Below are 44,976 nucleotides of genomic sequence, written 5' to 3' on the forward strand. Positions count from 1 at the left end.
CATCTTTCAATCTATCTTTCAATAAACGATTAAGAATTTGATGATTAATAAATTCTTGAGGTGATAACGGCATTTTCAAATCAAAAAGATAACGATTATCATTCGTTTGTTTAACATATGAACATACAAGTCCTACAGCTTCTAACTTATCAAAAGATTCCTGTAAAGAATTTAATGAAAATCCTGATAATTTACATAATCTAGAAATCAAAGAAGGACTTTTTGTAAGTGTCATTTGATCCAATTCACTATTGAGTGTTAGATAAAGAGCAGTAGCTTCCATCCCAATCAATGGTTGATAAAGTTGTAAAACTGTTTTATAACCTGTTAAATCAAGCATATAACTACTTCTTACTTGATAAACATCACTCGTTAATAATTTCTTCATGACTGATCCTTTCTATAAATTCATCAATTTGTTTATATAACTCTTCTATCCCTTGATTGTTATCAAAAACAATATCAGCCATTTCTCTTTTCTTTAAAGAAGAAATTTGGTTATTGATAATTGTATAAGCATAACTTTCATCAATATGATCTCTTGCCATCAATCTTTGAACTTGTCTTTGTTCATCTAAATAAACAACAATAATTTCATCACACAAATATTCTAAATGAGACTCATATAATAAAGGAATATCTAAAAAGATACAATCTCTCTCTTTATTTTTTTCAATTTCTTCCTTCATTTTTAAAATCACATAAGGATGTATAATAGCCTCTAACTGTTTTTTAGCATTTTTATCATGAAAAACAATTCTTCCTAATGCCTTTCGATCAACAATTCCATCTTTAACACATCCAAATAACTCTTGAACCTTCAAAATACATTCTTGATCAATTGTTAGAGCATTTCTTGAAATCAAATCCGCATCAACAACAAGATAACCTCTTTCTATTAAATAATGTGTGACTGTCGATTTCCCACATGCAATACTTCCTGTTATTCCGTATACTTTCATCGTTTTGCCTTTTGACATATTGGACAATAATATGTTCCTCTTTCATTAATCATTACTTTTTTTATCTCATGTCCTAATGGACAATGCTTTTGCATATGCACTTTTAATTGCACTTGAAACAAACCATCAATTCCATTAGCACTAAAAGAATGAATTGTCGTTCCACCTTGTAAAATAGCCTTATTTAAAATCTCACAAGCAACATCCACTAATTCTTTAACTCTCTTTTTACTTAAAACATTGGCTTTAGTATAAGGATTTAAATGCATTTGATAACAAATTTCATTTGCATAAATATTTCCTATCCCTGTCATAATACTTTGATCTAGAAGAACTGTTTTAATCGCTTTATTTTTCTTTTTAAGTTTTTGATAAAGCTCTAAGTAATCTATTTCAAAAGGTTCAGGGCCTAATTTACTTAAAGGCAGTTGATTTTTATAATCATCATGATCCACCAACTTCATTCTTCCAAACTTTCTAACATCATTATATCTTAACTCCATGCCCTCATCTAATACAAAGATAACATGGTCATGTTTAGAAAGTATATCCCCTTTTTTACATATTTGATACTTTCCTTCCATTCTAAGATGAGAAATAAAGGCAACATCCTCCAATTTAAAAATCAAATATTTCCCTACACGATCAATCTCTTTAAAAGTCTTATTTTTTAAAGTTTGCACAAACTCTTCTTGATCATCATCAATGATTTTAGGATATAAAATTTTTATATCTTCAATTTTTTTATTTAAAATAAAATTTTCTAATGTTCGTCGAACCGTTTCAACTTCTGGTAATTCTGGCATTTTTTCACCTACTTTAACTCATACCAATTTTTAGCGTATGTTCCTTCCGCTTTTAATTCCACTTTCATTTGATAGGCACTTTCCATTCCTTCTTTTACAAGTTTCATCATTTTATCCAATTCATCTTGATAAACATCAAAAATCAACTCATCGTGTACTTGTAAAATCATTTTTGATTTCATATGATTTTCTTTTAATAATTGATCCACTTTGATCATTGCAAGCTTGATAATATCAGCGGCTGATCCTTGAATTGGAGAATTCATCGCTAATCTTTTTCCAAATTCTTGTCTCATATAATTCTTTTCATTGATTTCTGGAATATATCTTTTTCTATTTAAGACAGTTGAAACATAACCATTTTCTTTTCCAAAAGCAATGCTTTTATTCATATAGTCTTTAATCTCAGCATATTTTTCAAAATATTTTTCAATAAATGATTTAGCTTCTTTAACAGTGACACCTAATTGTTCAGCCAAGCCATAATCAGACATTCCATAAATAATTCCAAAGTTAACAGCTTTTGCATTTCGTCTCATTGTTGATGTAACCTCTTCTTCACTTACACCAAAAACAACACTTGCGGTATGACGATGAATATCTTTATCATGATTAAAGGCATCTATTAAACTTGCGACATTGGCTAGATGAGCAAGTACACGTAATTCAATTTGCGAATAATCAAAAGATATTAAATAATCATATTCAGGAACAAACGCTTTTCTAATAAGTTTTCCTGCTTCTGTTTTGACTGGTATATTTTGTAAGTTAGGATCTGTTGATGATAAACGTCCTGTTTGAGTTAAAGCTTGATTATAAATAGTATGTGTCTTTCCATCAATAAAGATTTGTTCTTGTAACCCAATAATATAAGTTGAATAAAGTTTACTTAATGTACGATAATTTAGAACTTTATCAATAATTGGATGAACATTTTTTAATTTATTTAAAACATCTACTGACGTGGAATAACCTGTTTTTGTTTTCTTACCATTAGGTAATCCTAAATCCTCAAAAAGAACTTCTCCTAATTGTTTAGGAGATGAAATATTAAATTCTTTATGTGCCAATAAATAAATTTCTTTTTCTAATTGATCAATTTGTCCTTTAAAAGTATCTCCTAATTGTTTTAAAACATCTTTATCCATTTTAGCTCCTTGAAATTCCATATCCGCTAAAATATACGCTACAGGCATTTCAACATTTTTGTATAAATCAAATTGTTGATCTTTTTTCAATCTTTGTTCTGCTTCATTTTTTAATTCATAAATTGCTTTAGCTTGTAAAACATAATGTTTCGATAAGACATCTTCTTCAGGAACATGTTTTTTAGCACCTTTTCCAAAAACTTCCTCATCAAATTGTAAATCAAAATATTGATAATAATCACAAACGATTTTAATTTCATCTTTTAAAGAAGGATTTAAAATATAAGAAGCAAGCTGTAAATCAAAAGTATACCCTTTAACTTCTAATCCATGCCAACGACAAGCATTGATACATTTTTTTATATCATAACCATATTTTTCAATCTTTTCATCTTTTAAGAAAGACTTAAAGTTTTCATCATGCATAGCATTTTCTAAAGAAATATAATAGGCTTCATCTTTATTATAAAGACCAAATCCCAAAATAGCCGATTTATGATAATTCGTATCATAGACTCCTACAATTAAAGCTGTATTCTTTTTAATATTTGGCAAAGTTTCAACAATTTTATATTCTAAAGGTTTACTTTGTTTTGTTTCTGTAGAAAGAGACATTCTTTTAAGTAAAGAATTCATATCATAACGTCTGTAAAACTCTGCAAGATCATCATTATATTCTTGTCCTTCATATTTCCAAGCATCTAAATCTAATTCAACAGGTGCATCTGTTATAATTGTGGCAATCTTTTTAGATAAAAGGCCCAATTCAATATTCGTTCTAACTTTCTCACCCATTTTACCTTTTAATTCATCCATATGTTCCTTTAGATTTTCTATTGTCCCATATTGATTTAATAACTTCAAAGCCGTTTTTTCACCAATTCCTGGAATTCCTGGAATATTATCAGCACTGTCTCCCATAAGACCTAAAAGATCTCTCATTTGATCAGGTTCTAAATTAAATTTTTCTTTAAAACTTTCAACTGTAATAACTTCATAATCATTGGTCTTTTGAGGCTTTTTGTATTGTTTAACATTTGAATCGATCAATTGCATCATATCTTTATCATTTGTATAAACAGCTACTTCCATGCCTTGACTTGACGCTTTTTTAGAAATCGTTCCAATAATATCATCACCTTCATATCCCTCTTTTTCAATATAAGGAATATGATGAGCTTCTAAATATTCTCTAATCATTGAAAACTGACAAACAAGTTCATCCGGTGTTGGCTTTCTTGTCCCTTTATATTCTTCCAATAGCTCACTTCTAAAAGTCTTCCCTTTTGCATCAAAAGCAACCACAATATACTCAGGATTTTGTTTCAATAAACTTTCTAATCTATTAGCAAAACCATAAACTGCATTGGTTGGTACACCATCTTTATTGACCATTAAATTCCCCATAGCAGCTGTTGCATAATAACAACTAAATAACCAAAAATTCCCATCTATTACAACTAATTTTTCCATTTTATACCTCATTTACTTCTTTAACATTTTGTACCACTAAAGAAAGCTTATCTCGATAATTCATCTTTCCTTCAATACATACAATCTTATTTTTTTCTAATAATGTCTTATATCTTTGATACGTTGAAGAAAAAACGACTCCCTCAACATTTCCTGTTTCATCAAATCCTTCAATAAAACACATTTCATTTCCTTTTTTATCAACGATCACTTTGACCCTTAATAAAGATAATAATACTCTCACATTTTTTGAGACATACTCATTTAAATTTGCGACTGCAAGAATTGGTTGATTGATTTTTTGTTTCATATAAGCTAAAGGATGTTGTGTTAAATACACACCTATCGCTTTCTTTTCTAATTCTAAACGCACCATTTTATTTTCTTTAATAATTTCTAAAATAGGTGGTTCATCAATACCAATCATATTTTTTAAATGTGCATACTCTGTAATCTTTTCTAAATTAGCTTTTAAAGTCGCACGATTAAGTCCAAATTCATCAAAAGCACCCGCATCAATTAAACTTTCTAACATTAAACTCGTGATTTTCTTTCCTTCCATTCGCGAAACAAAATCAAAAATATCTTTAAACAAGCCATTCTTTTGTCTTTCTTCAACAATTGCTAGATAACCTGCCTGTCCTACATTTTTAATAGCTAATAAAGAAAAACGTAAATCACCTTCTACTTGTTTAAAATAATGTTCAGAATAATTAATGGATGGCGGTAAAATTCTAATTTGATATTTTTTAGCTTCTGCAATATATTCCATTTTATGAACATCACTATTTTGTTCATTAGAAAGAATTGCTCCATAAAAAGATAAGGGATAATTAGCTTTTAAATACGCAAGTTGATAACCAATTAAACCATAGGCAATTGCATGAGCTTTATTAAAGCCATAATCCGCAAACTTTTCAATTAATCCAAAGATATATTCCGCCTGATTTTTTTCATAACCATTTTTTAAAGCACCACTTATAAATTCCTCTTTCATTGATTCCATTAACCCAAGTGTCTTTTTAGAAGTTGCTTGTCTTAATATATCTGCTTTAGCAAGTGAAAAACCAGCAATTTTTTGTGCTACTTGCATTAATTGTTCTTGATAAATAATAATACCATACGTTGATTTTAAAATATCTTTTAAATCATCATGTGGGTATTCCACTTTTTCTTGATGAAATTTTCGAGCAATATAATGAGGAATTTGTGACATAGGTCCTGGTCTATATAAAGCATTGGCAGCTCCAATATCTTCAATACTGCTTGGCTTTAATTTTCTAAATAAATTCTTCATCCCTGGTGATTCTAATTGAAAAACACCTAACGTATCTCCATTTGATAACATCTTAAATGTTTTTTCATCATTTAAAGGAATCGTATTTAAATTTAAATGAACACCTTCATACTTTTCAATATTTTTTAAAATATCAGAAATTACAGTTAAATTCTTCAATCCTAAAAAATCCATTTTTAATAAACCAACACTTTCAATATAATTTTTAGAATACTGTGTCAATACATTTTGATTAGGACCTTTTGTTAGAGGAACCACTTCATTTAAACAATCTCCTGATAAAACGACCCCTGCAGCATGCATTGAAATATTACGTGGTAAATGTTCTACAAGATAGATTGCCGGTAAAATCTTTCGTAACATTTCTTCTTGATTGACCATACTTGCAAAAGCATAGGAAGATTCATAAACTTCTTTTACTGTTTTTCGATTTTTTCCTTGTGTTGGAATATACTTTGACATCATTTCTAATTTAGGTAAAGGAACTGAAACGACTTTTCCTAAATCTCTTAAAGCAACCTTAGGCCCATAGGTAGCAAAAGTAACAATTTGTCCAACATGTTCTTGTCCATACTTTTCTGTAACATATTTAACAACTTCATCTCTTTTATCATCTTGAAAATCAATATCAATATCAGGCATTGAAACACGCTCTTCATTTAAAAAACGTTCAAATAATAAATCATATTTTAAAGGATCAATATTCGTGATTCCTAAAACATAACTCACTAAACTTCCAGCAGCACTTCCTCTTCCTGGACCGACTTGAATATCATGTGTTTTCGCAAATCTTACATAATCAAAAACAATCAAAAAATAATCATTGAACCCCATTTTAGCAATGACTTTTAATTCTTTTTTTAAACGTTCTATATAAGTTCTAGGAACTTCTTTTCCTTTAAATCTTTTCTTTAAACCAACAATACAAAGTTGCTGTAAATAATTTTGGCTCGTCACATTTTCAGGTAAAGGATAGTGTGGTAAATGCATTTGGTTGGTTTCAATAGTGACATTGCATCTTCTTAACAAATCATTTGTATTTTCTATAATTTCGCGATCAAACAATAAAGACATCTCATAAGCATCTTTTAAATACATCTGATTTGTTTGTACTTTATAATTTCGATCAATTTTTTCGCCATGGATACTTGCTTGCATTAAATCAACCGCTATAGCATCTTGTGGATATAAATAACGTACTTCATTCGAAGCACAAACTTTCACTTCTTGTAAAGTGGCAAGTGCTTTTAAACGTTCATTTAAAAATGATTGCATTTTTAAATGATGATCTTGAATACAAATATAATAATTATCTTTAAACATCTTTTTAAACAACGCAATATATTTTAAAGCCTCAGATTCTAACTCTTTTAAAACAAGCCTTTCAACAATTCCTTCTTTACATCCAGAAAGAATAAAAAGATGTTCACGATATAAAGATAATCTTTCTAATTCAATCGCTTTACGTTCACTTAAATTAATATCACTACATATTTTCATTAAATCATGATAACCAATTTGATCTTTTGCATAGAATAAAAAAGGATAAACTTCTTGATCAATAAGTACATCCCCTTGCATTCCAAAAATAGGTTTGATGTCATAATGATGACAAGCATTAGAAAATTCAATCGCACCATACATATTATTGATATCTGTTAAAGCCAATGCTTCCATATGCAATTCTTTCGCTCTTTTACATAAATCTTGAATCAAAATCGTACTATTTTGAAAACTATAACAACTATAGATATTCAATTCACCAATCATGTTGCCACCACCTTTTTCCATATTATACGCTAAATCATCCTTGATTAAAAGAATTACAAAAATGTTTTCAAAGATAATAAAATTAAAATCAAACCAACATATAAAGTTAAAAATAAATACAACATTTCAAAAAAAGAATACGTTAAAACAAGCATAACAAACAACCTATAGATATATAAAATAACTGCATAGTAATGATAACGAATCTGTAAAACACAAAATCTTCTTTGCCAAATGATAATGACAATAGATAAAAACATCGCTATAAAATGAAAAGGTAAAAATAACGAAGACAAAATAATTTGCAAAATCAAACAAATCCCTACTAGAAACTGCATTTTTTTGATTCTAATTAACATAACACCACCATTTTATTTTATGAAAGAAACAAAAAAAGAGCACTTATTTAGCATGCTCTTGTAAACTTTTTGCAAGCTGTGCTGGACAACTTGTTGGTTTTGCTCCACATTTGATGTCTTTTAAACGTTCAATAACTTCATCAACTTTCATACCCTTTGCTAGTGCAGCAACTCCTTGAGTATTTCCTGAACATCCACCTGTAAAGATAACATTTTTAACAATCCCATCTTCAACTTCTACATGGATATTTCTTGAACAGACACCTCTTGGTGTATAATCGTATTCCATTTTTATTCCTTCTTCCTATTTTCTTGTAAGTTTAGCAATTGATGTCACATATGATTGATACATATGACTATCTACTGCTTTGATCTCTTCTACTTTATAATATTTTGATAATTCTTGCAAATCTTTTGCAAGCATAGATGTTGAAGAATTCATATAAATGACTGTTTGTACTTTTCCAAGTCTTAAAGTATCCTTTAATTCATTAGAAATTCCATTGACTCCTTGAATAATCACTGTATCATACACTTTCTTTTTTGCAAAAGTAACCATTTTCTTAATTGGTTGACCATAAACAAATTTAATATTTTCTTTTCCTAATAATTTAGCATTATAAGTAGCACTTTCAATATTATCTTTCTTTTCATCAATAGCAACAACTTCTTGATCTAAATTCATTTCTAAAATACCATTTTCACAATTAATAGAAATAATCTTTTTACTTCCTTTAACCATTGTTTTAACAATCTTATTTCTAATTTCAAAAGATTCTAAATGATCTGGTAAAGTTGTTTTAACAGACATAATATATTTTTTACCATCACAAATAAATTCTTCTTTCGTATTTCCAAAAATCTTCTTATAACCTTGACTTTCAAAATCTTGATATTTAGAAGTATTAATTGACATAAATAAACCATTGACTTGTTTTAGTTTTTTAATATCACTTACCACTTCATCTTTTAAACCGTCTTTCCCTGTAATAATGATGACTTGTACTTTATCTTGGAAAACACGTAATTTAATAAATCTTAAACCTGTTCTAAATTTATCATTATATGTTTTACATTGATGATTATTAAAAACTTCTTCCAATTGTAATAATGTTTGATTAATTAATGGATGTTGTTTCATACACCCTGTCATCACTGTTAAATATTTTGTTTCTCTTTGATAAATTCCAAAAGTAACTTTTCCTTTAAAATCTACAATAGGTAAATTGGCTTGTGTAAGGAAACCATTTTTTTGATTCATCCCAATAATTTGATCAATCTTAATTTGTGAACGATCTAATTCTGTATACTTCTTTAAAGATTCTTTAATTAAATCTTTTTTATGTTTTAATTGTGCTGGGTAAGCATAATGTAATAAATTACATCCCATACATTCTTTATTCGCACGACATGGATTTTTAACACGCATTGGTGAAGGTTTAATGACTCTAATTAAATCACCAAAATAATAATTTTTATTATTGTATTGTTTGGCATCAATTTCTACTTCTTCATTTAATAATGCCCCTTTAATAAAGACAATTTTACGATTAATGTAACCAATACCTTCTCCATTGATTCCCATTTTTTTAATTTCAACTGTTGTTTTCATATAGCCTCCTTAAAAAAGGAAAAGCATCTTATTGATGTTTTTCCTCTCCTTCTTCCTCTTCTTTCATTTCATGTATTATTAATCTAAGAAGTTCAATTCGATTCTTATGCATCTTTTCGATAATAATTGTAACTCCTGGAAATTCAATTTTATCTTTTATTTTAGGAACACCACTAAACTCTCCTAAAACAAGACCACCGATTGATTCAAAATCTTCCGATTCAAAATGAGTATCAATTTCATCATTGACCTCATTTAAATTTAAACTACCATCTACTAAATACTCATGATCATTGATTTTAACAATATCATCACTTGCATCATCATATTCATCATCAATTTCACCAACGATTTCTTCAACAATATCCTCAAAAGTAACAATTCCACTCATAACACCATATTCATCTAATACAATAGCAAGTGTTGCATGTTCCTTTCTCATTGAAGCAAAAACATCATTGACTTGATTAAATTCATAGACCACAAAAGTCTCTCTCATATACTTTTTAACATCAAAATGTTCTTTATCAATATCGATAAACAACAAATCTTTCATATTTAAAACACCAATAATTTCATCAAAAGACTCATCATGAATAGGATATCTAGAATACTGTGCATCATGATAAACATTCATTAATTCATCATATGTACAATCATCCGGTAAACTTTCAACATGAATACGTGGTGTCATAATCTCTTTGATTTCAGTTTCACCAAATTCAAAAACATTATGTATCATTTCTTTTTCTTCTTTTTCTAGAACACCTTCTTCATGGCCAACTGTTACAATTGTTTTCAATTCTTCTTCAGTTAAACTAGGGCCATGTTCTTGATTACCACCTAAAAGTTTAATAATAAATCCTGTAATAATATTCAACACAAAAACAACTGGTTTAGTAATTACACAAACAAAACGAATAAATGGTGCTAAAGCAAAAACTAATTTATCAGCGTTTTGAGTAGCAAGAGATTTAGGCGTGATTTCACCAAAAATCAAAATACACAATGTTACAACACCTGTTGCGATTGCAACTGTTTGTGCACCATCTCCAAAAATAGCCATAATCGTTGCTGTTGTAAGTGACGAAGCACCGATATTTACTAGGTTGTTTCCTACTAAAATAGCACTTAATAAACGATCTTGATCATCTAATAAAGACTCTACTAATTTTGCTTTTTTATTTCCTTCTTCAGCAAGTGTACGTATTTTAATTTTACTTACCGATAAAAAAGCTGTTTCACTACAAGAAAACAACGATGATAAAATTAATAAAATGATTAATGATATGATATTCATTATCTGGGCAGAATCCACTTTTACATTTCTCCTTTGATTCTATTATTGAAAATTATAATAGTATAATTACAAAAATTTGTCAATATTCCATTATTTTTGTATAAAGTTTATGTAATGATGATAAAAATCATCAATATCTTCATCATATACAATTAACACTTTTTTACCTTTGATTCCTAATTGATAATGACCAATTTCAACAACTTGATCAAAATACATTGATTTTCTTTTTTTAAATTTCTTTAAAACATTTTGATACGTATTATACCCAATTTCATCGCTACGCCATGAACCTTTTTCTTCAACGATTTGGTCAATCTCTTTATCACTTGGCATTCTTGTTTGTCTTTCACGTTCAAGAACCAATTCTTTAAAAATATTTTTTGAAACAAAAGTATTTAAACATTGATAATAACCTTCAAAAGAATAAATTGCTTCTCCATCATCTTTATCTTTACCGATTTTTTGAATAAAAGTTGTCGTATCAACAAGTAAATTTGAATTATTTTCATCTATCCTTTTATTTTTTGGCAAAGTGAACGTCATTTCTTGTTTATCTAATTTCGAAAAATCAATTTCATTATACAAAAAGTTGACTCCTACAAAAACAGCAACAGAAACAATCACTGCTATTTTCTTTTTGATTGGATTTTTAATTAAAGGAATTTTTGTATTAATAATTGTCGCAAATAATGTAATTAATATAAAATAACCCGAAAAGCTTAAAAGTGAACTTAAGTTATTCATTTTCAAGACAAATAACATTCCAATCATCAAAATAGCTAAAATATCTATAATAATACGAACAAACCCATCTAAATATTTAAACTTTTGATAAGAATATGTTCTTTTCTTTAAAGCACGTCTCTTTAAATAAATAAACAATGCTGCAAATAGCCATAAAAAACAGCCTATATAAATAAGAAACAAACTAAAACAAACATTTAAATTTAAAAATATCGAACCCCAAGAAAAACGGTACAACCAAGAAAAGAAACTTGTAAAACCATAAAAGATCATAGCCGCAAGAATGCACATAGCAATTGCCCATGGTTTAAACATTTTTAATTTTGCCTCACATAAAACATCTTCATCACTTGATAAATCTTCCGCATCTAAATTAACATTTCGATAAATATGCATATCTTGCATACAACAAACATGTTCATATCCTAAATGGTCTAAAGTTTCTAAATAGTCATCCGTTAATGGATTATAGTCAACTTGATATTTATAAACTTGTGAGGATTTTTCAAACTTAAAAAATGAATTAACTGATACAAGATTCCATCCTTTTTTAGACATTTTATCTAGATAAGGAATTAATATTTCATCATAAAACAATCTATTTTTTAAAAATGTATACTTATATTTCATCTTCATAATCCTTTTTCATAAACAAAATAATTTGTTTTTGCATCTTTTCCTTTTCTAATTCAAGTCTTTCTTTTCCTTTTTGAGTAATTATGTATATTTTTCTTTTATTTTCTTCTTTTAATAATTGAATATATCCTATATTTTCAAAACGTGGCAACAATGCATAAAGTGTTCCAGCACCAACGCTAACATCACCTTCCGTCATTTCATTTACTTTTTCCATAATTTCTAAACCACATAAGGGCTCATATAATGAAAGTAAAATATAAAACATTTGTGGAGTTAATGTTTCAAATTCTTTTCTCGCCATTTTCTCACCTCTTTTATCGAATATCGATAAATATTTCAACCTCATTATATCGATATTCGATAATAAAAGCAATATAAAAGCGGACTTTTGCCCGCTTAATTTCTAACATATGCTTTAATAACTTTTATTGTTTCATCATTTAAAGGTCTAATTGTATATTCTTTAACATTTGCAGGAACAATAAATGTTTCTGCATAATGTACTGTATAAGGTTCAAATTCATTTTTAGGACTTTCAATAAGTGCCAACTAAATTTAACATATTAAATCCATGGTCTGTTTGATGATAAGTGATTTGATTACTTGTAAAACGATGTGTTTCTATAAATTCTAATTCATGTAAGCCTGTTCTTTCTTCAAGATAATCATCTCCATCATGAATCACTTCAACATGATTTACTAAATTATCTTTAACCCAAGATGTTGTTCTATTCCATTGAATATTTTTTTCACCATCTTCAATATGAATCGGTCTAGGTAAACCATCTAACACTAGACGATCCCAATCCCATAATTTAAAAGTAAAAATATAAGGTGTAACACTAATTTCTAAAACCATACAATTCTTAGAAGAACAATGAATTGTTCCTGCAGGTATTAAGAAATGATCATGTTTTTTAGCATGAAACTTATTGACATACTTTTCAGCATTAAATGAAATATGACTTCTTGAGCACATTTTAAATCTGTTAACATTTGATTTTTATCAATACCTTCTTTTAAACCTAAATAGACACCACCATCATCTTTCAATCTAATAATAATAATTTTCATCTTGAGTATAAGTCATTCCAAAATGAGGTTTAATATATTCAGTTAAAGGCTGCACTTGTAAACTTAAATTTTCTCCATCAATTGTATCTAGAAAATCAAAACGAATAGGAAATTCAGCACCAAAGCGACAATAATTTTTCATTCCTAACAACTCTACTGGTTGATACAAAACCTAATCCATCGCTGGAATTTCTATACGTGTATCTCCAAATCTAAAATAAAGACTATTTTCTTCTGGAACACCATCAAAACTCCAAGCATAGTTATTTTGTTTTTCATCAAGGTCACAATTCTTTTTCATCCATTGTCCACCCCAAACTCCTGGATCAAAGTAAGGAACAAGTCTAAATGGTCGTTGAGTTGTCTTTTTTAATGCACTTCTTAAGGCATTTCCAGTAACAATTTTAGGGTTTCCTTCTTGATTACTATCAAGAAAATAATCAATATTTTCAAAAATATCCATTTTATGCTTATCAGCAATTCTCCATTCAATAAAGAAATTTCTCTTTATCTTCTTTAAAACATCTTCATCATCATTATCTTGTTTAAAATTAGGCATACCTTTTCGATATCTCAATTGAATTTTCCAACGAGCAAGATCACAATAAATCAAAGTATCACCTTTATGAATGTAACTCGCTCCAACACCATAAACCAAAACTCTACCTTTATGACTAGCAAGTGATTGATATTGAGCCAATTTTATATCATCAATAAAATCATCCATCTTTCCATAATACATGACTCCTCTTACACGATTTTCTGTTAAAAAAGGGTTCATCATTTTATTAAGCTCATCTTTTTCATAAAATACATCTTCACTTTTAATCACGAAATCAGGTTTATAAATTTCTTTAATTAAATCAAAGATTTCGTCATCGACGCCAGGATAACAATCTACAGTTAAACAATAATTTTCTTCTTGTCCTAGATTTTCTAAATATTTTTTATTTCTGTTTTGCCTATACAAGCTTCATTTTCATATCCACTTATATTTATTTTTGGAAATTTATCATAATTCATTACTATCACCTAAATTCCTTTACACTTGTTATTTTATATTTAAATTATATCCCATATCATCATATGAATCTACAAATCTCAAAACATATTATTCCCCTAACATAATAACAATCGTATCTCCTTCTTCAACATACTCACCTTTTCTTGGCAATTGATCAATGACCTTATTTCCTTTACCAACAAAAGTAAAGCGTAAAGAAATATTTTGAACTTCACTTCTTTTTTTACCAATATAATTTTCTACTTTGATTGTTCTTTTATCCATTATAGAATATGATTTTTGTCTTTGAGATTTTACCTTTTTGACATTTAAAGCAGGTAAAATATCAACAAACATCTTTCTAGCAATAGGAGCAACTGTTGTTCCACCATATTGAATACAGTTTTTAGGATTATCCATTGCTACATACAAAACAATTTGTGGATCATCAATAGGAGCAACGCCAACAAAAGAGAGAATATAACCACTTCCAACATAGCTTCCATTAACCGCCTTTTGCGCCGTTCCTGTTTTACCACCAATACGATAACCATCTATATAAGCATTTCTACCTCCACCATCAGTCACGACACTTTCTAGCGCATCTCTTACTTTTTTAGATGTTTCTTCTTTAATAACCTGTCTTTTTACTTTCTTTTTAACCTGTTCAACAATTTCATTATTTGAACTGTTACTGATTTCTTTTAAAATATGCGGTTGTAACAAATAACCACCATTGATGCAAGCACAAATAGCAGTTACCAATTGTAAGGGCGTTACAGATATGCCTTGTCCAAAAGCAACGGTCGCTTGTTCAAGTTCATGAAAGTTTTTATAATCAAACATAATCCCACATGATTCTCCAGGTAAATCAATTCCCGTTTTTTCAGTTAAACCAAAATTTTGAACATATTGATGCAATCTCTTTTTTCCTAATCTCCTACCAATTTCTACAAATCCTGGATTGGATGAATTTTGTAAAACTTCTCTAAAAGTCTGTAGTCCATGCCCTCCTTTTTTCCATGATTTGATTCTTGCGCCTGAAACATATTCATACCCTTTATCATAATAAGTATCTTTATCCATATCAAATAAATTTTCATTTAAAGCACTTGAAAAAGTTATGATTTTAAAGGTTGATCCTGGTTCATAAGTTTTCCAAATAGGAATATTTTGATTATAAATATCTTTATCCTCATTTTGATAATCATTAGGATTAAAGTTAGGATAACTGGCGATTCCTAAAATCTCTCCATTTTTAGGATTCATCGCTAGTGCCCAAATACCATCTGGATGATACGTATCATAAGCATTTGATAATTCTCTTTCAATGACATCTTGAACTCTTTTATCTATGGTCAAAGTGATATTCATTCCACTTTGACTATACGTATAATGACTTGGATACATTTTTAAATTATGACTTTTAGCATCCATATAATAATCAATCGAACCGTTTTTTCCTTTTAAAAACGAATCATATTCTAACTCCAATCCTAATAATCCTTGATTATCAATTCCAACAAAACCTAAACAATGACTTAAATAATTATTTCCCGGATAATATCTTTTTGTATCTTTAATCAAATAAACACCTGATAAATGCAATCTTTGTATTTTACTTGCAACTTGATTATCAAGTTGTCTTCCTTCTGGAGAAATTCTTTGAATCGACACCTTTTTATTTAATTTTTCTTTTAAAACATTGACATCTAAATTTAAAATTTTACTTAATTCTAAAGCTGTTGTTGCTTGATCCTTTATTTGACTCGGTACAACAACCAAAGAAGCAGTTGTAAGATCTGTTGCCAGTACATTTTCACTTCGATCATATATTTTCCCTCTATTAGCTTGTACAGGAAAAGACCTTTGCCAAGACTCTAATGCTTTATCATAAATATTTTTACGATCAATGATTTGAATATACCCCACTTTAAAAATAAGCGCTAAAACAATGAGATAAATACACATTTTAATGATTTTGATCTTATTAACAGATTGTTGAAACAACATAAATCTCACCATTATAAACTATGAAAAAAAAGAGGAATCATTCCTCTTTTAAGATATTGCTACTGTTAAACTATCACCGCTATGAACAACTGTATTCTCGCCAACACTTTGAGCAGTTACATGTCCACTTGTGCCATCAATCGTTAATTGAATACCAGCAAGTGAAGCATAAGTTTGTACTTCTTTTTTAGACCATCCTATTAAATTAGGAAGTGTTATATCTTTTCCTTCTGTTTTGATAAATACTTTATCACCACTTGTCACTTTGCTTTTAGCAAGTGGATATTGTTCAATAACAGAACTTCCATTACCGATAATTTGAACACTTAATGATTTTGATTCTAATTTAGATTTTACATAATTAACAGATTGATTTGTATAGGAATCTAAAGTACAGCTTTGATCAACTGCTGTCGTATTTTTAGCATTATAGCGATTTACTACTTGAAGTGCTTCATTCATTGTTTGTTTAACAATATTTGGCATATATTGAGCATATGAATCTCCTGATTTAAAAGTTAAAAACATCACGACTTGAGGATCATCATAAGGAGCAATCCCTACAAATGAATGCATATATAAAGTTGTACTATAACCACCATTTTCAACAACTTGTCCTGTCCCTGTTTTACCAATCATACGAACATCATTATCCAAACGATAAGTCTTCCCTGTACCTTGTTCATCTTCAATAACATCTAACATTAAATCTTTTACTTGACTGATTGTATTTGTTGAAAAGATTTGTTTTGAATATTTCGGTGTTGCTTGATAGACAACTTTATTTGTTTCAGGATTGACAACTTTATCTACAATATGTGGTTGAACCGTTTTCCCATCATTTCCAAAAACACTATATGCTTTTAAAAGTTGATAAGGAGTGACCGTAGAACCTTGACCAAATCCTGTCGTTAAATATTCAAGTCTTCCAGCATTTTTTCTTGTATAAGCATTGATTGATGATGAACATGTAAGTCCATCCATTGTATCACCTTGGAAAAAGCCTAAATCATTTAATTTCTCTGTTAAAACATCTTTTGTAACATAACCTTGATCCAATAAATTACAAATAGCTACGTTACTTGAATGATACAATCCTTGATCATAAGTAATTGTACCCCAACCTTGACCACCATTATGATCTTTAATTGTGGCTACTAATTTATTTCCATAATAAACATTATAACTTCCTGAATTATAATAAGCATTATGATCATATTTACCTTCTTCAATAGAATCAGCATAAATAAATGGTTTAAAAACAGATCCACATTCAATTGTTCCTTCTAAAAAATAATTATTGAATGTTGATATATTTCTTTCATTAGGATTAAAAGATGGATAGGTTGACATTGCTAGAATCTTTCCTGTTTTAATTTCCATCACTCCAGCAGTCACAACTTCAGCACCACTTTCACTATAAGCATTAGACATCAAATAATCTAAATTTCTTTGAAGACCACTATCAATCGTTAAATAAAGATCATTTCCATTGGTTGGATCTTTCTCTCTTAAAGTTCCATCTACTAAAGCATATCCATTAGCGTCTGTTTGATAAACCTTATAACCATTTTTACCTTTTAATTGTTTATCATAAGAAAGTTCAAGTCCCATTTCTCCAACCATTTTCTTAACACTTTGATCATTATAACTTTTTGCATACCCTACAACATAGCTACAAAAATCACCCAATGGATAATATCTCGAATTAGACTCTACAAACTCTATTCCCGTAAGATTACAATCTTCTATTTGTTTTTTTACTGACGCTGATAAATTATTTCCTTTTGTCCCAAGTTCAATTTGATAACGTCCTTCATCCTTTGCTGTTTGTAATTTAGATGTTAATTCATTGACATCTATTCCTAAAATAGGACCTAGTTGACTAGCTGTTTTATTAACATCTTTAACATAAGCAAGATTTTTACCATAGCCTGTTCTTTGAGATGAAAGTACCAAAATAATTTTATACTTTTTAACATTAACAGCTACTTTTTCATGGTCACTTGTATAAATTTGCCCTCTTTGAGCATATTCAACAACTTCTTTCTTACTTCTATTTTTCGCAAAAGAGGCAATGTTCTCTTCACTGATCAAGTGTTTTCCCGTTGCCCCCAAGTATAAAATATTAACTACCAATGAAAAAATAAGAACTGCAAAAATAATACCCGTTATCTTTGCACTTTTGTATTTCTTCATTATTGCTGAGCTCCTGTTGTTGATGCTGTTGCATCATTTTGATAAGTATATCCTTTAGAAGTTACAACTTCAGCAACACGATTGAATGAAACTAATTCTTGTTTTTGCATTTGTAAACTATCTATATCTGATTCAAGTGTGTCTATTTCATTTTGTAATTTTTGAATGGTTCTATTATATGAAGATTCAACTGATTTAACCATAATAATTCCAAAAACAAAAACAACAATTGTTACAATTAAAAACACTTGTGCAAAAGATTCAAATCCTGTCTTTCTCTTTTTCATAAAATAACCCTCTCTATAACTCTCAATTTAGCTGAATGTGCACGATGATTATGAGTCAATTCATCATCCGATGCTATAATCGGTTTTCTATTAACCAATTTAAATTTAGGTTGCATTTCTAAAGGAATAATTGGTAATCCTTTAGGAACATCTTTTAATTTTGAAACTTCATTAAATGTATATTTACATATTTTATCTTCTAAACTATGGAAAGTAATAACCGAGATTCTTCCATTTAAATTTAAAAGATCCAATGCATCTTTTAAAGCAATATCAAAAACATTTAATTCATCATTAACCGCAATTCGAAGTGCTTGAAAAGTACGTTTTGCTGGATGTCCGCCTTTTCTTCTAGCATAAGCAGGAATTGCTTCTTTAATAATATCTACAAGTTGAAAAGTTGTATCAATAGGATGTACTTCTCTTTCCTTTTCAATTTTTCGAGCAATTTGTTTTGCAAATTTTTCATCCGCATATTTATATAAAATTTCTACAAGTTGTTCATAACTATAATGATTAACAATATAATGTGCATCCAAAGATGCCTCTTGGTTCATTCTCATATCTAATCGAGCATCATAGTTATAACTAAAACCTCGAGCCCCATCATCAAATTGAGGTGATGAAACACCCAAATCAAATAAAATTCCATCTACATGTTCTACACCACGAAGATGGAGTTCACTTTTTAAATTTTTAAAATTGGATTGGATAATTGTAAATTGATTGCCAATTTTCTCCAACCTTTCTCTTGCAGCTTCAATCGCATGAATATCTTGATCAAAACAATATAAATGGCCGGTTGTTAACTGTTTTAAAATCAAACTTGAATGACCAGCTCCTCCAAGTGTACAGTCTACATAGATACCATCTGGTTTGATATTCAATCCTTCAACTGCTTCATTTAATAAAACTGTAACATGGTTGAACATTCAAAATCCTCCTATAAACTAAAATCATCTAAAGATTCTAAAATATCATCATAACTATCTTGATTGTCATTATAGTATTGATTCCATTTTTCTTGCGACCATATTTCACCATGGTTTCCTGCCCCAATAATGACACATTCTTTTTCTAAGTGTGCTAAAGTGCGTAAATTTGTAGGAATGTTAATTCTTCCTAATTTATCAAATTCGCACTCACATGCACTTGAAATGGTAAAACGAATCGCTTTTCGAACTTCTTTTTTATTAGAAGGTAAAGAAAGGAGTTTCGCACAAAACGGATCCCATTCTTCTTTTGTATAAAAAGCAAGGCATCCATCAAATCCACGGGCAACATAAACAGAGCCTTGACATTGATTCCTAATTTTAGATGGAATCGTCAAGCGTCCTTTTGCATCAATTGAATGCTTAAATTCACCCATGAACATCACTATCACCCACTTTTTACCACTTTTATATTCACTTTTACCACTTTATACCACCATTATATACTTTTTAAATCACTTGTTCAATAAATAGATGTGAATAAAATATAGAAGTTCACATTTCTTGTGAACTAAAAAAAGGTAAAAAAAAATCACCCTTTGGGTGATCTTCTTATTTTACTTTTACACCTTTGTAAGTTCCACAATGTTTACAAACTCTATGAGACATTTTGTATTCTCCACATTCTGGACATACAACTAAAGTTGGTGCAGATAATTTATCATGTGTTCTTCTTTTATTTCTTCTTGTACTAGAAACTCTTCTAAATGGTACTGCCATCTTTATATCCTCCTATTGTTTAAAATAATCTTTCAATTTTGCTAACCTTGGATCAATGTATTCTTCATCATTATCCTCTTGACCATCGAGTATCTTCCAACCCTTACCTGATTCCTTGATGTTAGCATCATCTTTTACGACCCTCATGGGCACTTCTAACATGATATTTGAAAATACGACAGGCGTAAAATCAACAACATCTTTCTTTGCTTCATGAACGTCTTCAAGCGGATCAGGCTTTTCAAATGAAAATACTTCCGTCGAATCGATATCAAATGGATAATCAACATCTTCCAACGTTAACGCACACGGAAGAATCATTGTTCCCTTAATATTTAAATCAACATATAATCGTTTATCTCTTGTATCAAGATTCCCGGTACCTGAGACGATGACGTCTTTAAGGCCGTTAATATGGGCATACTTTTCAAACATTTCACATGGAAAAGTTATTTCTTCTTCAAAATCAAATGTTCCTTTGTGTTTAATAATCCACTGCAAACTATACTTCATATTAATCACCTTTCCATAACCGCAAAATCTATTATATAGAAACTCACATCATAAGTCAATCTAAAAATGGCCTAAAACAACATTTTTCACTTTTTAATGAAGTTCTTCTCCATTATAACAAAAACTTTAACTAAATCAACACTATTTTAAATCATTTTTTCAACATCATTTAAAACATCTTTATTTTGCATAATTTTAATCAATTTATCAATCTTTCTTTGATCTAAAGATTGATTTGTTACTTTTGCAACCGTTTGAATAAAATCTCTCATATCTTTTTCATTATTCAAATCTTTCTTTTGTAAATCGTTTGCTAATTTAAAAATATCTTCTTTTTTCACATTTGTTTTTTTAGATACACGATCTACAAGTAAATCTTTATCTTTCATAATATCACCACTATATACTATGAAAAAAATAAATAAATGTTAAAAAAAGAGACTTAGTCTCTTTTTCTACAAATGATATGAATTGGTGTTCCTTCAAACCCAAATGCTTCTCTTAATCTATTTTCTAAGTAACGTTTATAACTAAAGTGTAAATATTGTGGATCATTTGAAAATAAAACAAATGTCGGTGGGCAAACTGCTACTTGATTAGCATAGAAGATTTTTAATCTTCCACCATTAAATGTCGTTGTTGGATTCATTAATTGTGCATCCACTAAAACATCATTTAAAACGCTCGTTTGCACTCGTTTTCTTGAATTTTCATAAGATTCTTGAATTAATGGGAAAATTTGATCCACTCTTTGACCTGTTTTAGCTGAAGTAAAAACAATACGTGCATAATCTAAATATTTAAATTGTTCATAAATTTCTTTTTGTTTCTTTTGCATTGTTTTTTCATCTTTATCAACTAGGTCCCACTTATTATAAACAATGACAACGCCTTTACCTGCTTCATGGGCATATCCAGCAACATGCTTATCTTGTTCTCTAATTCCTGTTTCACCATCAATAACAACAAGAATAACATCACTTTTTTCAATTGATGTCAAAGCTCTTAAAATTGAATATTTTTCAATATTTTCATAAACTTTACCTTTTTTTCTCATTCCCGCTGTATCTACAACACGATATTTTTGTCCATCTTTCACAAAAGGTGTATCAATGGCATCACGTGTTGTTCCTTCAATATTAGAAACAATAACACGTTCTTCCCCTAAAATAGCATTTGTAAGAGATGATTTACCAACATTTGGTCTTCCAATAATTGAAAAACTGATTTCATCTTCATTAGTTTCTTCATCTTGTAAATCTAATTGATTAATAATTTGATCTAATAAATCTCCAATTCCAATCCCATGTGAACCAGAAACAGGAATAGGATCACCAACACCTAATGCATAAAATTCATATATATAATCTCTAAATTGATTATCATCAATTTTATTAACAACTAAAATAATTGGTTTTCTTGATTTTTGTAAAAGACGTGCTACATACTCATCTTCTTTAGTAATACCTTCTCGACCATTAACAACAAATACAATAACATCTGCTTCTTCAATTGCAATTTCTGCTTGCATTTTAATTTGTGTTGTAAAAGAAGCATTTTCTAATTCAATACCTCCTGTATCAATTACACTAAACTCTTTTGTAAGCCATGAAGCTTTAGCATAGATACGGTCTCTTGTTACACCTGCAACATCTTCAACAATTGAAATTCTTTCTCCAACCATACGGTTAAAGATTGTTGATTTTCCAACATTAGCACGACCAACAATTGCAACTACACCTGCCATATTATTCCTCCCTTGTTTTATTAATTAAAGTTAACACTTGATCAACAACTTCTTTTAACGTCATATTCGACGTATCAAGTTCAATTGCATCATCCGCTTTTTTAAGTGGCGAAATAGCACGATGCATATCTTGATAATCTCTTTGTTCAATTTCTTTTTTGATTGTTTCTAAATCAGCCTCTAAGCCTCTTTTTTTATTTTCTAAATAACGTCTCTTCGCACGTGTTTCTACACTTGCTATTTGATAAATTTTTAAATCTGCATGTGGTAAAACAACTGTTCCAATATCTCTTCCATCCAAAATAACATTCCCAGTTTCAGCCATTTTTCTTTGCTCATCAACTAAAAATGTTCTTACCGCTTGATATTTAGAAACACAGCTAGCTCCAAGTGAAACTTCATCTGTTCTAATTTGAAGGCTAACATCTTCATCATTTAAATAAACTTTATTATCAGCTGTAAGACGTATTTGAATATTTGAAATTGCTTGTTCAACAGCTTGTTCATCATTTAAGTCAATGTGATTTTTTATACAATAAAATGCAACAGATCGATACATTGCACCCGTATCAATATAAATGAAATTTTCCTTTTTAGCAACCATTTTTGCAATTGTACTTTTTCCTGCAGCACTAGGCCCATCTATTGCAATTGAAATTTTTTTCTTCATAAAATAAACACCCTCCTAAAAAAACTAAGGTCTTCCTTAGTTAAAAAAAACTTTGATATAAGATAACTCCAAGTAAAGCAATGAAAATAATGACTAAAATAACAATAATGACATTCATAACCTTAACAACTTTACTTTCACCTTTATTTTCAATAATCTCTTCTTCATCTTCAATAAAAGTATCATTTTCTTCAATATCTTCTACTGGATTTTCTTCTATCGTTTCAACGATTTCTTTCGTTTCTGTTATTTCTTCAGCTTGTTTTTCTTCTACTTCTTCAGATTCTTGTTGTAAAAATTCTTCTGCTTTTTTCACATCTTCTTCTGGTGACATCGCAGCTAATTTTTCCATAAAAGTCATTTTTTCTTTTGGCTCTTCTTCAACTTTATTATTTACAAACATTCCTTTAGCAAATTCTTGTGTGGCATAGCTTTCAACTGAATCTATCTTAATTGTATTTTTTTCAGGTTCTCTAATTTTACTTAAAATATCCATTCTTGTATTATATTGATCTTGTTTACCAACACTTTCTTTCGCACTTTTAAGAGCTTTATCAAGTTCAGCTGAACCTTCTTCTCTCATTTGTTCAAATGTTTTAGTTTCTGTTAAAGTATCTTCTAAATTTACTTCTTTTTCTTCTTTATCCTTTTTCATAAATGACAAAAAATCATCATCGTCACCATCATTTTGAACTGGTTCTACATACTTTTCTTTAGAAATGCCAACTTCTTCCTTAAGTCCATCTCTTAATTCTTGGTATTTTTTTACTCTTGAATACGTCATTTTCCCACCATCCCTCGCCATTATAACATAATAATCACTATAAAAAAATAAAAGAAGCCTAAGCTTCTTTAATATATTTACTTTTAAATCTTTTTTCAACCGGTCTTACAAGATAATAAACAATTCCTGTAATAATTCCTTTAATAAAATTAAAAGGAAAATAAATAATAAAAATAGCTTGTCCATAAGGTGATAAAAAAGATAAAAATTTCGGAATTGAAATATTTGAACCATATTGTTGATTAAATGCTTGAATATCAACCGCAAAAGGTAGATTTGTATACCATGTCGGTTTTTGCATTAAATAAGTAGGTGTCACAAAGAAATAATTGATGACAAACATAATAAAAGCAAAAACAAGCATCGTTAAAACCATATCTAAAAAATAATTCTTTAAATTCTTTTCTGGATCAATTTTTCGAGCAAGCAATGAATATGTTACACAAATTGATAACGATGCAATCAATGCTGCAATTTGCCCAATAGCCATTGGTCCAACAGGTCCTTTAAATAAAATTGAAACAAAAAACTTACAAATACAAACAAATAAAGCTGGAACAAATCCTAAAGTTGAAATAGCCACCAATACGACAATTTCTGATAAATCAAGATTTAACCAAGGAGCAAAGGGATAAGGAATCTCAATGAGATTTAAAATCATCCCAAGTGCAGCCAGCATTGCTGCTAAAACCATTTTTTGTGTCTTAGTACTTTCCATAATAGTTCTCCTTTAAAATAAAAAATATCATGAAAATACTAATCTCCATGACTAAAAACATTATCTAAAAAAATGTCTTTCTTCCATCTAGACTCTCACTATCGGTAAAGGAATTGCACCTTTTCTGCATCTGCTCGTGGACTATCACCACCGGTCGGGAATTTCACCCTGCCCTGAAGACTTTCTTTTCATATATATATTAGCACTTCAAAAAAAAAAAATCAAATCATATGATTTCTTTAATCGTAAGGTTTATATTCAACTGTTTTCTTTTTAAAATCAATAAACAATTGAAAAGCCTTTCGATCTTCATCTTCATCCCAAATTTCCACAAACTCAGGAGTCACTTCGATCAAAATTTCACTATCAACGTGAGAATAAGCATTATAACTTTGCCATAAATACTCTTTATATTTCTTTTCAAAAACTCTTCCTGGTTCATCAACGACCAATCCTTTATTAACAGCAATCCCTTCAACTTGTGTTCCATTAAAACACATTGCAACACGATTATTTTTAAACAACTGCTGTGTCTTTCTAAAGTTCTTATCTGTCTTAAAATAGATTTTATCATTATAAAAAAGACAACTGACATTTCTCACCATCGGATAATTATCCTCGCAACTGGCAAGTGCCATAATTTTCCAATCTCCCATTTTTTGTTCCATAATTTTTTTAGCTTCTAAAAATTCCATCTTATTTCCTCCCTATATAATTCCTTGATATCCTAAAACAAATAAAATCATTGTCACTAAAACAACACCTACGACAAAGACATAACCTTTATAAACACTTCCTTGTCGATTTGATTTTTCAACCAAATGACTTCTTCTTAATATTTGAACCACTGGTTTATATAAGAAAAAGACAATGGCAGCATTCATCGTTGCTTTAATTAAATTAAAAGGTAATATTCCTGGAAGCAACATTGGTACAATAGCACTTCTTGGCATTCCATAATAAATAGGTGTAATGATATAATTCCAAATAAGCATAGATATTGTTGTACACATAACACCTAGAACAAGTCCTAAAATAGCTCCTTTTTGATTATGTACTTTTTTATATACAAAAGCAGCCATACAAGCAAAAGAACACGTTGAAACCATATTCATCAAGACATCTAAAATATTGCCTCCCTTTAACATGATTTCAAAAATCGAACAAATAAAACTCATTAATAATGATGTCATTGGTCCATAAATAAATCCGCCAATAACAATTAAAATATCCTTGGGATCATACCTTAAAAAAGATACCGCTGGAACAATTGGAAATGAAATAAATACATTAACGATCATTGCCATGGCACAAAGCATCCCTACTGTTGTTATTTTCTTTGTACTCATTTTATATACCTCCTTTAACAAAGAAAACGCACCTAAAATAATCTTCTAGGTACGTTTTTGTATATAAAAGTATTACAAAAAACACTTCTTTCATCCAGACTATAACTGTTGCTACTGGAATTTCACCAGTTCGGCCATCTTTAGCTCGCGGAGTTTACCGCCAGTAGAGAATTTCACTCTGCCCTGAAGTATTATTTTATTGCTTCTTTATTATATAATAATTTTTCTTATTTTTAAAGGTCTATCAAACCATAATGTTTTAATGCATAGGCAATACCTTCATCATCCACATCTTTTGTCACAAAATCAGCAATGCTTTTTAACTCATCTCCCGCATTTCCCATAGCTACGGCAAGAGAGACATGTTGCAACATTTGCATGTCATTTCCCCCATCACCAAAAGCCATCGTATCTTTTAAATCAAGACCATAATATTCTAAAAATTTATCAATTCCTAATTGTTTTGTTCCACCTATTGGTGAAATATCACAAAAAGTTGGATGCCATCTTGCTGAAATACAATGAGGCATATGACTTAAGATTTCTTTTTCTTCATTTTCATCAACAAAACACATAATTTGATAAATCGATTTATCAATGACATGACTACAATCTCCGGCAGGATGATCATCATTATGAGTAATAGCATGAATTGCATCAACACGCTCATCACGATAGTTGAAGTATTTTGTATTTTCTTCTGTAAAGCCACAAGGAACTTGATGATCTTTTAAATAATCTAATAAAGCTTGTAGATCTTCTTTTTTGATTGTATTTGAATAAATAATTTGATTATTTGTATAACAATATTGTCCATTTAACGTAATATAACCATCAAAAGGAAAATCATTTAAAACATCTAATCCATCTTTTCCTCTTCCTGTTGCTATAAAAAGCTTGATTCCCTTTTCTTTTAACTTATATAAAGCATCAAATGTAGATTTAGGAATCTGATGATTTTTAAAACTGACAAGTGTTCCATCGATATCAAAAAAAATTGCTTTTACCATATTATATACCTATATCTTTCATATTTTTTAAACGTTCTAAATAGCGTTCAATACGTTTTAATTCTTCACCGCTTACTCTTTTAGCAGAATAATAATATTCAACAGAACTTTCCAAATTTTCTAATTCAATATTTTTCATTAAATAATTAATTGTTCCTCTATTACCATCTAATAAATGGACATGCGGTAATAATTGATGAAAACTATCTTTAAAATAATTAAAATGTGTACATCCTAAAACAAGAGAACCGTACTCTTTAAAATCAAATTTCGAAAGTGCCTCTTTTAAATAAGCAAGTACTTCATCACTATTAAACTCTTGTTTTTCAGCAAAGCGGACAAGTTTTGGTAAAGCAACCAAATCAACTAAATGATCTTTATCAACTCTTTCTACCAAGTCCAACATCTTTTTACCTTTAACTGTAATTGGTGTCGCACACACCAATACCTTTTGATTTCCATATAAATCAACTGCTTTTTTTACTGCAGGTTCCATTCCAATGATAGGAATATCATATTTTTTTCTCATCAAAGCAACTGCTGCACTGGTTGCTGTATTACAAGCAATGACAATGGCCTTACAATCATGATCAATCATAAATTGAATAATTTCATCTACATAGCCAATGATCTCTTCTCTTGTTTTTTCCCCATAAGGAACATGTTTTTCATCAGCATAATATATAAATTGTTCATGAGGTAAAAGTTGCATTGCTTCATATAATACTGATAAGCCACCTATTCCTGAATCAAAAATACCTATTTTCATATAATTCCTCTTTCAATCATTCTACATTAATTATAAAAAAAGATATTGCGTTAAGCAATATCTATTTTTCTTGAAGCGTAACTTCAATCGTTTTTTCTGTGCCACTACGATTAACAACAACTTTTACTTTATCTCCTGCTTTATGCGAGTAAAGTGCTGTTAAGAACGATTTATAAGTAGTAATATCTTTACCATCTAATTTAACAATAACATCACCTTGTTGGATTCCAGCTTTACTTGCAGCACCATCACTTGTTACTTTAACAACATAGATACCTTCATCAACAGATACTTTAACACCATATCTTTGAAGTTCATATGAAGAATAATCATTTAAAGAAACACCTGAAATACCGATAACTGGATGAGATACTTTACCATTTGTACGAATTTGTTCTGCAACTGTAATAACATCATTAATAGGGATAGCAAATCCCATACCTTCAACGCTTTCATCAGAGAACTTCATGTTCGTAATACCTACAAGTTCACCTTTCATATTAACAAGCGCTCCACCACTATTACCTGGGTTGATAGCTGCATCTGTTTGGATAACATTCATATCCCAATCATCAACATTATCATCATTTAAATCAACAGAAACTGTACGATCTGTTGCTGAAACAATACCTTGAGTAACAGTTCCTGAATATTGAATTCCTAATGGTGAACCAATCGCTAAAACTGTTTCTCCTTTATCTAATAAATCAGAATCTCCTAAATCAATAACACTTACATCAAAGCTTGGTTGACATCTTAAAATAGCGACATCACTATATTCATCACTACCTACAACTTCTGCATCTACATATTCATTATTTGAAAATACAACTTGTATTTTGTTTGCACCATCAATAACATGGTGATTCGTAATAATATAGGTATATTTACCAGTTTGATCATAAACGACCCCACTACCACTTCCAGATTGTGTTTCACTCGAAGAACTTGAATTATCACCAAATCCAAAAGCATTATTTGTTGTATTTTTATAAACAACAACTCCTACAACACTATCACTCGCTTTTTCTACAACACTTGTTGTATCTGTTTTAACATCATAATTGACTTGTTTTACAGTTTCTTTATTTGTAACGGTCGTTGTACTATCATTCGATGATGACATCATATTATAAAAAACATAGCCATTCATTACAAAGGAACAGACAATAGCAACTACTAATAAAATTTTTACTATTTTTTTCCATTTCTTTTCTTTAGTTTTATCTTCATCAACTAATATAAAATTATTGTTATTATCTTCGTTCATAATATTTCCTCCTTTTGATGCTATTATCATAAAAAATAAATATGTCTAAATTATATCCTCATTGTGGGAAACTTTGGGATTTATAGGCAACTTGACAGTAAAAGTCGAACCTATCCCTAAAGTACTTTCAACATCGATCGTTCCTTGATTCAATTCGACGATTTTTTTAACAATACTTAAACCAAGTCCCGTTGATATCTTTGAACTTCTTGATTTATCTACTTGATAAAAACGATCATAAATATAATTCAGCTTATTTTTAGGTATACCCATTCCTTCATCTTGTACACTTAAAACAAACATATTATTTTCTTTTTTAGTTTTAATTGTAATAACACCATCATTAGAGTATTTAATTGCATTAGAAATAAAATTACTTAAAATTGTTTTAACCGTTGAATAATCTAAAATAACAGGTTTTTCTATTTTATTATGATAAATAAGAGAAATATGTTTTTCTTTAGCCATTGGCTCAAATAAATCAATACTTTCTTTAACAACAGCTTTGACATCTAATTCTTTAAAATCCAATTTAACTCTTGTTTGATCTAATCGTGATAATTCTAAAATATCATTAATGATATTTTGCATACGATAACTTTCTTTCAACAAGATATCCATAAACTCTTGAAATATTTCTGGTGAATCTAAACCATCCCTTTTTAATATTTCTACACTTCCAATAATAGCTGACATCGGTGTTTTAAGTTCATGAGAAACATCTGACAAAAATTGTTTTTGCATATCTTCAATTTCTTTCATTTTAGAAACGTCTGTAAATAAAACAATCGTTCCATCAAAAATAAGATGTTCTTTATCAGAAAAAACAGGTGAAGATTCTACTTGATAATATCTCGACTGTATTTTTACAACCGACGATAATGGTCTTTCAAAAACATAGCATTGATCTACTAAATCAAGCATCTCACCTACAAATATATCTTTATAATATCTTCCTTTTAAATGTGGTATTTCAAAGCCTTTTCTAAAACTTTGATTGGTAAAAGCTATTTTCCCTTCTTTATCAATAAATAACATCGGTAAATTCATTGATCGAATCAGTTGACTTAATATCTTTTCATGATATTTATTTTCAATTTCTACTTCCTTTATTTCATTATCCTTTTCTCTTTGAAAAAAGCGTCCCATTCGTTGATAATGACTTTCTAATTGATAAGCATTGATTGCACATACAAAGATAAAAAGAAGCATGATATAAAGACTGTAAGCCTTATTAAAATAACAAAGTAATAAAGCAACAACTCCCATCAATACAACTTTCAAATAACTTTTAGTCATCTTTTTTCACCAACTTATATCCAACTCCCCTTACAGATTTAAAAGAAACTCGACTTTCTTTTAACTTTCCTTTTAATTTAAAAACATGAACATCAACAATACGTGTATCTCCATCATATTGAAATCCCCATATAGACTGTAATAAAGTTTCTCGGGAAACAGCTTCTTTAGGATGTTCCATAAACATTTTTAATAAATCATATTCTACTTTTGTTAGAACAATAACATGATCATCAATTGTCACTTCTCGATTTTTAGTATTCATCATAACATCTTCAAATTTAATTTCATCTAAAAAATGTTTATGATGTCTTCTTAAATGAGCTTCAATTCGCGCTATTAAAACTGTTGATTGAAATGGTTTTGTTAAATAATCATCTGCTCCTGCTTCTAATCCTTTAATAATATCTTCTTGTTCACTGCGTGCCGTTAATAAAATAAGTGGTTTAACATAATCATTTTGTCTTACTTCTTTAATAATAGAGACACCATCTTTATATGGAAGCATCCAATCAATCAAAACAAGATCATAATCATTTTCTAAAATCTTCGAAACAGCCTCTTTTCCATCATATAAACTATCTACTAAATAACCTTTTTTTCTAAGTTCATAGGCAAGTATCTTATTGATGGACATATCATCTTCAATTAATAATATATTATTCATTATTCCCATCGTATCTTTCTATTATTCTTTGAACAACAGGGTGTCTTACGACATCCATCGCTGATAAATGAATAAATGAAATCCCTTTGACCCCTTCTAAAATATCTAATGCACGAATAAGTCCAGAAGTTGTATTTCTTGGTAAATCGATTTGTGAAATATCTCCTGTTACAATCATTTTTGATCTGAATCCTAAACGTGTTAAAAACATTTTCATTTGATTATCTGTTGTATTTTGCGCTTCATCTAAAATAACATAAGCATCTTCTAAAGTACGACCTCTCATATAAGCAAGAGGTGCAATTTCAATAACACCTTTTTCCATAAGCTTTTCAGTTTGTTCAACACCTAACATATCGTATAAAGCATCATATAAAGGGCGTAAATAAGGATCTACTTTTTCTTTTAAATCTCCTGGTAAAAATCCCAAATTTTCTCCTGCCTCAACAGCTGGTCTTGTTAAAATTATTTTTTTAACTTCATTATTTTTTAAAGCTGCTACTGCAAAAACAACAGCTAAATAAGTTTTTCCTGTTCCCGCAGGTCCTATTCCAAAAACCACATCATTATTTTTTAAAGCATAATAATAACTCTTTTGTCCTAATGTTTTAGGATAAATAAGTTTTCCATTATATGTTCTAGCTATTTTTATATGATAAAGTTCAGATAATTGATCCAACTTATCTTTTTCTACAAGTTTTTGAGCATAAATAACATCTCTTCTTGAAATAGAAACCCCTGAAACAATCAGTTTTAACAAAGAATAAATGACTTTTTTAGTTTTTTCAATTTGTTGTTGACTTCCAACAATTGACATTTCATCTCCTCTTAAAGAAATTTCAACTTGAAAATGATCTTCTAAAACTTCTAAATTTTCATCTTTTACTCCAGATAAATTAACAAGTTGTTCAATGTTATAAGCTTCTAACTTAACAATTTCTTTCATGAATCCTCCCTAATTGCAATATTCTCTATAAAAACATATTGCATCTTTAATACATATTTCTTCTTTATTATATCATATGATAGTACTTTTTCCCTGTCAATTTTTACATTCTTTGGTAATTGACTTCTTATTTTAAAAAGCAAATACGCAAATATATCTTTATCTTTAACATTTGATGACGAAGCCTCTATATATTGATAAGTATAAGCTTCTACACTTCCTAAAGTGGGAATCATTTTTATTTGTTGTTTCGTATCTTCAATTTGATGTGAAATCAAAACATCTCCTTTTTTTACATACTGATTCACTTTAACTAAAACATTTCCTTGCTTGACATCCAATTGACGAATAACCCCATCTTTTTTAGCGATATAATCTTGATATTTTAAGACCGTCTTTTGATTATGACTAGCGGGTGTATATTCAACATGTAAAACACTTCCCTTTTGATAAACATTTAAATAATCAATTTCGCTTTGATATTTTCTTTTTAAATGATCATAAAGTTTATTGATTTGAGGATAAGTCAATTTAGGATGCATCATTTGTATTTGTTTATTGAGGTCTTTTTGAAGTTGATTGTTCACGATAGAAAGAGAGCCTGTTATTTTATAGTCATAAATATAATGTGGTAAAATAAAAAGTGTGCTTATAAAAGCAAGTGTAAAAATGATTTGTGGAAATTTAAAGATAAGAAATAAATAATGAAGTAGGCCTATACTTTTTTGAATAGGTAAATGCATAGAAGATGTGATATATCTTTGATAAATAGGAACGTAAAATGAATAACGTAATGCATCAAGTTGATGTAAATGAAAAAGTGTGAGCTGATGTTTTTTGGTTTCTTTTAAAAATGAAACAATATCATTTGTTTCAATAACAATATAATCATAGCCTAAATTCATGAAAATATAATTGATGTAAACTCACCCATTAACATAATTTCATCTTGACTATAGTAACGTATTTCAATATTTTTTCCTTTTATTGAAATAATTTGTTGATTCATTTTACATTCAAAAATCGTTGATTCTAATGTAATAATCAACTGATAATGTTTAATTAAAATTCTATTTTTTTGTATACAAAGCATTCTATCACCTATTATAAGCTATGATATTTCCTTTTCATTATGTATAGAATTTTATGGTTCGATCTTTTTATAACATCAAAAAAGTCAACTTGTAATGTTGACTTTACTTATTTTGATCTTTTCTTCTTAATAATTCATTTCGATAAACAACGAGATCTTTATAAATATCACTTAATGTTGAAAAAACCCATTCTACTCTTTCATCAGGAATACGATTTCTATAAATAGAATCTAATTCATGATGAAATTGTTCATGAACTTTCAAAGCTTCTTTTCCTTGATCTGTTAATCTTAAGTAATAAATACGTTGGTCTTGAGTAGATTTTTCTTTAATAAGAAAACCTTTTTCTACAATTTTTTTAACAGCTGTCGTAAGAGTTCCAAGTGTTACATTCAAATGATTCGCAACAGCTGACATTGAGGGACTTGATTCTTTATCAACAGCTTCTAAAACATGCATTTCAGACATCGAAAGTTGTTTAAAAGGTCCTTGTTTTAAATATAATTCCTGTATATCCATCGCAATATTAAAAACATCAACAACTGTTTCTATCGTATCTACTCTTTGTGTCATCTTTTTCTCCTTATTACTCTTCGTATTTTCTAATATATTGATAACCAATACCACCAATACCCATATGAGCTCCAACTACAGCTGGTAATTCTCTTACAAGTATTTCACATTCTCCAATTTGTTCAATCAATTTTTGTTTCATTTCTAATGCTAGTTCTTCATTTAAAACATGTTCGATTGCAAAAACATAATTCTTATTGTTAACCTTACATTCATTGACCATGTGATCAATAATTTTTAAATTTGCTTTTTTAGTCGTTCTTACTTTACCAAAACTATCAATTTTACCACCTAAACTATAGTTTAATTTCATAATTGGTACAATTTTTAAAAGTCCAGCTAACGCTGCAACAGCAGGAGTAATACGTCCTCCCTTTTTTAAATGATCTAAATTAGGAACCATAATAATCGTTGCTGAATCTTCTACAAGTTTTTCTAGAATATCTTTTATTTCTTCTGGTGATTTTCCCTCACGAGCAAGTTTTGCTGCAACTTCTACAAGATATTTTTGATTACTCGCTGTTCCTTTTGTATCCACTAATGTTACTGGCATTTCTAACATATCACACGCAAGCTTCATTCCATTCATGGTTGAAGAAAGTCCTGTAGCGATAGGTAAACCAATAACATGACTATATCCTTGATCTTTGATTTTTTGAACTGCTTCTTGCAGTGAACCTGTTGATGGTTGAGAAGTCATCACCATAATATCGTCTTTTTCCATACGTTTAAAAACATCTATACTATGAATTTCAATATCATCTAAATAACTTTTACCTTCCATAGTGATTGTTAGTGGTGCAATAAATATTCCTTCATTTTCTCTTGAATCTACAGGAATTTGACATCCACTATCCGCTAATATAGCAATTTTTTCCATACTCTCCACCTCTTCCTCATATAATATAACAAATTATGGATTATTTTTAAAGTTTTATGTTATCATAAAAGTCGGAAGGTGAAAAAATGAAATCTATTGAAAAAATAACTGAACACACATTAGTCATTAAAAAATCAGAGTTTATTTGTACGCTCATTCCTTTAAATGATGAAGAAAAAATCAATGAAACTATTGATTATTATAAAGAAAAATATAAAGATGCTACACATAATTGTGTTGCCTATCTTGTAGGTACAAAAGAAAGAGCCAATGATGATGGAGAACCATCAGGTACTGCAGGTCTTCCAATGCTCAATGTTTTAAAAAAACAAGAACTCAGTAATATCATTGCAATTGTTACAAGATATTTTGGAGGCATTAAATTAGGAGCTGGAGGTTTAACACGCGCCTATAGTCAAGCTGTGGCTGACGCTTTAAAAGAAGCTAATATTGTTGAAAAACATTTAATCGATGTCTATGACGTTTCTCTTGATTATAGTTTTACTAAAAAATTTGAGCATCTATTAAAAGTAAATGACATTGATTGTATAAATAAAGAATACGATGAACAAGTCACTTATCGTCTTTATATTGATGATTTGTCTTTCTTTGATACAATTCAAGATTTAACAAGTAATCGTTACAGTAAAGAATTTATAAAAAAAGAATATGTTCCTGTAAAATAAATATGTATTTAGCCTGTTGACAAAACAATTTTGTTGACAGGCCTTTATTGTATAAGAAACAATTATTCAATGGACTATCCGTCCATTGAAAGAAGAAAAAAGGAAAGATAAAACAATAAAAAAAGAAGAAGGAACATTGTCGTAAAAACAGATGTTGATGGTGTCTGTTGTCTCTTCAGTATCGAACACCAAAGTACGATCGATAAGAATATGGTGATTCGATATGGCAACTATGAAATGACGGAGTATTTAAAACAATTAAAAAACAAAAAACTTAAAAGATTAGTTCCTCAAGTTATGATTGTTTTTTATACAGGAGATAAGAAATGGAATACCCCTTTAGAATTAAATGATTACTTTGATATACCAGAAGAATTAAAAGAATATGTTAATGATTGGAAAATCAAAGCTGTCGATGTCAAAGAAATAGATACCAGTAAGATCAAAGATGAACAAACAAGAAGCCATCCAAGAGATGTATAAAGGAAACTATGAGGGATTACATCGAAGAATAAAGATGAATAGAGATAACTTTATTTATGCAGCCATCATTACAGGAAGTTTAGATTTAATTAGAGACTTACCAGAAGGAGATGAAATCGATATGTGTGAAGGAATGAAAAGAAGGCGAAAAACGAGAAAAGAAAACAGTATTATCATTATTGAAAGTAAAATTAGGAAATGTACCAAATCAACTCGAACAAGCAATACCAAATAGTTCAATTGAAAAACTTAATACATTAACACTTTCAATTTTTGCTATCACAAACGAAGATGACGTTTTAAAAATCATTAATTAATAAGTTAATATATAAACAAGAAAAAGCAAGGCATTTTATTTGGCTTGCTTTTTTTATAAAAAAGAAAAGTACGGTTTTGTCGTACTTTTCTTTCGTTTATTTTTTTGATAACGTTTCAATAAACTCATTTAAACGATTAAGCCATTGATCATGTTTATTAATTTTAATTGTTATTTTATTATCTAAAGATTTAAAGGCTGGCTTTGTAAAAAGTTGATTAGCAAGCAAGAATAATTTATCACCTGAAATTGTTTCAAAAGCATTTGGTGAAAAGATAATTTCTAGTTGTTTACCAGAATCTTTAATATCTTCAATAATAGAATAATGTGAAAGAATTTCAAGTTTTCTCTTTTCAATCAATGTTAAAATAGCTTCCGGTAAATTTCCATAATAATCATCAAATTCCGCTTTTAAACTATTAAGTTCACTCATTGTTTTTGCTTTATCTAATCTTTGATACAATTCAAGTTTTTCATAATCACTTTCTACATAGTCATCAGGAATATAACCATCTACACTCACATTTAAGTTTTTAACTTCTTCTTCAGGCTTTTCATCTTTATGCATTCTTACATTGATGGCATCTTGTAAGATCTTCATATACATTTCAAAACCAATATCATCAATAAACCCAGCTTGTTTACCCCCAAGAATATCTCCTGAACCACGAATTGATAAATCACGCATGGCAATTTTATAACCACTACCAAGTTCAGTAAATTCTTTAATCGCTTTTAAACGTTTTAATGCATCATCTTGAATAGACTTATCTTTTTTATAAAGAAGATAAGCATAAGCGCCTCTTTCACTACGACCTACACGTCCTCTAATTTGATAAAGTTGGGCTAAACCAAATTTATCAGCATCTTCAACAATCATCGTATTGGCATTAGGAATATCAATTCCTGTTTCAATAATTGTTGTACAAATAAGAACATTAAATTCTTTATTCATAAAACGAAGCATAACATCTTCTAGTTCATTTTTATCCATTTGGCCATGTCCTATAGCTACTTTTGCATTAGGAACAGTAGAAGAAATTTTATAAGCTACATTAGCGATTTGATCTGTTCGATTATAAAGATAGAAAACTTGTCCATCCCTAGCGAGTTCTCTTTCAATAACTTGTTTAATTAACGTATTATTTTTTTCAACAACATAAGTTTGTACAGGTAATCTATTTTTAGGTGGTGTATCGATTTTCGATAATCCTCTAATTCCCATTAAAGACATTTGTAATGTACGAGGAATTGGTGTAGCTGAAAGAGAAAGAACATCAATGGTTTCACGGTATTCTTTGATTTTTTCTTTTTGTTTAACACCAAAACGTTGTTCTTCATCGATAACAAGTAACCCTAAATCATTAAACGCGACATCTTTTGATAAAATACGATGTGTTCCTATTAATAAATCAATTTTACCCTCTTTAACTTCTTTTAAAATACGTTTCTTTTCTTTAGATGAAGTAAAACGATTGAGTAAAGCAATTTCTACAGGGAAATTTTTAAAACGTTCGGTGGCTGTTTTAAAATGTTGCATTGATAAAATAGTTGTTGGACAAAGAAAAGCTACTTGTTTATGATCTAAAATTGCTTTAAAAGCACCACGTAAGGCCACTTCAGTTTTACCAAAACCAACATCTCCACATAAAAGACGATCCATTGGTTGAGGTTTTTCCATATCCAATTTAATCTCATCAACACTTCTTTGTTGATCAGTAGTTAAAGCATAACCAAATTGATTTTCAAAATCGATTTGTAATTCATTATCCTTAGAAAAAGCAAACCCTGGTGAAGACATTCTTTTAGCATATAATTCTATTAATCGATCAGCAATATCATCAATTTTATTTTTAGCCTTTTGTTTAGCTTTTGTCCATTTGCTACTTCCAAGAGCATGGATCATTGGTACTTTACCATCAGCACTTGCATACTTACGAATCATTTTAAATTGTTCAACTGGAATATAAAGCGTATCATCTCCAGCATAAGCCACATATAAATAATCTTTATGATATCCTTTAACATCAAGTGTTTTAATTCCTAAATATTGCCCTATTCCATAGCTATCATGAACAACATAATCACCAACATTTAATTCTTGGAAGTTACGTAATGTTTTAGCATCTTTAAATCTAAAATATTTTGTTTTAGAAACATTGACTTCTCCAAATAATTCATAGGCTGTTAAAATAACTACTTTTTCTTCAATAAGTTCTAATCCTGATGCAAGTTTTCCTACATAAAGATTAATACCTGGATAAATTACTTCATCAATTCCTACAAGTGTATATTTCATTTCATGCCGATCAAAAAGTTCCACCATCAATTGAAGTTGATGTTTATTTTCTAGAGAAATTAAAATTTGACTATTCTTTAAATAATCATTGATTTGTTGGATGACACGTTTTTCATCATCTCGATTAAACATCACATCGTGACTTAAAAAGACAACATCATCTTTATTTGTTGCAAAAGTATTAATAGCTTGATAGTTATCTTTAATAATGCTATCAAAGTCTTGATAAAGTTGATTATCTTTTAAAAAGCGTCCACTTTGGCTTAATTCTTGATAATAATAGAAGTTTTCTGAAATATAGTTTTTGATTTGAAAATGAATATCTTCTTCTTGACATAAAATAGTAATTGGATCATCTAAATAATCTTTAATACTCGTCACATTTTTAAAGAGATGATAATACGCATATTGACTACTATCTGTAGCATGTGCTTTTAAGTTTTCAATATCGATCATGATTTTTTCTTCAAAATCATCTTTAAATAAATCATCCATCTTTTGATATTGTTCTTCAAAAGAATCTTTGATTTGTGTAACAACTGAACCTACTTCTTGATCTAAATAAAGAAGATCGGTAGCTGGAATAATTTCAATTTCATCCACTTTTTCAATCGTTCTTTGTGTTTTTTCATCAAAAAATTTAATATAATCAATTTCATCATCAAAGAAATCGATACGAATAGGATGGTCATATTGCATTGAAAAAATATCAACGACTCCCCCACGTTTAGAAAAATAGAAAGGTTGATCAACACGTGTTGTATGCATATAACCTGCTTGCACTAAAAATCTTTGTAAATCATAAACATCAATATGATCTCCTACTTTTAAAGTCATACAGTTTTTCTTAAAAACATCAACACTTGGAACATATCGCATCACACTATGACCATGACTGATCAAAAGATGTGGACCAGGTCGTGTAAGTTGATACATCGTTCCTAATCTTTGTCCTAATAATTCTCCTGAAGCGGCCAAACTTTCAATACGATAAGATTCATCTACAGGAAAATAAAGGGCTTCATCAATCATTTGAGAAACTTGTTTATAAAGAAGATTAGCTTCATATTGGTTTGATTTAACAATCAGCATATCTTTTTTTAAAGTCAAAAATGTGCTAGCAATCAGTAGCGCTTCGCTGTTGGAAGAATTGACAACGATATTTTGTTTATTCAATAAAGCATTAAATGCTTTATTATCTTTTAATAAATGTAGTATCTTTTTCATATGTGCCTCTAATTAAAACGATTCATTGCATGGTTAAATCCATGATCCAAATAATCAATGACTGCATCACTGGCATTTTCAATCCCTTGATTGATAGCATCTTGTTCATCTTTTGTAAAACGTGATAAAACATAATCAACAACTTTTATATATTTACTACGATCAATACCTACACGAATACGATTAAAATTTTGACTTCCAGTATGCAAGATAATATTTTTAATACCATTATGACCACCAGCACTACCACTTTGTCTTAAACGAAGCTTTCCTACTGGCATATCTAAATCATCATAAATAACTAAGATATCTTCTTGATTGATTTTAAAGAAATCCATAACTTGTCTAACAGATTCTCCAGATAAATTCATATAAGTTTGTGGTTTTAATAAAATCACATCTTCACCTTTATATTTACTTTTTCCATAAAGTCCTTTAAATTTGTTTTGTGTCATTTCAATATTTAATTTTTCACTTAAACGATCTAATACCATAAATCCTGTATTATGTCTTGTATTTTCATATTCTTTTCCAGGATTACCTAAACCAATAATTAATTTCATTTTTTACCTCTTTAATCCAAATATTTTCATCGAAATAGGAGCTAAATATGTGCGTGATTCATGATCATTATAAATCACTTCATATTCATCCATATCATTTATTTCAAAATCATAATACGAAGGATTAAAATATGCAACAATCTCTTGATATTTTCCTTTATTTTGTTTCACACAATATCTTAAAATACGATAATCAAAATGATTTGTACTTACATATTCATTTACTTCTTGAATTGTCTCATACTTAAATCCACCATTTTCTTTTCTAAGTTGAATCATTTGTTTAAGAGTTTCAATATCCTCTTGATTTTCATCAACTAAAGACCAATTGATTGCATTAATATGATCTAATGTATTATACGTATTTCCAAGTCCATCTTTACTACGATAGAACTCTTGACCACAATGAATAAAAGGAATTCCTTGTGATAAAATAAGCGCAACATTCAACATCAATTGTCTTTTCTTACGAGTTTCAAGTGGTTCATCTCCATTACTAATTGCAAATTTATCAAATGTTGTCGCATTATCATGACATTCAACATAATTAATACTTTGATCAACATAGCTGTAGCGATTTGTATTTTTCATACATTCACCACCAATTTCACAATTATACATATTCCCCGCAAAATAACCTTTATCCTTTAAAGCAGAATCTCCACTTCCACCCTTTAAAGTTTCACGATAATAATCATTAAAGAAGCCAATATTTAACATCTTACGATGATTATCTTGCATTCCTTTTTCATGATCATCCATAGCTGTAGGCATATTCCATCCTTCGCCATACATAATAAAACTATCATCTATTTTTGAAGCTTGATCATAAACTTGATTTAAGGTTTCAATATCAATAATACCCATTAAATCAAATCTAAAACCATCTACTCCATAAAGTTTTTGCCAACGCAAACACATATCTTTAATATATCGTCTTACCATTTGATGTCTTGATTCCAAATCATTTCCACACCAAGAACCATTAGACATTTCTCCGTATTGATTCTTTCTAAAATAATACCCCGGTACTGTTCTTTCAAACGCACTTGTATAATAATCATACATATGATTATAAACAACATCCATCACCACTCTTAAACCTTTTTGATGAAGTGTTGAAACCATATGACGACATTCTTTAACTCGCGAATAACCATCTTGAGGATCTAAAGCATAACTTCCTTCAGGAACATTGTATTGAATTGGATTATAACCCCAGTTATACATCACTGTAGGATGAAGTTCATCTACTGTCGCAAAATCATACATTGGCATGATTTGAACATGAGTGACACCTAAATCTACAAGATAATCAAACCCTGCTTTATTACCTTGTGGTGTAACTAAACCACTTTCTACTAAAGACATAAAAGTCCCTGGATGTGTTGCGTTAATTGTCTTAGACATAGTAAAATCACGAACACTTAATTCATAAATGATCGCTTCTGTTTTTCTTTTCATATGTTGTAAGTTTTCTAAATAAAGTGGTTCATTGATTTTATCAACATCAATGACAATATTACTATTACTATTAGCATTAGAAGCATAAGCATAAAGATCTAATGTTTCATGAAAACTTTTATGATGACGAATCAAATAATTATATTCTTGATTATCCAAATCTCCTTGGATCGTTACTTCAAAAACCCCTTTTTCTTTTCTTTCCATTTGATAAGCTTCATTTCCTACTTTAACCATGACTTCTAAAGCCGTAGGCGCCCATACTTTGAAAGTTGTCTTTTCTTTTTGATAAAGAGGTCCTAATTTTCCATCATAATAAAATAATTCATCAAAATCATCCAATTCAGAAAGTCTTACATATTGTAAAATAGCACTTAAACCATAATTATCTACCATCTCATAATGATGCGTTAAATCAATATGAACATTTTTAAAATAATATTTAACACAAATATCATCTTCACATGTTTCAGCAACAGGAATTTCTACAAGTGTTTCTTTATTTAAATCTCTCAAATAAAGTTTTGGAGAAATTCCCCCATAATATTTTTTTGAAAGCCTTACTTCTATTTTATTTAGCTCTATTAAATTGGCGAGCATACGTATTTTGCCTTTTTCCATTTTTAATCACCTAATCGTATTATACGCAAAATATATATTTTATTCAAACATCTTCTTTTTTGCTTTGATATTCAAATTTTATGATATAATACCCTCGGTGATATAAATGAAAGTTGGTTTAGTATTAGAAGGTGGCGCTATGCGTGGTTTATACACAGCGGGTGTCATCGATACATTTTTAAAAGAAAAGATTGATGTTGATACAATTATTGGTGTTTCAGCAGGAGCTTTATTTGGAATGAATTATAAATCAAAACAAATAGGACGTGTTTTGAGATATAATAAAGCTTACGTTGGAAATAAAGATTATATGGGTGTTTATTCTTTTTTAAAAACAGGAAATGTCATGAATGAAGAATTTTGTTTTGAAAAATTGATTGATGATTTAGATCCAATTGATTATCAAAGTTATCAAGAATCTCCTGTTGATTTTTATGCCGTTGTGACAAATTTACAAACAGGAAAAGCAGAATATAAGTTGTTGGATACTTTAGATAATTATGATCAAGTTGAATATTTAAGAGCATCAGGTTCAATGCCTTTTGTATCTCATATCATTCAAGTCAATGGTCATGAATATTTAGATGGTGGCTGTAGTGACAGTATTCCTATTAAAAAAATGTTAGAGATGGATGTTGATAAAATCATTGTCGTTTTAACAAGACCCTTAGATTATCGTAAAAAGCCATCCAATAAACATCTTAATAAACTCTTTTATCATCAATATCCTCATTTTGTAGAAACCTTAAATAATCGTTATTTAAATTATAATGCGTCTTTAGATTTGATTACAAAATTAGAAAAAGAAAAGAAGATTTTTGTTTTAAGACCTAGTCAACTCATCCCTATTGGACGACTTGAAAAAGACAAAGAAGTCATTCAACAAATGTATGACTTAGGTGTAAGTGATTGTAATAATCAATTAAAAAACTTAAAAAAATACTTAAGAGGCTAAATTAGCCTCTTATTAATTGGTATTTAATTAAAAGTTCTTTAATTTCATCTGGTGAAACACATCCATTTTCACCTAGATGAATTGCTGATTTCGTTTTACCATGAAAATCACTTCCACAAGTATATAATAAATCTAGCTCTTTAGCTTTTTGATAAAAATAATCATTGGTTTCAAGACTATGATAGCTTGAAAAGCATTCAACTCCTTGAAGTCCTTTTTCTACCATTTCATTGAAAATGTCAAACTTTCCTTTTAAATTATTTCCCGGATGTGCTAATACAGCCACTCCCCCATGATCATTAATTAATTGAATTGTTTTTTCTAATGAAGGAAAAATAACTTCTGTATAACAAGGTTTTCCTTGAGCATAATAATCCCAATAGAAATTAACATAGGGATTATCACTACGACTTCCGCCACTTCGATAAGGTTTTAAAAGTTCATGATCTACATATCTTTCATCCTTTAACAAAGCTTCACCAAACATTTCTCCAGTATAAACCCCATTACTACTTAAGGCATCTAATTGTTCTTTTTTTAAATCAAAACCTAATTGATTGGTAAGTTCTAATTTTTTTAAACTACAGTTAAGTTCTTGTTTTAAAATATCTTCTCCCAATTGATTAAATGCTGGGTTTGTATAATCGATTCCATAGCCTAAAACATGTAAATTGATTCCTTTATAAGTACAATCAATTTCAATAGCAGGAATATATTTTATCTTTAATTCTTCTGCTTTCTTTTTGGCTTCATAAATGGCTTTGACCCAGTTATGATCAGCAATCGCCATAATTTTCACCCCTGCTTCATGACACATTTCTACAAGTTGAGTAGGTGTAAATTCTCCATCATCGCTGTATAAACTATGCATATGTAAATCAATATAACTTTTATTCATTATTCATCCCTCTTATCATTTGATTCTTTCCTATTTGAAAAAGTCCTTCTTTAATTAATTTATATAGTTGATTAATTTTAATTATTTGAGGTTGATGTTTTAAAGGAATCGTTGGTAAAGATATTTGTATGTCTTTTAAAACATCACCACAAATACCAATAGCTTCTGGATTTAAGACACAACATAAAGTAACAATCTGTTTTTCTAATAATTCTTGAGGAGCATCTTTTAATAAACGCTCTTGTTTTGACACTCCCCATGTCTAAAGACAGGGGATTCTTGCTACCTGCCAACATTGTTGGCTGACCAGTTCATTTCTGATAGGTCGCAGTGCAAGATAGGGGTATGCCATTACCCTTCCTAGAGCAGAACCTATAGTTCTCTAGGCAGTATATCTGTTACCAATATACTCAGTTGAGTTGCATATATTTATAGCTCCTAGCAGATCCCTATGCGTATGAAATCCACATCTGCACGTATATTTTCTGTCATTTGCATGATGAACACTTCCACATATTGGACAGATCTGACTTGTATATGCTGGATCTACATACTCAACTTTTATGCCTGCAAGTTTTGCTTTGTATTCTATAAACTGTGCAAGTCTATAGAATGACCATGTATGCAGGCTATGATTGTTTTTTCGACTTGTTCTTGTCGTAGAGCGTATGTTTTGAAGTCGCTCTAATTTGATTACGGATACGTCATGAGTTTTTGCTGTATTTACGATTTCACGACTTAGCTTATGATCTATATCTTTCATGATACGTTGTT

At 29.3% G+C, this 44,976-nt stretch carries 50 protein-coding genes and 2 riboswitches (1 of these 52 cut by a window edge); of the genes, 5 read left to right on the forward strand and 45 right to left on the reverse strand.

Annotated elements, in window-relative coordinates:
- The 39 genes from LJD34_RS02385 to LJD34_RS02575 all read right to left on the reverse strand — a co-directional run.
- Positions 1 to 388, reverse strand: partial view of a DnaD domain protein gene (locus LJD34_RS02385; protein ID WP_032090530.1) — the beginning only. The gene continues 866 nt to the left of window position 1, outside the view; the window shows 388 of its 1,254 coding nt (coding positions 1-388); it begins with the start codon at positions 386 to 388; its stop codon lies beyond the left edge, outside the window.
- Entirely contained in the window at positions 366 to 962 is a 597-nt protein-coding gene (gene coaE / locus LJD34_RS02390) for a dephospho-CoA kinase (RefSeq protein ID WP_117347849.1), read from the reverse strand. Before coaE ends, LJD34_RS02385 begins: the two co-directional genes overlap by 23 nt.
- Positions 959 to 1,768, reverse strand: coding sequence for a DNA-formamidopyrimidine glycosylase (mutM, locus tag LJD34_RS02395; protein ID WP_032090531.1), 810 nt, complete (start codon positions 1,766 to 1,768; stop codon positions 959 to 961). Before mutM ends, coaE begins: the two co-directional genes overlap by 4 nt.
- Before the next feature lie 8 nt (positions 1,769 to 1,776).
- Entirely contained in the window at positions 1,777 to 4,389 is a 2,613-nt protein-coding gene (polA, locus tag LJD34_RS02400) for a DNA polymerase I (RefSeq protein ID WP_227359096.1), read from the reverse strand.
- A gap of 1 nt (position 4,390) precedes the next feature.
- Positions 4,391 to 7,456: a DNA polymerase III subunit alpha gene (gene dnaE / locus LJD34_RS02405; RefSeq protein ID WP_147579504.1), complete on the reverse strand. Its 3,066-nt coding sequence runs from the start codon at positions 7,454 to 7,456 to the stop codon at positions 4,391 to 4,393.
- Between the two features lie 53 nt (positions 7,457 to 7,509).
- Positions 7,510 to 7,815 carry a hypothetical protein gene (locus LJD34_RS02410; protein WP_032090534.1) on the reverse strand — a complete coding sequence of 102 codons (306 nt, stop codon included), beginning with the start codon at positions 7,813 to 7,815 and terminating at the stop codon, positions 7,510 to 7,512.
- A gap of 43 nt (positions 7,816 to 7,858) precedes the next feature.
- Complete coding sequence (locus tag LJD34_RS02415; RefSeq protein ID WP_022002938.1) at positions 7,859 to 8,104, reverse strand: TIGR03905 family TSCPD domain-containing protein; 246 nt, start codon at positions 8,102 to 8,104, stop codon at positions 7,859 to 7,861.
- Between the two features lie 15 nt (positions 8,105 to 8,119).
- A complete protein-coding gene (locus LJD34_RS02420; protein ID WP_147579503.1) occupies positions 8,120 to 9,427 on the reverse strand; it encodes a TRAM domain-containing protein in 1,308 nt (435 codons plus the stop codon).
- 28 nt (positions 9,428 to 9,455) lie between these two features.
- Positions 9,456 to 10,727, reverse strand: a complete 1,272-nt coding sequence (locus tag LJD34_RS02425; RefSeq protein ID WP_032090536.1) for a hemolysin family protein — start codon at positions 10,725 to 10,727, stop codon at positions 9,456 to 9,458.
- A gap of 90 nt (positions 10,728 to 10,817) precedes the next feature.
- The gene (locus tag LJD34_RS02430; protein ID WP_227359097.1) at positions 10,818 to 12,104 is read right to left on the reverse strand and encodes a DUF2812 domain-containing protein; all 1,287 of its coding nucleotides are present in this window, start codon (positions 12,102 to 12,104) and stop codon (positions 10,818 to 10,820) included.
- A complete protein-coding gene (locus LJD34_RS02435) occupies positions 12,094 to 12,414 on the reverse strand; it encodes a PadR family transcriptional regulator (RefSeq protein ID WP_032090538.1) in 321 nt (106 codons plus the stop codon). The genes LJD34_RS02430 and LJD34_RS02435 overlap by 11 nt, the downstream gene beginning before the upstream one ends.
- Before the next feature lie 95 nt (positions 12,415 to 12,509).
- Positions 12,510 to 12,662: a hypothetical protein gene (locus tag LJD34_RS02440; protein WP_227359098.1), complete on the reverse strand. Its 153-nt coding sequence runs from the start codon at positions 12,660 to 12,662 to the stop codon at positions 12,510 to 12,512.
- Entirely contained in the window at positions 12,649 to 13,092 is a 444-nt protein-coding gene (locus tag LJD34_RS02445) for a hypothetical protein (RefSeq protein ID WP_227359099.1), read from the reverse strand. The genes LJD34_RS02440 and LJD34_RS02445 overlap by 14 nt, the downstream gene beginning before the upstream one ends.
- A 75-nt stretch (positions 13,093 to 13,167) precedes the next feature.
- Positions 13,168 to 13,329 carry a hypothetical protein gene (locus tag LJD34_RS02450; RefSeq protein WP_227359100.1) on the reverse strand — a complete coding sequence of 54 codons (162 nt, stop codon included), beginning with the start codon at positions 13,327 to 13,329 and terminating at the stop codon, positions 13,168 to 13,170.
- 30 nt (positions 13,330 to 13,359) lie between these two features.
- Complete coding sequence (locus tag LJD34_RS02455) at positions 13,360 to 14,157, reverse strand: hypothetical protein (RefSeq protein WP_227359101.1); 798 nt, start codon at positions 14,155 to 14,157, stop codon at positions 13,360 to 13,362.
- Between the two features lie 141 nt (positions 14,158 to 14,298).
- Positions 14,299 to 16,203, reverse strand: coding sequence for a penicillin-binding transpeptidase domain-containing protein (locus tag LJD34_RS02460; RefSeq protein ID WP_227359102.1), 1,905 nt, complete (start codon positions 16,201 to 16,203; stop codon positions 14,299 to 14,301).
- Positions 16,204 to 16,251: 48 nt separating this feature from the next.
- The gene (locus LJD34_RS02465) at positions 16,252 to 18,402 is read right to left on the reverse strand and encodes a penicillin-binding protein (protein ID WP_227359103.1); all 2,151 of its coding nucleotides are present in this window, start codon (positions 18,400 to 18,402) and stop codon (positions 16,252 to 16,254) included.
- Entirely contained in the window at positions 18,402 to 18,689 is a 288-nt protein-coding gene (locus tag LJD34_RS02470) for a hypothetical protein (RefSeq protein WP_227359104.1), read from the reverse strand. Before LJD34_RS02470 ends, LJD34_RS02465 begins: the two co-directional genes overlap by 1 nt.
- A complete protein-coding gene (gene rsmH, locus LJD34_RS02475; RefSeq protein WP_227359105.1) occupies positions 18,686 to 19,621 on the reverse strand; it encodes a 16S rRNA (cytosine(1402)-N(4))-methyltransferase RsmH in 936 nt (311 codons plus the stop codon). The genes LJD34_RS02470 and rsmH overlap by 4 nt, the downstream gene beginning before the upstream one ends.
- Positions 19,622 to 19,632: 11 nt before the next feature.
- Positions 19,633 to 20,058, reverse strand: a complete 426-nt coding sequence (gene mraZ, locus LJD34_RS02480; RefSeq protein WP_022002949.1) for a division/cell wall cluster transcriptional repressor MraZ — start codon at positions 20,056 to 20,058, stop codon at positions 19,633 to 19,635.
- A 175-nt stretch (positions 20,059 to 20,233) separates the two neighbouring features.
- A complete protein-coding gene (rpmF, locus tag LJD34_RS02485; RefSeq protein WP_022002950.1) occupies positions 20,234 to 20,401 on the reverse strand; it encodes a 50S ribosomal protein L32 in 168 nt (55 codons plus the stop codon).
- A gap of 12 nt (positions 20,402 to 20,413) precedes the next feature.
- Entirely contained in the window at positions 20,414 to 20,914 is a 501-nt protein-coding gene (locus tag LJD34_RS02490) for a YceD family protein (RefSeq protein ID WP_022002951.1), read from the reverse strand.
- Between the two features lie 146 nt (positions 20,915 to 21,060).
- Positions 21,061 to 21,303 carry a stage VI sporulation protein F gene (locus LJD34_RS02495; protein WP_117346626.1) on the reverse strand — a complete coding sequence of 81 codons (243 nt, stop codon included), beginning with the start codon at positions 21,301 to 21,303 and terminating at the stop codon, positions 21,061 to 21,063.
- A gap of 53 nt (positions 21,304 to 21,356) precedes the next feature.
- Positions 21,357 to 22,661 (reverse strand): ribosome biogenesis GTPase Der, encoded by a 1,305-nt coding sequence (gene der / locus LJD34_RS02500; protein WP_022002953.1) that lies wholly within the window; start codon positions 22,659 to 22,661, stop codon positions 21,357 to 21,359.
- A 1-nt stretch (position 22,662) separates the two neighbouring features.
- Positions 22,663 to 23,331: a (d)CMP kinase gene (gene cmk / locus LJD34_RS02505; RefSeq protein WP_227359106.1), complete on the reverse strand. Its 669-nt coding sequence runs from the start codon at positions 23,329 to 23,331 to the stop codon at positions 22,663 to 22,665.
- Between the two features lie 40 nt (positions 23,332 to 23,371).
- Positions 23,372 to 24,115, reverse strand: a complete 744-nt coding sequence (locus LJD34_RS02510) for a hypothetical protein (RefSeq protein WP_227359107.1) — start codon at positions 24,113 to 24,115, stop codon at positions 23,372 to 23,374.
- A 58-nt stretch (positions 24,116 to 24,173) separates the two neighbouring features.
- Positions 24,174 to 24,833, reverse strand: coding sequence for a Gx transporter family protein (locus tag LJD34_RS02515; protein WP_227359108.1), 660 nt, complete (start codon positions 24,831 to 24,833; stop codon positions 24,174 to 24,176).
- 70 nt (positions 24,834 to 24,903) lie between these two features.
- Positions 24,904 to 25,018, reverse strand: a riboswitch (FMN riboswitch).
- Positions 25,019 to 25,072: 54 nt separating this feature from the next.
- Complete coding sequence (locus LJD34_RS02520; protein WP_147579498.1) at positions 25,073 to 25,528, reverse strand: pyridoxamine 5'-phosphate oxidase family protein; 456 nt, start codon at positions 25,526 to 25,528, stop codon at positions 25,073 to 25,075.
- A 12-nt stretch (positions 25,529 to 25,540) separates the two neighbouring features.
- Complete coding sequence (locus tag LJD34_RS02525; RefSeq protein ID WP_147579497.1) at positions 25,541 to 26,182, reverse strand: ECF transporter S component; 642 nt, start codon at positions 26,180 to 26,182, stop codon at positions 25,541 to 25,543.
- A gap of 78 nt (positions 26,183 to 26,260) precedes the next feature.
- Positions 26,261 to 26,377: riboswitch (FMN riboswitch) on the reverse strand.
- Positions 26,378 to 26,415: 38 nt separating this feature from the next.
- Entirely contained in the window at positions 26,416 to 27,192 is a 777-nt protein-coding gene (locus LJD34_RS02530; RefSeq protein WP_032090569.1) for a Cof-type HAD-IIB family hydrolase, read from the reverse strand.
- A gap of 1 nt (position 27,193) precedes the next feature.
- Positions 27,194 to 27,961, reverse strand: a complete 768-nt coding sequence (murI, locus tag LJD34_RS02535) for a glutamate racemase (protein WP_022002960.1) — start codon at positions 27,959 to 27,961, stop codon at positions 27,194 to 27,196.
- A 61-nt stretch (positions 27,962 to 28,022) separates the two neighbouring features.
- Positions 28,023 to 29,231, reverse strand: a complete 1,209-nt coding sequence (locus LJD34_RS02540) for a S1C family serine protease (protein ID WP_227359109.1) — start codon at positions 29,229 to 29,231, stop codon at positions 28,023 to 28,025.
- A gap of 45 nt (positions 29,232 to 29,276) precedes the next feature.
- Positions 29,277 to 30,530 carry a sensor histidine kinase gene (locus LJD34_RS02545; RefSeq protein ID WP_119363725.1) on the reverse strand — a complete coding sequence of 418 codons (1,254 nt, stop codon included), beginning with the start codon at positions 30,528 to 30,530 and terminating at the stop codon, positions 29,277 to 29,279.
- Positions 30,523 to 31,197: a response regulator transcription factor gene (locus tag LJD34_RS02550; protein WP_119364352.1), complete on the reverse strand. Its 675-nt coding sequence runs from the start codon at positions 31,195 to 31,197 to the stop codon at positions 30,523 to 30,525. Before LJD34_RS02550 ends, LJD34_RS02545 begins: the two co-directional genes overlap by 8 nt.
- Positions 31,190 to 32,143, reverse strand: coding sequence for a PhoH family protein (locus tag LJD34_RS02555; protein WP_022002964.1), 954 nt, complete (start codon positions 32,141 to 32,143; stop codon positions 31,190 to 31,192). The genes LJD34_RS02550 and LJD34_RS02555 overlap by 8 nt, the downstream gene beginning before the upstream one ends.
- A complete protein-coding gene (locus LJD34_RS02560) occupies positions 32,140 to 33,048 on the reverse strand; it encodes a sporulation protein YqfD (RefSeq protein WP_227359110.1) in 909 nt (302 codons plus the stop codon). Before LJD34_RS02560 ends, LJD34_RS02555 begins: the two co-directional genes overlap by 4 nt.
- Complete coding sequence (locus tag LJD34_RS02565; protein ID WP_022002966.1) at positions 33,045 to 33,236, reverse strand: YabP/YqfC family sporulation protein; 192 nt, start codon at positions 33,234 to 33,236, stop codon at positions 33,045 to 33,047. The genes LJD34_RS02560 and LJD34_RS02565 overlap by 4 nt, the downstream gene beginning before the upstream one ends.
- Before the next feature lie 103 nt (positions 33,237 to 33,339).
- Positions 33,340 to 33,810, reverse strand: coding sequence for a MarR family winged helix-turn-helix transcriptional regulator (locus LJD34_RS02570; protein WP_175301590.1), 471 nt, complete (start codon positions 33,808 to 33,810; stop codon positions 33,340 to 33,342).
- Between the two features lie 13 nt (positions 33,811 to 33,823).
- Positions 33,824 to 34,690, reverse strand: a complete 867-nt coding sequence (locus LJD34_RS02575) for a DegV family protein (protein ID WP_227359111.1) — start codon at positions 34,688 to 34,690, stop codon at positions 33,824 to 33,826.
- A gap of 86 nt (positions 34,691 to 34,776) precedes the next feature.
- Here LJD34_RS02575 and LJD34_RS02580 point away from each other — a divergent pair, with 86 nt between their 5' ends.
- The 4 genes from LJD34_RS02580 to LJD34_RS16700 all read left to right on the forward strand — a co-directional run bounded on the left by LJD34_RS02580 (position 34,777) and on the right by LJD34_RS16700 (position 36,176).
- Complete coding sequence (locus LJD34_RS02580) at positions 34,777 to 35,376, forward strand: YigZ family protein (RefSeq protein ID WP_032090574.1); 600 nt, start codon at positions 34,777 to 34,779, stop codon at positions 35,374 to 35,376.
- 213 nt (positions 35,377 to 35,589) lie between these two features.
- On the forward strand, positions 35,590 to 35,859 hold the full coding sequence (locus tag LJD34_RS02585) for an Rpn family recombination-promoting nuclease/putative transposase (protein ID WP_317990151.1): 270 nt from the start codon (positions 35,590 to 35,592) through the stop codon (positions 35,857 to 35,859).
- Positions 35,825 to 36,094: a hypothetical protein gene (locus tag LJD34_RS02590; protein WP_227359121.1), complete on the forward strand. Its 270-nt coding sequence runs from the start codon at positions 35,825 to 35,827 to the stop codon at positions 36,092 to 36,094. The genes LJD34_RS02585 and LJD34_RS02590 overlap by 35 nt, the downstream gene beginning before the upstream one ends.
- Positions 36,039 to 36,176, forward strand: coding sequence for a hypothetical protein (locus tag LJD34_RS16700; RefSeq protein WP_227359112.1), 138 nt, complete (start codon positions 36,039 to 36,041; stop codon positions 36,174 to 36,176). The genes LJD34_RS02590 and LJD34_RS16700 overlap by 56 nt, the downstream gene beginning before the upstream one ends.
- Before the next feature lie 96 nt (positions 36,177 to 36,272).
- On the opposite strand, the gene mfd is transcribed toward LJD34_RS16700, so the two are convergent.
- From mfd to pulA, 3 genes are read right to left on the reverse strand one after another with little or no spacing between them, the layout of a single operon-like run.
- The gene (gene mfd, locus LJD34_RS02600) at positions 36,273 to 39,701 is read right to left on the reverse strand and encodes a transcription-repair coupling factor (protein WP_227359113.1); all 3,429 of its coding nucleotides are present in this window, start codon (positions 39,699 to 39,701) and stop codon (positions 36,273 to 36,275) included.
- A gap of 8 nt (positions 39,702 to 39,709) precedes the next feature.
- Entirely contained in the window at positions 39,710 to 40,264 is a 555-nt protein-coding gene (pth, locus tag LJD34_RS02605) for an aminoacyl-tRNA hydrolase (RefSeq protein WP_117481910.1), read from the reverse strand.
- Between the two features lie 3 nt (positions 40,265 to 40,267).
- Positions 40,268 to 42,349 (reverse strand): type I pullulanase, encoded by a 2,082-nt coding sequence (pulA, locus tag LJD34_RS02610; RefSeq protein WP_227359114.1) that lies wholly within the window; start codon positions 42,347 to 42,349, stop codon positions 40,268 to 40,270.
- Between the two features lie 106 nt (positions 42,350 to 42,455).
- Between pulA and LJD34_RS02615 the strand changes: the two genes are divergently transcribed.
- Positions 42,456 to 43,304 (forward strand): patatin family protein, encoded by an 849-nt coding sequence (locus tag LJD34_RS02615; RefSeq protein WP_227359115.1) that lies wholly within the window; start codon positions 42,456 to 42,458, stop codon positions 43,302 to 43,304.
- A 1-nt stretch (position 43,305) separates the two neighbouring features.
- Here LJD34_RS02615 and LJD34_RS02620 read toward each other — a convergent pair whose 3' ends face one another.
- The 3 genes from LJD34_RS02620 to LJD34_RS02630 all read right to left on the reverse strand — a co-directional run bounded on the left by LJD34_RS02620 (position 43,306) and on the right by LJD34_RS02630 (position 44,965).
- Entirely contained in the window at positions 43,306 to 44,202 is an 897-nt protein-coding gene (locus LJD34_RS02620; protein WP_227359116.1) for a PHP domain-containing protein, read from the reverse strand.
- Complete coding sequence (locus LJD34_RS02625) at positions 44,195 to 44,455, reverse strand: hypothetical protein (RefSeq protein ID WP_227359117.1); 261 nt, start codon at positions 44,453 to 44,455, stop codon at positions 44,195 to 44,197. Before LJD34_RS02625 ends, LJD34_RS02620 begins: the two co-directional genes overlap by 8 nt.
- 129 nt (positions 44,456 to 44,584) lie before the next feature.
- Positions 44,585 to 44,965, reverse strand: a complete 381-nt coding sequence (locus tag LJD34_RS02630) for an RNA-guided endonuclease TnpB family protein (protein WP_227359120.1) — start codon at positions 44,963 to 44,965, stop codon at positions 44,585 to 44,587.
- Between the last annotated feature and the right edge of the window lie 11 nt (positions 44,966 to 44,976).

The organism is Faecalibacillus sp. MSK20_93, from assembly GCF_020589945.1.
GTDB classification, from domain to species: Bacteria; Bacillota_I; Bacilli_A; order Erysipelotrichales; family Coprobacillaceae; genus Faecalibacillus; species Faecalibacillus intestinalis.

Coding starts and splice junctions, on each gene's coding strand:
- rsmH (WP_227359105.1), bottom strand. CDS start 19,621: ATGTTCAACCATGTTACAGTTTTATTAAATGAAGCAGTTGAAGGATTG.
- LJD34_RS02520 (WP_147579498.1), bottom strand. CDS start 25,528: ATGGAATTTTTAGAAGCTAAAAAAATTATGGAACAAAAAATGGGAGAT.
- LJD34_RS02495 (WP_117346626.1), bottom strand. CDS start 21,303: ATGAAAGATAAAGATTTACTTGTAGATCGTGTATCTAAAAAAACAAAT.
- LJD34_RS02420 (WP_147579503.1), bottom strand. CDS start 9,427: ATGAAAACAACAGTTGAAATTAAAAAAATGGGAATCAATGGAGAAGGT.
- LJD34_RS02580 (WP_032090574.1), top strand. CDS start 34,777: ATGAAATCTATTGAAAAAATAACTGAACACACATTAGTCATTAAAAAA.
- LJD34_RS02415 (WP_022002938.1), bottom strand. CDS start 8,104: ATGGAATACGATTATACACCAAGAGGTGTCTGTTCAAGAAATATCCAT.
- LJD34_RS02460 (WP_227359102.1), bottom strand. CDS start 16,203: ATGTTGTTTCAACAATCTGTTAATAAGATCAAAATCATTAAAATGTGT.
- LJD34_RS02575 (WP_227359111.1), bottom strand. CDS start 34,690: ATGGAAAAAATTGCTATATTAGCGGATAGTGGATGTCAAATTCCTGTA.
- LJD34_RS02430 (WP_227359097.1), bottom strand. CDS start 12,104: ATGAAATATAAGTATACATTTTTAAAAAATAGATTGTTTTATGATGAA.
- der (WP_022002953.1), bottom strand. CDS start 22,661: ATGGCAGGTGTAGTTGCAATTGTTGGTCGTGCTAATGTTGGAAAATCA.
- LJD34_RS02570 (WP_175301590.1), bottom strand. CDS start 33,810: ATGACACAAAGAGTAGATACGATAGAAACAGTTGTTGATGTTTTTAAT.
- LJD34_RS02425 (WP_032090536.1), bottom strand. CDS start 10,727: ATGAATATCATATCATTAATCATTTTATTAATTTTATCATCGTTGTTT.
- LJD34_RS02560 (WP_227359110.1), bottom strand. CDS start 33,048: ATGAATTTAGGCTATGATTATATTGTTATTGAAACAAATGATATTGTT.
- LJD34_RS02445 (WP_227359099.1), bottom strand. CDS start 13,092: ATGTGCTCAAGAAGTCATATTTCATTTAATGCTGAAAAGTATGTCAAT.
- LJD34_RS02590 (WP_227359121.1), top strand. CDS start 35,825: ATGAACAAACAAGAAGCCATCCAAGAGATGTATAAAGGAAACTATGAG.
- LJD34_RS02465 (WP_227359103.1), bottom strand. CDS start 18,402: ATGAAGAAATACAAAAGTGCAAAGATAACGGGTATTATTTTTGCAGTT.
- LJD34_RS02555 (WP_022002964.1), bottom strand. CDS start 32,143: ATGAAAGAAATTGTTAAGTTAGAAGCTTATAACATTGAACAACTTGTT.
- LJD34_RS02525 (WP_147579497.1), bottom strand. CDS start 26,182: ATGAGTACAAAGAAAATAACAACAGTAGGGATGCTTTGTGCCATGGCA.
- LJD34_RS02540 (WP_227359109.1), bottom strand. CDS start 29,231: ATGAACGAAGATAATAACAATAATTTTATATTAGTTGATGAAGATAAA.
- murI (WP_022002960.1), bottom strand. CDS start 27,961: ATGAAAATAGGTATTTTTGATTCAGGAATAGGTGGCTTATCAGTATTA.
- cmk (WP_227359106.1), bottom strand. CDS start 23,331: ATGAAGAAAAAAATTTCAATTGCAATAGATGGGCCTAGTGCTGCAGGA.
- LJD34_RS02545 (WP_119363725.1), bottom strand. CDS start 30,530: ATGACTAAAAGTTATTTGAAAGTTGTATTGATGGGAGTTGTTGCTTTA.
- LJD34_RS02450 (WP_227359100.1), bottom strand. CDS start 13,329: ATGAAAAATTATTGTCGCTTTGGTGCTGAATTTCCTATTCGTTTTGAT.
- rpmF (WP_022002950.1), bottom strand. CDS start 20,401: ATGGCAGTACCATTTAGAAGAGTTTCTAGTACAAGAAGAAATAAAAGA.
- LJD34_RS02510 (WP_227359107.1), bottom strand. CDS start 24,115: ATGACGTATTCAAGAGTAAAAAAATACCAAGAATTAAGAGATGGACTT.
- LJD34_RS02410 (WP_032090534.1), bottom strand. CDS start 7,815: ATGTTAATTAGAATCAAAAAAATGCAGTTTCTAGTAGGGATTTGTTTG.
- LJD34_RS02515 (WP_227359108.1), bottom strand. CDS start 24,833: ATGGAAAGTACTAAGACACAAAAAATGGTTTTAGCAGCAATGCTGGCT.
- LJD34_RS02435 (WP_032090538.1), bottom strand. CDS start 12,414: ATGGCGAGAAAAGAATTTGAAACATTAACTCCACAAATGTTTTATATT.
- LJD34_RS02530 (WP_032090569.1), bottom strand. CDS start 27,192: ATGGTAAAAGCAATTTTTTTTGATATCGATGGAACACTTGTCAGTTTT.
- polA (WP_227359096.1), bottom strand. CDS start 4,389: ATGGAAAAATTAGTTGTAATAGATGGGAATTTTTGGTTATTTAGTTGT.
- LJD34_RS02550 (WP_119364352.1), bottom strand. CDS start 31,197: ATGAATAATATATTATTAATTGAAGATGATATGTCCATCAATAAGATA.
- pulA (WP_227359114.1), bottom strand. CDS start 42,349: ATGGAAAAAGGCAAAATACGTATGCTCGCCAATTTAATAGAGCTAAAT.
- LJD34_RS02615 (WP_227359115.1), top strand. CDS start 42,456: ATGAAAGTTGGTTTAGTATTAGAAGGTGGCGCTATGCGTGGTTTATAC.
- mfd (WP_227359113.1), bottom strand. CDS start 39,701: ATGAAAAAGATACTACATTTATTAAAAGATAATAAAGCATTTAATGCT.
- LJD34_RS02630 (WP_227359120.1), bottom strand. CDS start 44,965: ATGAAAGATATAGATCATAAGCTAAGTCGTGAAATCGTAAATACAGCA.
- pth (WP_117481910.1), bottom strand. CDS start 40,264: ATGAAATTAATTATTGGTTTAGGTAATCCTGGAAAAGAATATGAAAAT.
- mraZ (WP_022002949.1), bottom strand. CDS start 20,058: ATGGGTGAATTTAAGCATTCAATTGATGCAAAAGGACGCTTGACGATT.
- LJD34_RS02565 (WP_022002966.1), bottom strand. CDS start 33,236: ATGCTTTGTATACAAAAAAATAGAATTTTAATTAAACATTATCAGTTG.
- mutM (WP_032090531.1), bottom strand. CDS start 1,768: ATGCCAGAATTACCAGAAGTTGAAACGGTTCGACGAACATTAGAAAAT.
- LJD34_RS02470 (WP_227359104.1), bottom strand. CDS start 18,689: ATGAAAAAGAGAAAGACAGGATTTGAATCTTTTGCACAAGTGTTTTTA.
- coaE (WP_117347849.1), bottom strand. CDS start 962: ATGAAAGTATACGGAATAACAGGAAGTATTGCATGTGGGAAATCGACA.
- LJD34_RS02620 (WP_227359116.1), bottom strand. CDS start 44,202: ATGAATAAAAGTTATATTGATTTACATATGCATAGTTTATACAGCGAT.
- LJD34_RS02490 (WP_022002951.1), bottom strand. CDS start 20,914: ATGAAGTATAGTTTGCAGTGGATTATTAAACACAAAGGAACATTTGAT.
- dnaE (WP_147579504.1), bottom strand. CDS start 7,456: ATGATTGGTGAATTGAATATCTATAGTTGTTATAGTTTTCAAAATAGT.